The following is a 56,368-nucleotide window of genomic DNA, read 5'->3' as shown; positions in this document are numbered from 1 at the left end:
AGCGCGCCGGGTTGATGGGCAAGGACGGGCACATGCCCAAGATGGGCCGCGCGCTGATCGCCGACAGCACCGCCGCCATGGCCGGGTCGCTGCTGGGCACGTCCACCACCACCAGCTACATCGAGTCCGCCGCCGGGGTCAGCGCCGGTGGCCGTACCGGCCTGACAGCCATTGTAGTGGCGGTACTTTTCCTGCTGGCATTGTTCTTCGCGCCCCTGGCTGGCAGCGTACCTGCCTACGCCACGGCCCCAGCCTTGCTGTTCGTGGCCGTGCTCATGGCGTCGGGCCTGGCGGAAATCAACTGGGAGGACATTACCGAGGCCGCGCCGGTGGTGGTCACGGCCCTGGCCATGCCCCTGACCTACTCCATCGCCAACGGTATCGCATTCGGCTTTATCACCTGGACAGCCATCAAGCTGGTGTCCGGTCGCACCCGCGACCTGAACCCCGCGCTGATCATTCTTTCGGTATTGTTCGTGATCAAGCTGGCCTGGTTCAACGCATGAGCGGCTTGAACCCGGCGGGGTACGCGCAGCAGCTCGATGAGAAGGTGGCCCGGCTGAAGGCCCTGCTGGCGCCCTTCGACGCGCCCGCGCCGGACGTCTTCGAGTCGCCCCGGGAGCATTACCGCATGCGTGCCGAGTTCCGCCTGTGGCGCGAAGGTGGCCAACGCCACTATGCAATGTTCAGCCCTGGCGACAAACGCACGCCTATCCTGATCGAGCAGTTTCCGGTGGCCAGTGCCCGCATCAATGAGCTGATGCCACAGCTCAAGGCAGCCTGGCAGGCGGATGAGGTACTCGACCACAAGCTGTTCCAGGTTGAGTTCCTGACGACCTTGACCGGGGAGGCGCTGATCACGCTGTGCTATCACCGCCCTCTGGATGCTCAGTGGGAGCAGGCTGCGCGCGCCCTGGCGGCGCGACTGGGGGTCAGCCTGATCGGCCGCTCCCGTGGCCAGCGCCTGGTGGTCGGCCAGGACCATGTTACCGAGTGCATGACGGTCGCCGGCCGCACTTTCAGCTACCGCCAGCCGGAAGGCGCATTCACCCAGCCCAATGCCCAGGTGTGCGGCCACATGCTCAATTGGGCCCATGAGGTACTGGGGCAGCGCGGGGATGACCTGCTGGAGCTGTACTGCGGCAATGGCAACTTCACCCTCCCCCTGGCTACCCGGGTACGCAGGGTTCTGGCAACCGAGATCAGCAAGACCAGTGTCGCCGCGGCGCTGCACAACCTGGCGGATAACGCCGTCGACAACGTCACTCTGGTGAGGCTGTCGGCCGAAGAGCTCACCCAGGCGCTCAACGGCGTTCGCGAGTTCCGTCGTCTGCAAGGGGTAGATCTGGCGAGCTATGCCTTCGGTACGGTCTTCGTAGACCCGCCTCGGGCCGGGATGGACCCGCAGACCTGCGAATTGACTCGACGCTTCGACAACATCCTGTACATCTCCTGCAATCCGGAAACCCTGGCCGCCAATCTGGCGCAGTTGAACGATACTCACCAGATGGTGCGTTGCGCCCTCTTCGACCAGTTTCCTTATACCCATCACATGGAAGCCGGGGTGCTGTTGACGCGTCGCTGAACCTGGGCTTAACCCAGATCACGCCGGGGCTGCGGCCCCGGGTTTTCACAAATCTTTCACATCCGCCTCACCCAAGGCGCACATTTGTCTGACTACCCTGCCGGCCGTCCCCGTTCGCGGGCCGTTCCAAACCTTGTAGTCCGGGTGTCCATGAACATCTCGCGCCGCCTTCCGCCCTTGGGTTCGTCACGCTTCGTCATGCTCTTCGCCGCCTGGCTGGTGGCCGTCTACAACTTCGCTGCCTGGCACGCCCTCGATGGGCTGGTCGAGCTACACGGCTTGGCCCGCTGGGCCTTCATGGCGTCCTTTGCCCTTTTCCTGTGGGCGGCCTTTACGCTGCTGTTCATTGGCTTATCCTTCCGCCCGCTGCTCAAGCCGGTGCTGTCGGTGACTGCCTTGGGCGCGGCCGCCGCGGCCTACTTCATGAACACCTATGGGGTGACGATCGACACCCCAATGTTGCAGAACGTGGTGGAAACCAACCCCGGGGAAGTCGCCGCGCTCTTGAGCCCAACCCTGGCGCTCTACCTGGCGCTGCTTGGTGCCCTGCCAGCGTCGCTGGTCTGGCTATGGCCCGTTCGCTACGCCCGACCATTGCGCGGCCTGTTGAACAAGGTCGGGGTTACCCTGCTGTCAACGGCGCTGTTGATTGGGGCGGTGGGCGCCTTCTATTCCACCTACGGCCCTCTATTGCGTCAGGAAGACAAGCTGACCCACTTCATCAACCCCACCAACTTCATCTACGCCTCTATCAAGCTGGCCAAGGAGCATCTGGGCATCCGTCAGGTCCTGACGGTGCAAGCGATCGGCACCGATGCAGCGCAGACCTCTCCCGGGCCGCGCAAGCAGCTGATGATCTTCGTGGTGGGCGAAACCGCCCGAGCCGATCACTTCTCGTTGAATGGTTATGCCCGACAGACCAACCCGGAGCTGAGTCAACTCGATGTGCTCAATTACACTCAGGTACATTCTTGTGGCACCTCGACCGCCGTCTCGGTGCCCTGCATGTTCTCCATGTTCGGACGTGAGGCCTATTCGGACAAGAAGGGCAAGACGGTGGAAAGCTTGCTGGACGTGTTCCAGCACGCCGGCGTGAAAGTGCTCTGGGTGGAAAACAACAGCGATTGCAAAGGTACCTGCCTGCGCAGCCCCCACCGCGACATCCCGAAGACCCAGCCAAGCCCTTACTGCGATGGGCACAACTGCCTGGACGAAGCGCTGCTCGAGGGCCTGCAGGCGGACATCGACCGCCTCGATGGCAACGCGGTTATCTTCCTGCACTCCGATGGCAGCCATGGCCCGGAATACTACGATCGCTATCCCAAGGCCATGGAACGCTTCACTCCGGTGTGCCATACCAACCAGCTGGGCAGTTGCAGCAGCGAAGCCCTGAACAATGTGTATGACAACACCATCCTCTACACGGATCATTTCCTGGCGCGAGTGATTGGCCTGCTGCAGGCGAATCAAAGCCGCTACGACACTAGCCTGTGGTATGTGTCCGACCACGGCGAGTCCTTGGGCGAGAACGGCCTGTACCTGCACGCGGCGCCCTATGCCATCGCGCCTGAAGCCCAGAAGCATGTGCCCATGGTGCTATGGTTCGGCGAACGGACACTGGCCGACGCGCACATTGACCGGGCGTGCCTGGCCGCACGCCGGGATGACCCTGGCCTGAGCCATGATGCGGTCTTCCATTCGCTGCTGGGTCTGTTCAACGTCAGCACCTCGGTGTACAAGCCTGAACTTGACCTGTTCCAGGCTTGCCGGGTCGCAGCCTCAGGTTGACAAAGCCTCAGGCCAGGACGTTTCATCGCCCTCTACCTCCGGAGGGCTCGTGAGCACATCGACTACCCCTGGCGCCTCGCCTTCGCGGGCGCGCTGGCTGGCCCTGCTGGTGGCCGCCGCCTTCTTCATGGACAACCTGGACGCCACTGTCATCGTCACCGCGCTACCCGCCATGGCGCGGTCCTTCGGCGTGGGGCCGGTGGATGTGAACGTGGGTATCACCACCTATGTGCTGACGCTGGCGGTCTTCATTCCCGCCAGCGGCTGGATGGCCGAGCGCTTCGGCCATCGGCGGGTGTTCATGGGGGCGCTGTTGCTGTTCACACTGGCGTCGGTGCTGTGCGCCGGCAGCCAGAGCCTCTGGCAGTTCGTGCTTGCCCGCGCGCTGCAGGCGGTAGGCGGTGCCATGATGGTGCCAGTGGGTCGCTTGGCGGTACTGCGCAATACCGAAAAGCAACACCTGCTTGGCGCCATCGCGTTGATTACCTGGCCAGGGCTGGTGGCACCAGTGCTGGGCCCGCCCTTGGGCGGCTTCATCACCAGCTATGCGTCCTGGCATTGGATCTTCCTGCTCAATCTTCCCCTCGGGCTGTTGGCCTTGGTCTTTGCCTGGCGGCTGATGCCCCAGCAGCCCGCGACTACTCGACCACAGCCGTTCGACCTGATCGGCTTCGCCTATTGCGCCCTGGGCTGCGCCAGCCTGGTGCACGGCCTGGAACAGGTAGGCAGGGAACCCGGCACTGCGACCAACTACCTCTGGCTGGGGGCGAGCGTCGTGCTGCTTTGGGCCCTGTATCGCCACCTGGGCAAGGCCCAGGCGCCGCTGCTGCGCCTGGAAGCTTTGCGGGTCCATACCTATGCAGTGACCGTTCGCGGCGGCTCCCTGTACCGGGCCATGGTCAGCACGGCGCCGTTCCTGCTGCCTCTGATGTTCCAGCTCGGCTTCGGCCTCGAACCCTATGTGTCAGGGTTGCTGGTACTTGCATTGTTCGCTGGCAATATCGGCATGAAACCCATGACCTCGCCCATCCTGCGCCGTCTGGGGTTCCGCGCCACGCTGCTGGCCAGCATCGCGGTGTTGGCAGCCACCTGCTTCGCCTGCGCCGCCATGACGCCGGCTACCCCGCTCTGGCTCATGGTGCCAGTGCTGGTCATCTCCGGCATGGCCCGCTCCATGGGCTTCACCGCCTATCACAGCCTGGCCTTCGCCGACATGCCCGCGCCCTTGATGACTTCGGCCAATACGCTGTTCAGCATGCTCCAGCAACTGGCGTTCGGCTTAGGGATAGCCGCAGCGGTGATTCTGCTACGCGCCTCGGAAGGCCTGCTGGAAGTCAGCCCGGGCAGCCTCGAGGCCTTTCACCTGGCCTTTTGCGCCGTGGGGATACTGACCCTGGCGGCAGGCATGGACGCCTGGAGCCTGGCGCCGAAAGCGGGAGCCAACGTCTCTGAGCAACGTTGACCGATTGCCGCCCGCTTTTTAAGCCTGGACACGACAGAGGCCGCTCAAGCCATTGACCTAAGTAACCGGGTGGTACAATTTACCTCCAGCGGCCCCGGCCAAGAATAACAATGGAGTTTTATCATGAGCGCAGTTCCCGCCGCCCGCGCGGCCCAGCCCAGCGTCCTTGCCGGGCTTATCGGTTCAGGCATCCAGTTATCCCGCACGCCCGCCATGCATGAACAGGAAGGCAAGGCCCAAGGGCTTGGCTATGTGTATCGGCTGATCGACCTGGATGTTCTGAAGCTGGACAATAGCGCCCTCGAAGAACTGCTCACTGCGGCCCAACGCATGGGCTTCACCGGCTTGAACATTACCTTCCCCAGCAAGCAGGCGATCATTCCTTATCTCGATGAGCTCTCCAGCGAAGCGCGGGGTATAGGCGCGGTGAACACCGTGGTGCTCGAGAATGGCAAGCGGGTGGGCCACAATACCGATTGTCTGGGCTTCGCCGAAGGCTTTCGGCGCGGCCTCGTCGACGCGCCTCGCCAGCGGGTGGTTCAGATGGGCGCGGGCGGCGCCGGCTCGGCCGTGGCCCATGCCTTGCTGCTGGAAGGGGTACGCCAGCTGACCCTGTTCGACGTGAACCCGCAGAGCGCGCGCACCCTGGTCGACAACCTCAACGCCCACTTCCCGGGCCAGCCGGCGCGGGTAGGTGACGACCTCGCCGCTGCCGTGGGCGAGGCGGACGGTATCGTCAATACCACGCCCATGGGCATGGCCAAGCTGCCCGGCACGCCAGTGCCGAAGGCGCTTTTGCGGCCCGAGTTATGGGTGGCCGAAATCGTTTATTTCCCCCTCGAAACCCAGCTGCTCAAGGATGCCCGGGCTCTGGGCTGCCGCACCCTCGATGGCAGTACCATGGCGGTGTTCCAGGCCGTGAAGGCCTTCGAGCTGTTCACCGGCCTGGAAGCGGATGCCGAACGCATGACCGCGCATTTCCACAGCATGAACGGCTGACGGCCGCGGGCCCGGTCGCCGCCAAGCCAGCGCGCCCGGGCTGGCTTGAGGGACAGGTCAGGCTTTGACGAAGCGTACGAGCGCGTCCACGATCATTTTCCGGTGGTGCTGTTTCAGGACTGGGTCCTTGAAATCCACCTGGAAGATCTCCCCGAAGGTGTGCTGGTTCGACACCCGATAAAAGCAGAATGAGCTGATCAGCATGTGCACGTCCATGGCTTGCAGGCCCTGGCGGAATACACCGCTCGCCACGCCCTTGGCCAGGAGGGCCTCAAGCTGGTCCAGCACGGTGCGGTTCATGCTGCGGATGGAGCGCGACTGCTTGATGTATTCGCCCTGGTGGATGTTTTCGTTGCAGACGATGCGCACGAAATCCACGTTGCGGTCATGGTGATCGAAGGTGAACTCCACCAGGCGCTTGAGCCCCTCGAAGGGGTCCAGCTCGGTCAGATGCATGCTGCTTTCGGTCTGCCGGATATCGCCGTACAGCTTCTCCAGCACCTCGACGTACAGCTGCTCCTTGCTGTTGAAGTAGTAATAGATCATCCGCTTGGACGTTTGCGTCCGCTCGGCGATGGCGTCTACCCGGGCGCCAGCGAGGCCCTGCGCAACGAATTCGGTGATGGCCGCCTGGAGGATGCTTTCCCGGGTCTTTTCCGGGTTGTTCTTGCGGATACGTTTGGGCGTGCCGGCTTCCGGCGCGTCTGATGTTATTGTCATGGGCTCTGGGCCTGTGTGGGTCAGCGGTGATTATGAGCCGCCGGGGCACTGGAAGGAAGCGGCCCCGGGCACTCCGCCCCCTGGCTCCGCGCTTACAAACGTGTCTGCCGCGCGGTTCCACTGCGCGCCTTGGCCATGGCCGCCAGGCGCACCGCCACGTTGGCGGCCCCGTAACCGGCATAACCGCCCCGGCGCTGGATCACCTCGAAGAAGAAGCGGTTCTCGAATGGCTCGGTGTACACATGGAACAGCTCGCCACCGTTGGCATCGCGGTCGTAGAGCACGTTGAAGTACGCCAGCTCGCTGAGGAATTCGTCGTCGAAGTCGAAGCGCGCGGCCAGATCGTCGTAATAGTTGAGCGGAATTTCCAGCAACGGCAGGCCAGCTTCCTTGGCCTGGGTGACCGCGGCGAAGATATCGTCGCAATCGAACGCGATGTGATGCACGCCCGAGCCTCGATAGGACGAGAGCGCATGGGAAATCGCCGTGCCTCGGTTCTCCGAGATGTTCAGCGGCAGGCGCACGGTGCTGCAGCGGCTGCGGATGGCCCGGCTTTTCACCAGGCCGTAGGGGTCGGGTAGCACCACTTCGTCGTCAGCGGTGAAGTCCAGCACGCTTTTGTAGAACAGCACCCAACTGTCCAGCGCATCGGGCGGCAACGCCATGGCCATGTGGTCGATGCGCTTGAGGCCGCCGCTGCCAGCAGGTGTCATCGTGTTGAGATTGAAGTCCGTCTCGTAAATGGTGCGGCCCTGGGCATCCTGGTCTACCAGGTAGATCAGGCTGCCATCGGGTGCCCGCACTGCCGCCAGTTCCCGTTCGTTGGGGCCGACCAGGCCGCGGTAGGGCTGCGCCTTGTAGGCGACCGCGCGTTGCAGGGCCTCGGCGCCGTTGCGCACCCGCAGGGCGGTGGCGCAAAGCGAGGGGCCATGGGCTTCGAAAAAATTGTGCGCGAAGGAATAGGGTTCTGAATTGAGGATCAGGTTGATGTCGTTCTGGCGCAGCAGGGTGACATTCTTGGAGCGGTGCTGGCCCGCTACGGTAAAGCCCAGCTGCCCAAGCCAGTGCTTGAGCTTGGCGCCCGCGGCTTCGTCCACCGCGAACTCAAGGAACTCGACGCCGTCGTAGGGCGCAGCCGCGGGTGTGCTGAACAACTGCTCGCTGGCGACCTTGGCGGTGGCCTGGGCATCCGTTTCGGCGGCCAGCAACTGACGTGTTTTCTCTTCAAGGTACAAGAGCGAACGCAAGCCGTCGGCGGCATTGCCGCGAGGTGGCGCGGCGCGGAAACCATCGTTGAAGATTTCCAGGGACAAGGGCCCTTGATAGCCGGTTTTCAGAATAGGCGCCAGGAAACCGGGAAGGTCGAAATCGCCCTGGCCGGGGAAGTTGCGGAAATGACGGCTCCACTCCAGCACATCCATGGCCAGCACTGGCGCGTCGGCCATTTGCACGAAGAAGATCTTGTCTGCCGGTACCTGGGCGATGGCTCGCGGGTCGCCGCGCAGCGACAAGGTATGGAAGCTGTCCAGGATCATGCCCAGGCTGGGGTGGTTCACCTCCCGAACGATGTCCCATACCTGCTGCCAGGTGTTGACATGGCGCCCCCAGGCCAGGGCTTCGTAGCCGATGCGCAAGCCACGCTCCCCTGCCCGCTCGGCCAGCAGCGCCATGTCCTCCACCAGAACCGCAGGGTCACCCAGGGCGTCGGGGGCAACGTTGCTGCATACCAGCACCAGGTCAGTGCCCAGCTCGTGCATGAGGTCGAACTTGCGCTCGGCGCGCTCCAGATTGCGTGTCAAGCGATCGCGCCGCACGCCTTCGAAATCCCGAAACGGCTGGAACAGTGTGATCGCGATGCCCAGGTCCGCGCACATCTGGCGCACTTCGCGCGGGCTTCCGTCGTAGTACAGAAGGTCGTTTTCGAAGATCTCCACCCCATCGAACCCGGCGGCGGCAATGGCTTCGAGCTTTTCCGGCAAGGTGCCGCTAAGGGATACGGTGGCGATCGAACGGTGCATGGTGTCACTCCTGAAGGCTGCGCGTGGCGGCTTGACCGAACCGTTCGCACTGCGCCTGGCCAGCCTGGGCCGACCAAAAGATTTCTGGGTTTTGTCGGACCGTTTATACCCGAAAAACCCGCCGCCCTAGCGTACCAACCGGTTAGTTTTCTGTTCGATTACCGCCCACTCTAGGCCGTCTTGGCGGGTTCTATCGGCGCAGTAGTGGCAACCGCCTCCGTTGATTGGGCCGATTTGGCTGAAGAGGGTTCCGCGGCCTTGGCGCGACGCTGCAGCCATGCCGCAGCCACGCCACTGGCACAGATCACGCAAATGCCGATGATCGTGAGGCCGGTGGGCTGGTGATTGAAAATCAGCAAGCCATAGAAGCCGGCGAAGACGATCTGGCAGTACCCCAGAGGGGCGAGCAGCGCCGGTGGCGCATGACGAAAGGCTTGGGTGAGCAACAGGTGGGCCGTCATGCCGCAGGTGCCGAGGGCCAGCATGAAGATGCCATCGAGCCAGCTTGGCCAGTGCCAGAAGTACGGCACCACGGCGCTCATCAGCAGGGTATTGAATACGCCCGCAAAGAAGTTGCTGGTGGTGGGGCTGTCTACCTCAGCCACCTTGCGGGTCAGGATCTGGTAGAAGCAGAAACACAGGGCCGAGCCGAAAGGAAAAAGAATCGCGGGCGTAAACAGATCCCCACCCGGGTGAACGATGGTGACCACGCCGCAAAAGCCGATCAGTACCGCTGTCCACTGTCCGGCCGTGACACGTTCACCCAGCAGCGGAACCGACAACGCGGTCACCAGCAAGGGAGCAAGGAAGTTCACCGCCGTGGCTTCGGCCAGGGGAATGTACTGTAGGCCGGAAGTGAAGAGCAGGCTCGTGCCCAGCAGGCACAAGGCGCGGAGAATCTGCAGCAGCGGCCGACGAGTGCGCAGGATGCGAAGCCCCGACTGTGGCAGGAAGATGCCCATCATCAGCAGGGTATGCACGAAATAGCGTACCCAGATCACCAGCATCACCGGATAAATGCCCGACAGGTACTTGGAGAGCACGTCGTGGCTGGCGAACAGCAAGGTCGCGATCACCATCAGCAACATGCCCTTCAGCGGTTGGCTGGAGCCGGTCAGCGAGAGGGCGGACTTAGTCATGGGCAGAGGCGTTCCAGTACGCGATGAGTAGCTTCCAGTGCCAGGGCGGCGCGCTCCAGCGGGCTCATTCCCTGTTCCAGCAGGCGGCGGGTAGGAATTTCCAGGCTCAATGGGATAGCCGGTGGCAACGCTCGTAGCAGGCTGGGCAAATCACAATCTCCGTCCCCGGGCATGCAGCGCTCATTGCGCGCTTCATACAGTATGCGGGCCATGTCCGCGGGAGGCGGCCCCGCGATATCGCAGAGCTGAGCGTAGCGCATGCGGCCGGGCGGCAACTGTTCCAGTTGCGACAGAGAAGAGCCGGAACGGTTGAAGTGAAACGCATCCACCAGCACGCAGCCATTGGCCTGCCCGGCTTGCTCCACCACGCTGATGGCCGTGGCCAGGTCCGGCACGTCCGTCCAGGGCATGAATTCGAGATGGGGATGGATGCCGTAAGGGGCGGCCAGCTCGCACAACTGGCCAAAGCGCTCGGCGCAGCGGGAAAGGTCGGGGTCGTTACCCGCTACCAGCAGCTCGGTCGCCCCGCAGTCGCCACCGAAGGCCAGGTGTGACTCGAACGCGCGCACCTGGGTGTCAGGCTTTAACCTGAGAATTTCCAGGTCCAGCACCCGGATCCCGGTATCCCTCAGGCGCGCCAGGGTGGCGCGGCGCAAGGCAGCGTCCGCCAGGAGCGGATAGTGGTGTTCTTCCGAAGTGGCTGGCTCGGTACGCAAGCCGACATGGCTGTAGCCTGCGCGCGCGGCGACTTCGATCATCTCCACCGGAGACAGTTCGAGCACTGTGAGTGCCGCCAGGGAAAAAGGTCGCCGCATGAACGTTGCCACCTGAGGGGATGTTGTTATTTAGAACGGAGTTCCAGCTTCAATACAAGCCCTGGATCAACGAAACCATTCGCAGGCCATGCTGGCCTGAGCCAGTTCCACGGCGGCGGCCTGGGTCGCCGGGGCCAGGCCATGAAGCCGAGCCTCGGGCAGCCGCGCCGTTGGCCCGGCAACGCTCAGCACACCCAGGGTGGCTCCGCTGTCGGGATGACGCACCGCCACCGCCAAGGCGGACATCCCCACCGCTGAACTCTCGATCACCCAGGCATAACCCTGAGCGCGCGCCAGGCGCAGCCGTGCCAACAATTGCTCCGTGTTGCGCGGGGCATTGGGGCCGAACCCTTCGGCCGGCGCAATGCCTTGGGCTTCCACCAAGGCCATGGCTTGGTCGTCATTGAGCGTGGCCAGCCAGGCATGGCCGGAGGCGGTATAGAACAAGGGCGCCTCACGCCCCATGTCAGGGTCATAGCGCAGCCCGCTACGAGCGCCCTGGGCCTTGGCCAGCCAGGTCAGCCGCGCGCCTTCGACCACGCCCAACCGGATGAGCTCCGCGGTTTGCTCAGCCAGGCGATCCAGGATGGGCTGCACGATATCCACACCGCTATGGCCCAGGTAGCGAAAGCCTTGGGCCACCAGGCGCGTGGTCAGCAGGTAGCGAAGGTTTTCCGCATTCTGACGCACGTAGCCCAAGCGGGTGAGTTCGGTGAGCAAGCGGTGCGCGGCGCTCTTGGGAAGGTCCAGGGCCTCGGCCAGGCTTTGCAAGGGAAGGCCCCGCGGCTCATGGGTCAGCTTCTCGACCACGCGAAAGGCTCGTTCTATCTGACTTCCGGCCATGCTGGGCCCTTAATGATCGGCACAATGAGAGAGCCAAAGGAGCGCTGTGCGATCTTCGCCCGCTTTTCAGCGAGCCGCATAGCGAACCTAGGTTTGGCGCCCTACAATTCTGGAACAAGGTTCCAATAATTACCATGCCTTCGGAGTTGCAATGTCTGAACCCCTTCACCCTTTTCCAAGCGTAGATTGCGATCTGCTGGTAATCGGCTCGGGCGCTGAGCGGGCCGTTACCCAAACTTAGGCTCACGCTACGGGGAACCCCTGTGATGAGGATGCCCATCATGGCCAGCATCAGGAGTCGTTGCTACCCGGCCGGCGGCATCAACCTGGGCCCGGCCATGACCTTCGGTTACATTGCTGGTCGTCATGCGGCCGGTGCAACGCAGGATTGATCACCAAGGAGGCTGTTATGGAAACCATCAGCAACGCACACGGCTTGAACCTGCCCAAGCTCGGCCTGGGCACCTGGCCCATGCTCGATGCCGAATGCACCCGCGCCGTGCTCAGCGCGCTGGACCTGGGCTACCGGCATATCGATACCGCCGCGGCCTATAACAACGAAGCCGCGGTTGGCGAGGCACTCAGCACCACGGATGTGCCCCGCGAGCATATCCATGTGACGACCAAAGTCTGGTGGGACAAGCTGGAGCCTGGCGCCTTGCAAGCCTCCTTCGAGGACAGCCTCAAGGCATTGCGCACCGACTACGTGGACCTGTTTTTGATTCATTGGCCTGGCCGCGGTGAGTGGAACCTGCAGGCCAGCCTGGACGCCTTGACTGCTTTGTATGAGAGCGGCCGCGCCAAGGCCATTGGCGTGGCGAACTTTCCCTTGGCTCTGATGCGCCAAGCGGTCGAGGAATTGAAGGCACCCTTGGCCGCGCTGCAGGTGGAGTATCACGTGGCGCTGGACCAGCAGCCGCTGCTGGACTTCTGCCGGCAGCACCAGATCGCGCTCACTGCCTACAGCCCGTTGGCGCGCAACCGCCTTTCAGATTACCAAGCCTTGCAGCAGATCGCTCACAAGCATGGGGTATTGCCCACTCAGGTCGCGCTGAAATGGTTGCTGGATCAGGAGGGCGTCGCCGCCATCCCGAAGGCGGCCAGCATCAATAATCAGCGAAGCAACCTGGAGGCTTTCAAGGTACCACTGGATGATGAAGACCGTGCCCTCATCGCCCAGTTGCCCAAAAATCAACGTCTGGTCAGCCCCGACTTCGCACCGAAGTGGGACTGACACTCCGCCGCCCCGCTGGCACAGGGGCGGTATTGGGATCAGAAGTCGAAGAACACCGTCTCGCCTTCTCCCTGCACGCGAATGTCGAAGCGGTAAGCGGTTTTGCCGTTCACTTCACAACGCCGTGCAATCAGAGTTTCACGCCGCTGGGGTTGCTCGATCAGGTTGAGGATCGGGCACTTGGCGTTCGCCTCGGCTTCGTCGTCGAAATAGATGCGGGTTTGCAGGTGGATGTTGATCCCCCGGGCAAACAGACTGACGTTGATGTGGGGCGCCATGGGAATGCCCGCCGTGGTAGTGACCACGCCCGGCTTGATGGTCTGCAGGCTCCACTCCCCGGCATCGAAGGTAGTGGCGGTACGGCCAAAGCTATTGAAGGGCTTTTCCAGGTTGAACTCGGTGTCGTAACGGCCCTGATGATCCGCTTGCCAGAACTCCAGGAAGGAGTCCCGGATCAGATGGCCGTTGCCATCATAGACGTTACCGACCAGCAGGATGTGCTCACCCGGCGCCCCGGGCTTGGCCATTTCATTCCAGATTTCCTGCTCGCGGGTGGGGTTACCCGCCACACCCAGCGCCAGGCCGATATGCACGTAGGGGCCAGCGGTTTGCGAAGGGGTTTCCGGCAGAATTTGAACAGGCATTGACGGCGCTCCTCTCAGCAATTCTCGAAATGGGTCTGGCGTTGGCCGCGCAGCACGATATCGAAGCGGTAGGCCAGGCAATCCATGGGGTTGGCGTTGGTCATGTCCAGCCGCGCGATCAGGCTCTGAATCGCCTCAGGATTGGCGATGGATTTGACGATCGGGCATAGAGGAATGAGCGGGTCGCCTTCGAAGTACAGCTGGGTGATCAAACGGGTGGAAATGGACGGCCCGCTTACCGACACATGAATATGCGCCGGGCGCCAGTCGTTCGGGCCATTGCGCCACGGGTACGGGCCCGGCTTGATGGTGCGGAAACTGTAATAGCCTTCGGCATTGGTGCGGGTACGGCCCACGCCGCCGAAGTTCGGGTCCAGCGGGGCCAGGTAGCGGTCGTTCTTGTGGCGATAACGGCCGCCGGCGTTGGCCTGCCACATCTCCACCAAGGTGTGGGGCACGGGTTTGCCGAACTGATCGAGCACGCGGCCCGCCACGATCACCCGTTCCCCGATGGGAAGGCCGCCATTATTGAAATTCAGCAGAAGATCGTTGTCGAACTTACCGAGCTTGAGGTGCGAGAAGTCTGGGCCGGTGCTTTCGCTTGCGGTTTGCGGAATGCTCACCAAGGCCTGGCGAGGCGAGCGCGGTACCGACGTCTTGTAGTCGGGGGTCAGCGCCTTGGGGTGCCAGTTGCGGTCACGGATGATGAAGCGACTGGTGTCTTGTTCAGACATGTCGATCTCCTGTTATTGGATTTATAGGTCGCATGAATCGATACGCAGGCTGAGAGTGTCCGCCAACCGGAAGACGGCGGGAACTGAAAATACGCGGTGCTGACATAACCAAATGGTTATGCCAAATACGAAACGGAGAGGGCCCAGCATGCTCTGGAAAAAAGGCCGACGCAGTGACAACGTAGTGGATGCCCGTGGAGACGGGGGCGGTGGCGGTTATGGCGGTGGCGGGCTTCGCATCGGCGGCAAGGGCCTGAGCCTCGGGGCAGTGGTGCTGATCGTGGGTTTCGGTCTGCTCACCGGCCAGGACCCGATGCAAATACTGGGGCAACTGGCCGGCCAGGCTACGGGCCCTGCGCCAGTGCAACAACGCAGCACGCCCGCCACCGACGACCAGACCGAATTTGTGCGGTCCATTCTGGGTGACACCGAGGATACTTGGCAGGCCATCTTCAAGGAAGGCGGTCGCCAATACGAGGACCCTACCCTGGTGCTGTTCAATGGCCGGGTCAACTCAGCCTGTGGCCTGGCCTCCTCCGCCGTCGGCCCGTTCTATTGCCCTGGCGACCGCAAGGTGTACCTGGATACCTCCTTCTTCAATGAGATGAGCCAGCGCTTCCAGGCAGCGGGCGACTTCGCCCAGGCCTACGTCATCGCTCACGAAGTGGGCCACCATGTGCAAACCCTGCTGGGCATTTCTCGCCAGGTGGACGCAGCGCGCCAGCAAGGCCAGCGAATGGAAGGCAACAATGGCTTGCTGGTCCGCCAGGAACTGCAGGCCGACTGCTTCGCCGGTGTCTGGGCCAACCATGCCCAGCAACGCCTGAACTGGCTCGAGGCCGGAGATGTGGAAGAAGCCCTCAACGCCGCCAATGCCATCGGCGACGACCGCCTGCAGGAGCAAGGTCAAGGGCGGGTAGTGCCCGACTCCTTCACCCACGGCACCTCGGCGCAGCGAGTGAAGTGGTTCAAGACTGGCTTCGAAAGCGGGCAGTTGGATCGGTGCGATACCTTCAATGCCAAGCAGTTGTAGGAGCTGTCTTACTCGGCCTGGAGCTTAATGTAACGACGGACGGGACAGGCCTAACCACAGACAAGCACTACAGGCCCGTCCTGTCATAGTGGGGCTCGCCTGCGGCAAAGCTGAGCTTCACATTACTGGCACATTTTTCATTGCAAACCTGGATCCTAGGCCGTGCCCTATGCGCCTTCGTTTCACGCTGGAATATCCGGGGAGGGGCTGCGTCGCAGTGCATTGACTACGGCCTAACTCCAGCGTGGCCCAGAGCGCCGTAAGATGGTTGCTGAACAAAATCTCAAAAGTCGTTTCCTAATCTGGGGATTGCTGAGCCGTTGCACAGGCGTACTGGGTAGTTGAACCGTTTCTCTACGCTTTCGGGACTGTCAGAAATTTTGTATTCGGGCATAACAAGCGTTTAAGGTGCATGCCATGCCTATCAAAAGAACCCGGCCTTCAAGGCCAAAAAAACCTGCCATCCATTCCCAAAGAGCTGGTTGAACAGTTCGCCAGCGGCCCGATGACTGCCGAGGCAATCCAAGACATCTCGATGGCCTTCAAGAAAGCGTTGGTCGAGCGCGCACTAGGTGCCGAGCTCGGCCATCATCTGGGCTACGCGCCTGGCGAGGAGCGCCCCGAGGGCAGCGAGAACCAGCGAAATGGCACCAGCGGAAAAACCGTGCTGACTGACGACGGCCCGTTGAAGCTGGATATTCCCCGCGACCGCGATGGCAGTTTTGCCTCGATCCTGATCCCCAAGCACGAGCGCCGCTTCACCGGTTTTGACGACAAGATCATCGCCATGTATGCCCGTGGCATGACCGTGCGAGAGATCAGCGCCTTCCTGCGCGAACAGTACGGCACCGACGTTTCCCACGACTTCATCAGCTCGGTGACTGACGCCGTGATGGACGAGGTCGGCGCCTGGCAGCAGCGCCCGCTGGAGCCGATGTACCCGGTGATTTTCTTCGACGCCCTGCGGGTCAAGATCCGCGATGAAGGCATGGTGCGCAACAAGGCCATCTACCTTGCCTTGGGCGTGTTGCCCGACGGCACACGGGACATCCTGGGCATCTGGATCGAGAACACTGAAGGCGCCAAGTTCTGGCTCAAGGTGTTCAATGACCTGCGCAACCGAGGTGTTGAGGACGTACTGATCGCCGTTACCGATGGCCTCAAGGGCATGCCCGAAGCACTGGCGGCTGTTTACCCACAGACGACGTTGCAGACCTGCATCGTTCACCTGATCCGCAACAGCCTGGACTTCGCTTCCTGGGACAAGCGCATGGGCCTGGCCAAAGCGCTCAAGCCGGTTTATCAGGCCCTGGATGCAGACGCTGCCGAGCAAGCCCTGAACGACTTCGACCCGGCCCCCCCCGGGGCAGGCAATACCCCACGGTGGCTGCGTCATGGCGACGAGCATGGGATCGGGTGATACCGTTCTTCGTGTTCCCGCAGGCGATACGCAAGGTGATCTACACTACCAACGCCATCGAGAGCGTCAACGCCCAGCTACGCAAGATCATCAAAACGCGCGGGCACTCCCCGAACGATGAAGCAGCAACCAAGCTGATCTGGCTGGGACTGCGTAACATCACCACCAACTGGCGCAGGACTGCATATGATTGGAAAGGTGCCATGAATCAATTTGCGATTCTTTATGGAGATGACTTCACAGGGCCGACGTGGTGATTTCATTGTCCGTCAGGTGATGGGCGCTAACTGCCCGAACACAAATAATCTGACAGTCCGTCAACATGACCAACCTGTTATTCGCGCATAGGATCGAGCACTAAAAAAACCTTTACCTTCAACATTAATTAGCGCTTGCCGATCCCCAACATGCTTTTTATACTGTTCCAACACACGAGCTTGATTGAAAACCATGCCTTTGATCATTTCAGGCTCCACTATATCAAAAATTAAGACTTCGGCTTGGACGTCTGTAGGATCGTATGGCTTCAAGCTATCCGCTTCCCGAACGGGGAGCCCGACTAAAGGAGTGAACATCGCGGCAAAGGCTGACTCTGTCTTCAAACCCTCGAGATCCACCAGTCTGATTCGACCATCCGCAGCGTTGTGCTTGCAAAATGCTGCGTTCAAGGTCCATAGAGCGGAGCGATCTATAATGAGTACTACCCAGTTTCGCTCTTTGTTCGCCCATCGGTAGCTGGCGAACATCTTGTCGTTTGGATGTGCTATTGAGAATGAGCTGGCATCAGGATGCCCGTCGAGTCTAAGCTTGTCGTTAGCAATATGAGAGATATGCTGATCATTCATTGTGGCGATTGGGCATATGCCATGCTTCATGATCGAAGGCAAGTTCTCTACTTGCGTGAAATGGACAAGATACGGGAGCTCAATTTCCTCAACCCGCGCCTTGATTTTTCTAGCACGGACATATTTCTGAAGCTCCGGCGGTATAGTTGCGGGTAAATGCGCGCTCTTATCTGCCATAGGATTGAGTATGTCGCTAAACCTCATAAGTTTTGGCGACGAATCTTGAGCGCGCACCTTGAGCAGGATAGCGCCCCAAACCTCATTGGCACCCATATTGGACAGCCTTTCTTCAAATATCTCAATTAGCCTTTCATTTTTCCCTAGCTGCTTAGCAACTTCAGAAAGGAAAGTTTCTCTTTCTCTGTACAACGAATTGATTCTTTGCTCAATGGAATCCGCGAGCTTTTCGTTGATATGCCTAGGGGGAATGGTAAAGTCAGGGGGCGCCACGTCTGGGATATTTCTATCCTCACCCTGTTTGCCATGCTCTCGTAGGAGACGGGAGAAACGATCATGTGCTTCCTCATAATATGCCAATTTCTTGAGGTCCATCTGTTCGCGGCGCTTTTCCTCTTCCAAAGCATTGTTAGCCTGCTTCAGCGCAGCCTCAACTTTTATTCGTTCAGCTCCTATCGAGTTACTTAGCAGAGACGTAGCTTTCTGCAGCTCACTTTGTAGTGCTAGAGCTTCAGTAGAATCTTTGAGCACTAGGCCAGCTGCTCTAAGAGATTCATGCACAATATTTTTAGAACTCTTGGTCGGAGCGGTAGGCTTTTTAGGGGGTAACCCAATAATATCAGAAGGCTTAAGGCGCGCCTGTGACATGGATGGCTTAGATTCGAGAGGCTGAGTTGAAGTGAAAGTACCAGCGCTATCAGTCTCACCAACTTTAGTCGTCGCGGTATTTCTCTCGCGCGATACTACAAGAGAAAACGTACCCCAGATGGTGATGAACTGCAAAAGAAGAAGCGGCGAAATAAAGACGTTAAATATCGTGAACCCTGACCAAGCTACACAAAGAGCAGTCAAGTAATTTTTGGCAAAAATTCTCACAATAATAATTGTGCAGACGATAAGCAGTTGATAGTAAATTATTGTCATTTTTAGGAGTTCATCCCTGAAAGTTCGATTGCGTCCGTGATAAGCTGTTCTTCAGCTCGGCATTATTACTTCCGAATAGATGAATCTTCGTTGGTGCATGCATCTTATTTCATCCCTGTCATTGGTCGATCATCGAGCTTACACGCTCTTCTGGAATTTTGCTAGGCAGGAGCGATACGCCAAGACATAACTCTCAGATGAGCATCATGCGCTTTGATCTTTGCTTATGAAATCCTATTTTTAGCGATAGCCAACTAACTCATTTTAAATTATAAATTCACAGAGGCAAAAAGTATTAAGGGTCCTAGCCTCTTGTGCACAAACGTTGACAGAGGGCTGCTCGCATTATGAAGATCTATATGTTTATATTGAAGTTTACAGCTTTGAGTGCGAGGAATTTAAGATGGGTGACAAATTTCCGTATTTTGGCGTTAGTTTCTCTAGGGGAATCATTGCGCTGTAGCATTATGACGGATCACTTCACAAGGCTTGATCGCTGCTCAGGTGCACTTCTCGAGATTAGTAGCCGTATATCCATTGGAAGCTTGGTACCAGCGCCGGGGTAAACGAATGGCAAGCGTATCAGTTGAAATGGAGCATAGTGATTTACAAAATCTTATGTACCTGCTAGATTTCTTGTTCTGTAATAGCTAATGAATCTAGGTTCGGAGTGCTGTACTTATATTGCTAGGCTATCGAAATGCAATGACTTTTCAAAAGACGTTAAGCTGCGGGTGTTGGCGTCAATAGCTCTTAAGATGGCATTGCGAATAAGAAGTGGAGATAGAAGATGGCTGAGCGTTCGATATTCATCCCGACCCCATTTGCTGAAACCTTTGTGATGACTAAGTCAGTCAAATTTAAGTGGACTGCAGGAATGGCTATTACACAAAAACAAAAGTCTATTGAAGCTCTTCATTCTGCTGCGTCCGAATCCATCCCGCCAGTTGGAAATATTTTAGAGGTCTCTAGCAAATCTAAAGATACACTGGGAATCGCACTCAGCGCATTTAATTTGGAGTTTACGACGAAAAAGTATGGTGTTAAGCTTAGTGTAGAATGTGCGTTTCAAGGTAGTAAAGTATTCGAGTTGGGAGGGCCGTACAGAGACATCTTTAAATTAAGTTCTCGAGAGGCAAAAAAAGATCAACGGCTTCAAAACTCGGGCAGATTGTTAAGGTTTGATTTTTTTAATACGGACTGGGAGCTTGAACCTCGCACTGCCTTCTATGACTGGATTTACATAAATGCTTTAAAAAAACAACCCAAATCAGTTATTGATCAGGTGCTTTCTTACTCCGCGTTCACTGATATTGAATTTAACCCAGAGCGCTCTTTCAGCTGCCAGGCATATTCTGTCGCGCTATTTGTATCACTTTGCAAGCAAGGTCTGCTGGAAAGGGCTACGTCTTCGCAAGGCGAGTTTCTAGCAACCGTGGGCGGTGCGCTAGTGTCTAACACGTATCGAGATGATACGAAGCAGCTAAGTTTGATTTGATTGCAATAGGGCGGTTTCAGAGGCTGTGTTCAACAACGAGCTATTGAGTTAAGGATGTAAGCACTCTACAAACCGCACCTTGCCATGGCCAGGTGCCGGCTCATCAGTTCGTAGCGGGGCAATTCCAAGGTAACAGCGCTTCGTAATCCTCCACCGATGTCGCCATCGCCAACCGCTCCAGCACATACCGCAACCAGGCATAGGGTTCACGTCCATTGGCCTTGGCCGTTTCGATCAGGCTGTAGACCTGCGCGCTGGCCGTGGCGCCTTGCGGTGTATCGCTGAACATCCAATTCTTGCGCCCGATCACGAACGGGCGGATGGCATTCTCGGCGCGGTTGTTGTCCAGCGGCAGGTAACCGGCCTCTACATGGCGCTCAAGTTTGCCCCAGTTGCTGGCCAGGTAGTTCACGGCCTTGCCCAAGGCCGTTTGGGGCAAGGTGTTGGGCTGGGTTTTGTCGAGCCAGCTTTTGAGTTGGGCCAGCACGGGCACGCTTCGTTTTTGCCGCATCTCCAAGCGCTCGGCATCGCTGCTGTCCTTGCAGTCCCGCTCGATCCCGTACAACTTGCCGATCAGGTTCAGCGCCATGTCGGCGCGCCCGGTCTTGCCCTTGGGTTGCACTTTTTGGGCTTCTACGAACGTTCGGCGAGCGTGCGCCCAGCAGCCGAGTCGGGTAATACCCGGCATAGCCGCTACGGCGTTATAGCCGACGTAATCATCGGTCATCAGGTAGCCCTGATACCCGTCGAACAGGCGCAACGGTACGGCCTGCGCGCGGCGGGTGTCGTAGTTGAACAGCACCACGGGTGTGTCAGGCGGCCCACCGCCCTGCACCCACATCCAGGACTGCGCAGTGGGGTCGCGTCCCGGCTCATGCAGGACTTGAAGACGTGTCTCGTCGCAATGGATGACAGGGCTTTCCAACAGCCGATCGCGCAGCAGGTTCAACAGGGGCTGAAAATGCGTGGCGCACTGGATGACCCAACGGGCCAGGGTTTGCCTGGACACATCGACACCATGGCGGTTGAGCACTTTTTCAAAGCGGTACAGCGGCAACCCGTCGGCGTATTTGGTGGTCAGCAGCATCGCCAATACGCCAGGGCTGGCCAGGCTCTTCTCGATCAGCTGGGCAGGTTTGTCAGCCGTCACCGGCGCGGTTTCGCAGGCCTTGCAGGCGTAGGTCTTGCGAATGTGGCGGATGACGCGAAACTGCATCGGCACGATGTCCAACTGTTCGCTGGTTTGTTCACCGATGACCTGTTTGCGGCAGCCGCAATCGCAGGTCAGTTCGTGCTCTGGCAGTTCATGCACAACATCGATGCGCGGCAGGTTGGCCGGGAGAGGCTTGCGCTTGCCACGGCGCTTGACCGGCGCGACGGTTTCTTCATCAATCGGCTCCGCCGCCGGCTCGGCGAGGATCTCTTCGGCCTCGTTGAACATCGCCAGTTGAGGCGAATCGGGGTCGGTGCCTTGTTCAGACTTCGGTGAAAACAGACGATGACGCAGCAACGCAACCTGTTCCTCAAGCTGGGCAATGCGCTGCTGATCCGACTCACCTTTCTGAAGTGCCTGCATGGGGGACATGTTCGATATGATCTCCGCGCTGAGCGCTTTCTGCCCTATAGCGAGGTTAGACGTCGTTGAGCACTTGGGCGCTTGGCATCCTTCCTTGTCGAAAAAATTCGCTGCTTTGTCGAAGCGTCGACCTACTCATTGCAGCTACGGAGAGATCCGGTACTACTTTGCCTTGACGCTATTGGCTCAACCTAATGAGCTCATACTTTTAGACGAACCCACTGCGGGTGTAGATCCTGAGCATCGTTATTTCATCTGGCATGCCATTGCCGCTGCCAAGAAAGCTGGCAAGACCATAGTCGTATCCTCGCATCACTTACAGGAGATAGCGGATCACGTTGACTTGTTATGGTTTGTAAATAAACAACAATTTCATCGCTTCGACTCGGGTCAAGCGTTCCAAAGGCATTACGGTGGGGCGGACTTAGATACCGCATTTCTAAATGCCTCTAGAGCGCCTTGAGCATTCCCAACAAAGCCCCACAATCCACCGCATGCCAGTCCACCAATTCTGGCCAGGGGTTGCTGGGCAGGTTGACCAGTACCGTGCGTGTACCGGCGGCGCGGCCCGCCTCCAGGTCGAAGCGATAGTCGCCCACCATCACCATCTCAGCGGGGGCGACTTGCCAGGCCTGGGCGAGTTTATGCAGGCCTTCCGGGCTGGGCTTGAAGGCGGCTTCGTCGCGGCCGAGCACGTCATCGCGGGCGAAGCAGTCACCGAGGCCAATGGCGCCCAGGGTGATATGGGCCAGCTCGCGGGCGTTGCGGGTCAGCACGCCCAGGCGCACGCCGCGCTCGGCCAGGTAGCGGACCAACGCCACGGCCCCTGGCGCGGGCCTGGCAGCCAGGGCCAGTTCACGCTCATGCTCCAACAGCCAGGCATGCTTTACCGCGGCTTGGGCCGGTGGAAGCGCGGCCAGGTGACCGAGGATGTCCTCCTCCAACGGAATGTCCAAGGCTAGCCGGATGGCATTGAAATCATGGGCCGCCACGGTGAGGGTGCCGTCCATGTCGAATACCCAGTGGCGAATCTTACTCAGCATCAGGCCCAGTCCTTCCGATGGCGGATCAGCCCTTCCTGAGCGGACGACGCGACCAGTTGGCCCGCGCGATTGTAGACACTGCCACGGGCGAAGCCGCGAGCATTGCCCGCCCAAGGGCTATCCAGGGCGTACAGCAGCCAGTCGTCGGCGATCAGGTTGCCATGGAACCACAGGGCGTGATCCAGGCTGGCCATCTGCATGTCCCGGTGCCACACGCTCTTGCCATGAGGCAGCAGCGAGGTGGTGAGCAGGTTGAAGTCCGAAGCGTAGGCCATCACGTATTTGTGCAAGGCCGGCAGGTCCGCCAGCTGGCCATCGGCCCGGAACCACACATACTTGACCGGATCACCAGGCGTGGGGTTATAGGGGTCGCGCTCTGTCACTGGTCGTATTTCGATAGGTTTAGGGCACAGCAGCTTTTCTCGCAGGTGAGGCGGAATCAGCTCTTCCCGGTGACGCATCAACTCCAGTTCGGTGGGCAGGTTTTCCGGGCCCACCACCTCAGGCATGGCGCTCTGGTGGGAGAAGCCTTCTTCGTCGTACTGGAAAGAGGCCGAGCAGGTGAAGATGGTGTTGCCCTTTTGCACGGCGGTGACCCGGCGTGTGGAAAAGCTGCCGCCGTCACGAACTCGGTCCACCATATAGACCACTGGCAGGGACGCGTCACCGGGGCGCAGGAAGTACCCATGCAACGAATGGACGTGACGCGCCTCTTCTACGGTCTGGCTGGCCGCGGACAGCGACTGCCCCAGCACCTGGCCGCCGAACAGTTGACGGAAGCCCAGGTCCTGGCTGCGCCCGCGGAACAGGTTTTCTTCGATCGGCTCCAAGGTCAGCAGGTCGACCAGATCATCCAGCACATGGCTCATTGCGGTGTTACCTCGCCTTACAAAATACCCAGGCGGCCATCATACCTTGATGTTCTCCGCCACCGCCCGCCTGCCGTGGGCAGCTGTGGATAAAGCTGGCACACTCCAGGCTTTAGCCATGCGGATCATCATGCCCCTGCCTCTGGTTTACCACGACGACTACAGCCCACCGTTTCCAGCGGACCATCGCTTTCCCATGGAGAAGTTCCGCCTGCTCCATGACCATTTGCTCGCCACGGAAATCGCCTGCGACCAAGCGCTGCACCGGCCCGAACTCTGCCCCGCCGAGGTGCTGGCCCTGGCCCACGCGCCCGACTACATAGAGCGCTACATGGCCGGCGAGTTGTCCCGTGAAGACCAGCGGCGCCTGGGCCTGCCCTGGAGCGAGGCCGTGGCCAGGCGCACCGTGCGCGCCGTAGGGGGCTCGCTGCTCACCGCGGAGCTGGCGTTGAAGCATGGCCTGGCCTGTCACCTGGCCGGCGGCACCCATCATGCCCATTACGATTACCCTTCCGGCTTTTGCATCTTCAATGATCTGGCCGTGGTCAGCCGCTACTTGCTGGAGGCCGGCAGGGTACAGCGTGTGCTGATCTTCGACTGTGACGTACATCAGGGCGACGGAACGGCGCGTCTGCTCGCGGACGTGGCCGACGCCATTACCGTATCACTGCATTGTGAAAAGAACTTTCCGGTACGCAAGGCCCAAAGTGACTGGGATATCCCGCTACCCTTGGGCATGGGCGACGAGGCTTATCTTCAGGTGGTGGAGGATGCCCTCAATTACCTCCTGCCCTTGTATCAACCCGACCTGGTGCTTTACGACGCTGGCGTAGACGTGCATCGAGACGACGCCCTCGGGTATCTGCAGCTCACCGACGCTGGCGTGGCCGCGCGAGACAAGCGAGTGCTGGAACATTGCCTGAACCGCGGCATTGCGGTGATGGGCGTGATTGGCGGCGGCTACAGTAAAGACCGCCAGGCTTTGGCTCGTCGTCATGGCATCCTCCATAGGGTAGCCAGCGAACTATGGCAAACCCGTGGCATGTGAATAACCGAAGCCACCGAGCAACGCCGATAGGTTACCCACATTCACTGTAGAGCCGGCTGTGGATAACCTGAGTGAAACTGTCAAAGCACCTTTATTCACAGGGCCGCCCAGCTTCTGGTTAAATTTTGAGCAGGTGCCCGTGGATATCCTCCGGTAAACTAGCGCACTTTTTTCTGGCGAGGCGAAATGGCGGTGAAGGCTCCTGCGCAAGTGGCAGTTATGGGCGGAGGCCCGGCCGGACTCATGGCGGCCGAAGTGCTGAGCCAGGCCGGCATAGCCGTGGCGGTGTATGACGCCATGCCCTCGGTAGGCCGCAAATTCCTGCTCGCCGGGGTGGGCGGCATGAACATCACTCACAGCGAACCGGCGCAGGCTTTCGTGCAACGCTATGCCGAGCAGGCCGACTGGGTCGGCCCCTGGCTGCAACACTTCGGCGCCGGCGAGCTGCGGCAGTGGATACATGAGCTGGGCATCGAGACGTTCATCGGCAGCTCCGGGCGGGTATTCCCCACCGATATGAAAGCCGCGCCCTTGCTCCGTGCATGGCTCAAGCGCTTGCGTGACCAGGGCGTGGTTATCCACACCCGCCACCGCTGGCTGGGCTGGAACGAGGATGGCAGCCTGTGCCTGGACCATCAGGGCGAAGCCTTGGCCTTGCAACCCCGCGCGACCGTATTGGCGCTAGGTGGCGCAAGCTGGCCGCGGCTAGGCTCGGACGGCGCCTGGCTGCCCTGGCTGAACGCTCGCGGGGTTGAAACCCGCTCTATGCAGCCGGCCAATTGTGGCTTCGAAGTGACGGCTTGGAGCGCGATGATCAAGGAACGCTTCGCAGGCGCTCCGCTAAAGAACATTGCCTTGAGCCTGCCAGGGCAGCCGGCCCGGGCTGGGGAATGCGTAGTGACCGAGCACGGCATCGAGGGCAGCCTGGTCTATGCCCTCTCGGCGCCGATCCGTGAGGCGATCAATCGCAATGGGGCCTGTGAAGTGCTCGTCGACTTGCTACCGGCCAGAACTCTCGGTCAGGTGGAGGCCGCCTTGAACAAGCCCCGCGGGAGCCGCTCCATGGCGCGCCATCTGCAAGGGCAACTGCGTCTGGACGGTGTCAAGGCAGCATTGCTGCGAGAACTGACCGATGCGGCGACCTTCCAGGACTCTGTTCGCCTTGCCCGAACCATCAAGGCCTTGCCGCTTACCCTGGTACGCCCTCGCCCGCTGGAAGAAGCGATCAGCAGCGCCGGTGGCATTCGCCGCGCCGCGCTCGACGGGCATCTGATGCTGCGCGCCCTTCCCGGTGTGTTCTGCGCCGGCGAGATGCTCGACTGGGAGGCCCCGACCGGCGGTTACCTGCTCACGGCCTGTTTCGCCAGTGGTCGCCGCGCCGCCGAAGGCGTGCTGGCCTACCTGGCCGCCCCGCCGGCGGCTTGAGCGCAGTCTGTCAAGGCTTGCGCTTGCGCGGCCCCGTATTGAATGCCGGCACCTTGCGCACGGCCTTGACCGGCGGCTCTGCCGCGGGCGCCTCACGGCTTTCGGTCCAGCGCCCAAGCGCAGCCTTGCCCCCGCTGGCCTTGGGCTTTTTAGGCTTCTTCGGTTTTTTGAGGATTTGCCCGCCCGCTGTGGTTTCTGGCACCCGATGATCCGGCTCGAAATCAGGCTCTTCCACCCGCTTGAGGGTTTGCCGGGTCAAGGCTTCGATCGCGGCCAACTGTTCCACTTCATCGGCGCATACCAGCGAAATAGCCTCGCCAGTAGCTCCCGCGCGCCCCGTTCGGCCGATCCGGTGAACGTAATCCTCGGCCACGATAGGCAGGTCCAGGTTCACCACCAGGGGAAGATCCTGGATGTCCAGGCCACGGGCAGCCACATCGGTAGCTACCAGTACCGTCAGCTCACCGGCCTTGAAATTGTCCAGCGCCCGCTGGCGGGTGGCCTGAGGCTTGTCGCCATGGATGCCGTCGGCTGCCACGCCCTGGCCTTGCAAGCGCTCCACCAGTTGGTCGACGCCATTGCGCGTCTTGGCGAAGACCAGGACGTGCTTCCAACGCCGCTGACGCAGCAGATGGGAAAACAGCTCCGCTTTGCGCTTTTTATCCACAGGCACGACCCACTGGCGAACCGTGGTGGCCGCCTGGTTGCGGGGGCTGACTTCCACGCTCAGGGGTTCGTCCAGCATCTGCCCGGCAAGCAGGCGAATGTCATCCGAGAAGGTAGCAGAGAACAGCAGGGTCTGACGCCGCTTCGGCAGGGCCGCGTAGAGGCCGCGCAGTTCTTCGGCGAAGCCCAGGTCAAGCATGCGGTCGGCCTCGTCGAGCACCAACGTCTCGACCTGGTCGAATTTCACCGCATTGTTGCGGTGCAGGTCGAGCAAGCGCCCCGGCGTGGCCACCAGGACATCCACACCTCGACGCAAGGCCATCATCTGTGGATTGAGGCTGACCCCGCCATAGACCGCGTAGGTTCGCAACGGCAGCCCCTCGGCATAGGCCTTGACGTTGCTGTGCACCTGCTCGGCCAGCTCGCGAGTAGGCACCAGGATGAGCGCCCGCACACGATTGCTCGCTACCTGGCTTCCCTGCAGAGTCAAATGCTGCAACAACGGCAAGGCGAAGCCGGCGGTTTTCCCGGTGCCGGTCTGGGCCGCGGCCATGAGGTCACGGCCTGCGAGCACGGCGGGGATCGCCTTTTCCTGGATCGGGGTTGGCTTTTCATAGCCCAGGCTCGATAGCCGGTTGAGCAACGGCTCGATCAAGCCCAGTGAAGCGAAGGTCATCGGGTGTACCTGAAAAAAGAACGGCAAGGCGTCCAGTTTACCCCGGATCAGCGCCGCCGCCATTGGGGCAGGCCAATCAGCACCACCGCGCTGATGATCACCAGCATCGCCAAGCCTTCCCACGGGCCAATGCGTTCATTGGCGAAGGCCATGCCCAGCAGCACCGCCACCACGGGGTTCACATAGGCATAGCTGGTCGCGGCCGCGGGCCTGACGTGCTTGAGCAGGTACATATAGGCATTGAACGCCAGGATGGAGCCAAAGAACACCAGGTAGCCCAGCGACAACCAGCCGGCCAGGCTGGGCCATTGAGTGATTCGCTCGCCACTGAGCAGCCCGGCGGCCAGGAGCGCGGCGCCAGCGATAAGCATTTCCACGGCACTGGCCATGCCACCGGCGGGCAGTGGCAAGTAGCGGCTCCATACCGAGCCGAACGCCCAGGCAGCGGCGGCGAAGAGCAGCAGCGCCGCCCCGCCTGGGCTGGCCTGAAGGTTGGCGCCCAAATTGAGCAAGCCGATACCCACCAGCCCCAACAGGATGCCGGCCCACTCCAGCCAGGAGTTGCGCTGGCCCCAGCACAGGCCGAATAAAAGGGTGAACAGCGGCACCGTGGCGACCGTCAAGGCGGCGACCCCCGAGGCTACGCCGGCATGCTCGGCCAAGGTTACCCCGCCGTTACCGCAGCCGAGCAACAGCAGGCCTACCCAGGCACCGCCTCGCCATTGCGGCGCCGTGGGCCGGGGCGCCCCCCGCAAGCGCAAGAACACATAGAGGATCGCCCCCGCGCTGAGGAAACGCAGGCCGGCCATGGTCAAGGGTGGCCAGGACTCGATGCCGATGCGAATGAACAGATAGGTGGAACCCCACACCAGGTACAGGGCCAGGAAGGCACCGACCAACAGGGCAGGCACGGGACGGGACGGCATGGCAGGCGCTCGAAATCGAGATAAGGGGATCCATTGTACGAGCGAAACGGCCGCCGTCCAGCCAATACCTATTGATCAGTGTCGCAACAGTAGGGCGCCTTGTACGGGAATGTATTCTCCCGCCGCACGGATCAGCGAGGCCGCCGTCAGTCCCGGGGTGCCGAACACCGTAGTGGCAACGCCATGACGCTGGTGCACGTGTTGGAGCAGCAGGTCGAAATCACCATCGCCGGATGCCAGTACCACCTCGTCCACTTCGCCGGCGGCCTCCATCACGTCGATGGTAATGCCGACGTCCCAGTCGCCCTTGGCCGAGCCATCACTGCGCTGGATATAAGGCTTGAGCCTGACCTCGAAACCCAATTGCCGCAGGATGCGCTGGAATTGCTGCTGCTTGGGGTCGCCCCGGTCGATGGCATAGGCGAACGCCTTGGCGATCGTGCCGCGCTGGGCGACCTGGTTCCAGAGCGCGGCGTAGTTGAAGTGACAGCCATGCACCTGGCGAACCGTGTAGTAAAGGTTCTGTACATCGGCGAAGAGGGCGATGCGCCGGCCGGAGCCGGCGCCTGACACCTCAGACGTACTCGTCGTCATCGGCGAGGAAGCCTCCGCCGTCGTCGGCGCTATAGTCAGTGTCCGCGAAACCGCCACTGTCATTGTTCCAGCCGCCGTTGTCACTCACCATCTGCTGGCTATCGTCAGCCCAACCACCGCCCTGGTCAGCCGCGGGCGCGGGTTCTTCGCGAATGATCTCGACGATCTCCTGAGACGCGTTGTCATGATGGAACAGGCTGCTGAGCCCTTCGGCCAGCATCATGCCACCGGCCACGCCCGCCGCGGTCTGCAGGGCGCCTCGCATGAAGCCGCCACCAGCGGCCTGGGGCTGCGCATAGCCCGGTTGGTAAGCCGGCTGGCCTCCAACAGGGTACTGCGGTGGCGGTGCATAACCGCGCGCAGGTTCACGCCAGCCCCCTCCGCTGGATGCCACGGGCGCGGGCGGAGCGGGCTCACGCGAGCCGCCACCGAACAACCCGGACAGGAACCCGCCGCCATGCGCCGGTTTGCTGCCAGCGGCGCGCGCCTGCTCGAGTTCGGCCTTGAGCTGACGGTTCATGTCATCGAGCCGCTTCACCGCCGCTTCCTGCACCAGAATGGCCTGAGCCATGTAATAGGCCGCCGCCGGCTGGCTGGCCACGTGCTCACGGATGCGCTGTTCAGCCTGGGCATCGCGCGGGCCGCCTTCGGCCTCGGCTTTCTTGAGTCGGGAAAAAAGTCCGTCGATCAGGCTTTGCTCTTCGCTGTTCATGGCCACCTCGTCATGTGCCCTTCAGGGGGCGGCCCCTCGGGGGCCGTATGCCGTTCATTATGGGGTTGGCCCCGAGGGTTTCAACGGCCCGGGGCGATGAAACATTGTTAATCACCCACCGAGGCGTTTGCCCCACCGGGAGCATCCGGTACAGTGTCGGATCTGCCTGGCTCAAGACATTGGCGTGATGAACCCGCTGACCATCCTGCAAGATTCACTGTATTTCTTCCGCGCTCACCTGGGTGCCATCCTCAAGCTGTGCCTGCCACTGCTGGCCCTGCAGTCGGTGGCCGAGCAGCTGGTGGATCATAGTGTCCAGAGCACAGCCCGTGGAGCGTTCGACATCCTGGCCGGGTTGCTGTTCTATCCCATCTACAGCGCGGCCCTCATTCTTTACCTGGACGCCCGCAGCAACGGCGAAGCGCCCTCGCTGGGCCTGTTGCTGAGCATGGGGCTGCGCCTGTGGCCGCGCTTCGCGTTGCTGGCGGCATTCTGTTCCCTGGCCATTCTGCTGGGCATGGCCCTCTATGTATTGCCCGGCCTGTGGTTGATGGCCCGCCTGGCCTTCGCCGAGTATCTGCTGGTGCTGCGCGGGCTGACGCCCTGGGCTGCCATCAAGCAGAGCTTCGAACTGACACGCGGCCCCTTCTGGCGGGTGCTGGGGTGCGTGCTGGTAGTGCTGGTGCCGCTCTGGTTGATCGACTTCGCCAGCGCGGCCTGGGTGCCGGACGACAGCAACCTGCCCCTGTCCTTCCTCGTGGACTGCGGCAATGGCGTAGTGCAGTTGCTGACCACCGTGGTGCTGTTCCGCTTGTTCATGCTGGTCACGGACCCTACCCTGCGCTCCTGACGTGGGCCGCGGCCTCGGTTATGCTCGGGGCTTCGCAATGCCGTAGCCGAGCCGATGATCCGACGACTGCGTACAGCCTTGCTGGTCCTTTCCCTGCTAGCGCTTGCCCTGGCCGCGCTCGCCTGGCATCTCACCTGGCACCCCGAGCCACACGCCAGCGTGACTCCCGCCTGTCGAGGCGCGCCACCTACGCTGCACCCTGGCCAGCCACTGAAGGCCATGACCTGGAACGTGCAATTCCTGGCCGGCAAACGCTATCTGTTCTGGTATGGCGCCCCGCAAGGCCGCAGCCATGACTCCTCGCCGAGCGCCGAGGATGTGGCTCATGACCTGGACGAAGTGGTGCGGGTTATCCGTGACGAACAACCGGACCTGGTGCTACTGCAGGAGCTGGACGACGGCGCCAAGGCTACGGGTTACCAAGATCAGCTCGCTCTGCTGCAGCAACGCTTGGTGGACCTCTATCCCTGCAGTGTCGACGCCTTCGATTGGAAAGCCGAGTTCGTTCCGCAACCCGACATCTTCGGCAGCGTTGGGCGCAAACTGGCGATTCTCAGCCGTTACCGTATCGGCCAGGCCGAGCGTTGGCGGTTGCCCCGCGAGGGAGGCTGGCTGAACCTGTTCGGCCGCCGCCAGGTGCTCCTGGCCGCGTACTTGCCTATTGCCCCGGACCAGCATCTGGCCGTACTCAACACCCGCCTGGCGCCCTACCACCATGACGACATGACCCAGGCCCGACAGCTCCAGGCGGTCGCCGCCAGGGTGGACCGCCTGGAGGCACTGGGTACGCCCTGGCTGCTCGGTGGCGATTTCAACCTGCTTCCCTTGGGGCAATACCGGCGGCTACCTTTTGGGCAGCAGTCGCAGTATTCCCCGGAGGACGACCTTCACCTGCTATGGGATCGCTACCCCATGATCCCAAGCAACGCCGCGGCCGGCGGCGAGGACCGAGCGCAGTGGTTCACCCACTTTCCGGTCGATGCCCGGGGCCCGGATCGTACCCTGGACTATCTCGTTCACAGCCCACGCCTTACTCCCTTGAGCGCTCGGGTACGCCAGGACGACACCCTGGGCATTTCCGACCACCTACCGCTTAGCGGGCGATTCCTGTTACCTGCGCAAGAAAAGAAACCCTAGGCGCTCGTATAAGCCCATTCGCTTGGACAGGTGGGTTTATTGGCATCGTGGCGTAACGACAAGCCCTGCATCGTTCGCGGCTGGTTTAACGACGGACAAGCAAGCACCAGCCCTTTACGTCCCCCTCGGCTTCGCCCGGGCAGTCGCCTCGGCCACCAATGGGTCGTCGGGCCAGTAGTGCTTGGGATATCTGCCTTTGAGGTCTTTCTTCACTTCGCTGTACGTACTGCGCCAGAAGTTGGCCAGGTCTTGGGTCACCTGTACGGGGCGGCGGGCTGGGGACAGCAGGTGCAGCTTGACCTGCACTCGCCCACTGGCAATGCGCGGGGTGTCCGCCAGGCCGAACAGCTCCTGCAGGCGCACTGCTAGCACCGGTGGCTGTTCGCTGTAGTCCAGGCGAATGGATGACCCTGACGGCACCACCAGATGCGTAGGCGCCAGTTCGCCCAGGCGCTGCGGCAAAGGCCAAGGCAGCAGGCCCTGAAGGATGCCGGGAAGATCCAGCTGAGAGAAATGCGCCAGCCTTGTCACCTTGCCCAGGTAAGGTCCCAGCCAGTCGTCCAGCGTTGCCAGCAGCTCTTGATCGCTGACATCAGGCCATTCGCTGTGGCCGCCAGGCAGGTCAAGTTGGCGCAGCATCAGCACACGCGCTTGCCACTGGCGCAGTTCGGGGGTCCAGGGCAGCAACGCCAAACCCTTGCGCCTTACGTAGTCCACCAGGGCGTGACAGCGCGCGCTTTCATCCAGCCCGGCCAGGGGCTCACGTCGCAGAATCAGGTCGCCCACGCGCCATTGGGCTTCCGCGCGCAGGCTGGCATCCTTTTCATCCCACTCCAGCACCTCGTGTCGGCGCACCTGTTCGGCCAGTACGTTTTCGAAGAGCGCGGGGTCCAGGCCAGCCGCCAGATAGATACGTTCTTCCCGCTGGCCCTGGCGGCTGCCAAGCTCAGCGACCACCAGCCATTCATGCTTCATCAACGCATCAGGCTCGCCGAACTGCGCGGCGCGGCCGTTGGCCAGGCGATAGTCAGCGCCCCCTGGGCGGCGTTGCCGCGCCACGCGATCCGGATACGCCAATGCCAGCAACACCCCTAGCCAATGCTCAGCGTCTGGGTCCGCCACGGGCCTGTCGGCGCCTGGCTGGGCCTTGAGCAGCTCCTGATACTGCCTGGCCATTTGCTGAATACGCTTTACCTGTCGGCTGCCACTGCGCAGCAGCATCATGCGGGCATGAACGTCAGCACCGCCGTCGCGCGCGATATCACGTTCGCCCAGCAGGGCGGCCAGGTCACAGCCCAGCGACTCAAGGCCCAGCGCCTTGGCTCGCAACAGCAGGTGGGCGATCCGAGGGTGCGCCGGCAGGGTCGCCATGGCCTGGCCATGCGGGGTAAGCCGTCCTTGGGTGTCCAGGGCGCCAAGGCGCAAGAGCAGGTCGTTGGCTTGCGCCAAGGCAGCGGCGGGAGGCGGGTCCAGCCAGGTCAATTGGTCCGCGCTGGCGCCCCAGCGATGCAGTTGCAGCGCCAGGCCACTGAGGTCTGCCTGCAGAATTTCGGGGCTGTCATAGGCCGGCAGCTGCTCATGCTGGGTTTCGGACCACAGCCGGTAGCACACGCCTGGCTCCAATCGCCCCGCGCGGCCGGCGCGCTGGGTTGCGCTGGCTTTGGAAATGCGCTGGGTGTCCAGTCGGGTCATGCCAGTACCTGGATCGAAGCGAGGCACTCGAGCCAGGCCGGTATCCACCACTACGCGCACGCCCTCGATGGTCAGGCTGGTTTCGGCGATATTGGTCGCCAACACCACTTTGCGCATCCCTGGCGGTGCCGGTTCGATGGCGGCCCGCTGGGCATCCAGGCTTAGCTCGCCGTGCAGGGGGCAAAGCCGTACGCCGGGGTAGCGCGGCAAGGCGCTTTCCAACCGTCGCTCCACTTGCCTGATCTCCGCCTGGCCAGGCAGGAACACCAGTACACTGCCGTGCTGCTCATCCAGGGCTTGGGTTACGATGCTTTCCACCCGCGCATCCAGCCACTCCCCCTGCTGCAGCGGCCGCCCCCATTTGATCGCTACCGGATGCATGCGGCCCTGGCTGCTGAGCACCGGCGCCTGGTCCAGTAAGGCGGCCAAGCGTTCGCCCTCCAAAGTGGCCGACATCAGCAACACCTTGAGCGGGGGCTCGTCACGCAGCAACTCCCGACCATTGAGCACCAAGGCCAGAGCCAGGTCGGCATCCAGGCTGCGCTCATGAAACTCGTCGAAGATGACCAACCCTACCCCTTCCAAGGCCGGATCGTCCTGAAGCCGTCGCGCCAGGATCCCTTCGGTCACCACTTCGATGCGTGTGCGCGGGCCGACCTTGCTCTCCAGGCGAATGCGATAGCCCACCGTTTCCCCGACCCGTTCGCCCAGCTCGCTGGCCAAGCGTTCAGCCGCCGCGCGGGCAGCCAAGCGCCGCGGTTCGAGCATCAGGATCTTTTGCTCGCCCAGCCAGGCTTCGTGCAGCAGAGCCAGCGGAACGCGAGTGGTCTTGCCAGCGCCGGGCGGGGCTTCGAGTACCGCCTCGTTACGCTGCTTAAGGGCAACCTTGAGGGCGGGAAGCGCGGCGTCGATAGGTAACGGATTCATGGGCATTCCTGGCCAGGCGCTTCAGCGCGCCCACTCCGGATCGGAGGTAAAGGCAATGGTCAGCCAGCGGTTCGGGCCTTCGTCGCCGATGGCATCGCCGATCACGTTGCGCACCGCGTCCCATTCCTCCAGGGTGCGAGCCGGCCAGCCGTGGGGGACGATGAAATAGAGTTCGATCTGCTGGGCCCGGCCTACCTTGGCGACATAGGCCTGGTAACCCACGAAGCCATAATGTTCGACCACCCCGGCGGCGACGCTGTCCACCCGCTCCTTCAGCGCGGCGGGCGTGACCATCAGGACGTCCGAGAGTGCCTGCCGGATGGTGCGCAGCGGCAGGGGCAGGATAACCAGGCAGATCGCCGCCAGTACCGCCGGGTCGATGTACGGCCCAATCCAGGCATAGGCCGTATCGCGAGTCAGTATGCCGACCAGGAAGGCGAACAACAGCGCCAGGCTGATGCTGCCCGACATCACCCAGGAGCGCGCGTCCAGGGCGATGAAGTCCGAGGCTACACGCTTGTTGGCGCGGAACTCCACGGCCGCCAGGCTGAAACAGGCGATGGTGGTCAGCGCCGCATAGACGATGGCGAAACCGAATTCCAGGGTGCGCCCCCCGGTCATCAGGCTGCCCACGGCGTTGATCAAGGCGTACAGGGTCACGCCGCACAGCAAGGTGCCATTGAGGCCCAGCACCATCGGCTCCAGATGCCAGAAGCCCATGTTGAAGCGCGCCGCCAGGCGCTGGTTGGCGGCGCCTTCACTGGTGTGACGGCGGATCAGGCTGGCCACGATCAGGGCCAGCCCGCTCATGCTGGCGTCGGCCAGGGAGTACACCCCGTCGAACACGATGGAGAAGGACCCGGACAGCAGGCCGAAGGCGATACCGAAACTGGCGACAAGCACAGTGACGGCGATGGATAGACGCAGGAGGCTAAGCTCGGAAGTTATCATTATGGCTACGCGTTATCTTCAAGGCAGGTGCCCGCAGGGCAGGCAAAAGGCGGATTCTACCCGGTTCGCTCGGGGCCTGCCGCCTGTCATCACCCTGGTGGGGCTCAGACCTGACGCGGCGCTCACTGGTCCTTGGGCCGAGCGCGGGGTATAAGGGCGAACCGCAACGGCTCGGCCACGGTCGTAGTTGTCGGTTACAGCCATTTATGCAAATGGCCGAGCCCCCACCTCCAGGAGAAATTCATGCGTATCGCATCTCGTATGATCGGCAGTGTTCTGGTTGCTTCGGTACTGACTCAGCTCACCGCCTGCGGCACCCTGTTCTGGCCCGACCGCCGCGGCCAGATCGAAGGCAAGATCGACCCTGTGGTCGCCGCCCTCGATGCCATCGGCATTCTGTTCTATGTCATTCCCGGCCTGATCGCCTTTGGCGTGGACTTCGCCACCGGCGCCATCTACCTGCCTGGCGGCACCCATGCCCAGGTTTCCCCGGATGTGCTCAAGGGTGCGGTGAACCCGGATGGCAGCGTGGACAACAAGCGCCTGCAGGCCATTCTGGAAACCGAGCTGGGCAAGCACCTGCCGTTGGACGACCCGCGACTGATCCAGCACCACGGCAGCGTTGAGCAGCTCGCCGCCTTCGGCCTGCGTCCCGCCGCCTGAACATGAGCACCAGCGCCCGCCATCGCCGCCTGTTGCGCCTGGCCACCCGGGCCTCGCTGGCGGTGGCCTCGGTGCTGATCGTAACCAAGGCCCTGGCCTGGTCCTTGAGCGGCTCGGTAAGCCTGCTGGCGGGGCTCACCGATTCGGTGCTCGATGGTGCCGCGTCCTTCCTCAACCTGCTGGCGGTGCATTATTCGCTGCGCCCGGCCGACGATGATCACCGCTACGGCCATGGCAAGGCAGAGGCTCTGGCGGGGATGGGCCAGGCGCTGTTCATCGCACTGAGCGCCGGATTGATCATCCTGCAGGCGATACGACACCTGAACAGCCCCGAGCCGCTGGGGGAAGCCGACGTGGGCATCGCAGTGATGGTGCTGTCGCTGGTACTCACCCTCGGCCTGTTGTGCCTGCAGTCGAAGGTCGTCAGGGAAACCGGGTCTACCGCGGTGCGTGCCGACTCCCTGCATTACCGTTCGGACCTGCTCCTCAACGGCAGCATCCTGGTAGCGCTGGTGCTCGCCCGCCAAGGCTACCCTCAGCTGGACGCGCTGTTCGGCCTGGGAATCGGGCTCTACATCCTGTGGAACGCGGCGCAGATCGGCAAGGAAAGCGCGAGCATCCTGATGGACCAGGAGCTGCCCACGGAAGTGGCTGCGCAGATGATGGCCCTGGCCTGTGCAGTGCCAGGCGTGCTGGGCGCCCACGACCTGCGCACCCGGGTATCCGGCCAGCACTGGTTCGTGCAGTTGCACCTGGAATTACCCGGGCACCTGACCCTCTCGGCCGCCCATAGGCTCTGCGAGCAGGTCGAGGCTGCCATCATCGAGCAGTTCCCCAAGGCTGAAGTGCTGGTGCACGCGGATCCGGAAGAGGCCGCGCCGCCCCGGCGCTAATTCAAGCCATATCCGCGGCTGGTCAAACAGTTGGCCATGTTCTGGCGGAACAGATACACCACCTGGTCCGAAGGCGCGTAGGTGGCCGTCGCCGGGTCGAAGCCGGTTTGCTGGGCGGCCCAGCGCTGGCACTCATAGCGATCCCGCTCCATCTGCGACGGGCTCTGGCCGTTGGCCGGATAGAAAGCCACATCGTATCCGCTGGGCGCTACCACCGGCTGAGGCACTGGCTGCGGCTGGGACTGCACCGGGGTGCTGGGCGCGTCTACGACCACATATTCCTGGGTGTCGTTGAGCCACTGGTAATAGGTGCCCGCGGCCAGGAAGAACATGCCGCCGCCGATCCACACTCGGGTGGCATAGTCCGGCAGGTAGCGCACCCGGATGCCACGTGGCGGCGCTACTACCACGTAACCGGAGCGGTCTGGCCGATACCAGTAGCCGGAGGAATAGAAATAGTCACTGCCCCGATAGGGCACGCGATAGTTATCCCCAGGAAAACGGTCGATACGCTGACCTGGCCGATATTGTGGACCCGGCCCCCACCCGCTGCCACGATAGCGATCCGGCTCCCAATCACGGTCATGCCCGGCCTGCCATTGGCGGTTGCCGTTGTTGCGCGGCAGGTCCGGGTAGCTGCCACGCAATGGCGGTTCGGTCTGTCGCACTTCATCCGGCTTGGGCTGAATGGGAAGGTTCGCGCTCGGTTGCCCGGGCCGCCCAGCTCCGTTGGGGTTGCCTTGCCAACCTGGGTTTGGGCGGTTGGGCTGCTGTTCCCGATTGGGAGCGTAGTTCGGCTGCGGCTGGCGCTGCGGGCCGCCGCCGCGATAATCACCACGGTCCTGGCCGCGCGGAACACTACCGCGCAGTTGGTCCGCGTTGTTGTTATCGGCGAACGTCGGGGTGCCCAGGCACAGGCACAGCGCGGCCGCACTGGCGAGGCACCAGGTGCGCGTTTTCATGGAAATCCTCACTGAGTGCGAGCACTCGGTTTTGACTGGAAAAACCTAAGACGGTTCGCCGCCATGCTACCAGCGACGTGCCCTGAGCTCTCGGGCTCAAGAACAATTTCATGATGGCCCGCACCTTTTTGCGGCTATAAAAAAAGGAGGCCTCGGGGCCTCCCTTGATGAACTGCGTCCAGGCGCGTCGCTTGTGGCGTCGGCTCACTCCGGCCGGCCTGATTGAGCCAGCGTCAACCCGGTGGCCAGCTCGCTCCCTGTGGGGGCGGTGGCCGCCAGCCACCTGATTGGGCGGCTCGCAGTGGACTCATGTCCGGGCGGTGATCATGGGGTAAAGCTTATCGCGCGGCGCCCAGCAGAGGATTGCGAAGATTGCGTGTTTAAGAAGGGATTGCGCAATTTAATGTCTGATGGTGATAATCCTTGGCAATCCAAACGACGCGAGCGCCTGTCATGGGAAAACTGGACCGTTATGACCTGAGTATCCTGGCTGAACTTCAGCGCGACGCTCGCATTTCCAATCAGGAACTGGCCGAGCGCATTGGCCTTTCTCCCTCGCCCTGCTCCCGCCGGGTCAAGCAGCTGGAAGACGACGGCTACATCACTCGCCAGGTGGCCTTGCTTGACCGCAAGAAGCTGGGCCTGAACCTTACCGCCTACGTACTGATCGGCATGGACCGGCACACGCCGGAGCGCTTCGAGAATTTCGAAGCGGCGGTGCGCAATCTGCCCCAGGTGCTCGAATGCAGCCTGGTCACCGGGATGGAAGCCGATTACCAGCTCAAGGTCGTGGTCCAGGACATGGACCATTACCAACAACTGCTGCTCGGCCATCTGACCCGCATCGAAGGGGTTACCAGTGTGCGCTCCAGCTTTGTACTCAATCAGGTATTGGCCAGCTCCGAGCTGCCTCTGGCGCATTTGCGTTCCTGAAGCCTGTCACCGGGGTGTCGCGCGGGGCTGGTAAAAAGCTGCTGAACAGGCAAGATGAACGCTTGCCAGAAAGAGAAGGACCCGCCTGTGAGTATCGACGCCGATTCGTTCGTCACCCTGAATACCCCGGAACAGGCCGTGGAACGCCTGGCCTGGCTGCATGAGCGCGCCACTGGCGCGCTGAGCCAGGCCCTCAAGCGCTACCTGAAAGACCGCACCGAACCCAGTACCGAAGAACGGGGGCTGTTCCGCTATCCGGAGCTGCGCCTGACGTACCAGTCCCATGGCGAAGTGCCAAGCACCACTCGCGCCTATGCGAAGCTGCAACTACCCGGCACCTACTCGGTAACCGTCACCCAGCCCGCGGCTTTCCGCAAATACCTGCTGGAGCAGTTGACGCCCCTGATGCGCGATTTCGACGTGCGTCTGGAGGTGGGTGTCAGCCAGCAGAACATCCCGTACCCATACGTGGTCGAGCAAGGTGACGAGCTGGCAGGCACCGGCATTACCGCGGCCACTTTGGCACGGGTCTTCCCGAGCACGGACCTCTCCGCCGCCACGGACAACATCGCCGATGGCCTGTATGACTGGGCCAACGCCGATCCCCTGCCGCTGGCCCTGTTCGACGCCGCCCGAGTGGACTTCAGCCTGCGCCGCCTGGTGCACTACACCGGTAGCGACTGGCGCCATGTGCAACCGTGGATCCTGCTGACCAACTACCATCGCTACGTAGACCAGTTCGTTGCCCATGGGCTGGAGCAACTGCGCAGCGACCCCCGCTTCGTACGCATGGTGATGCCGGGCAATGTCATCATCGAACAAGGCATGGACCACGACCAGGCCCAGGCCCTGGTGGCCTCGGTGGTCTGGCATCGCTACCAGATGCCGGCCTATCACCTGATCGCCGCCGATGGCGATGGCATTACCCTGGTCAATATCGGGGTCGGCCCGTCCAACGCCAAGAACATCACCGACCACCTGGCCGTATTGCGCCCGCATTGCTGGCTGATGATCGGCCACTGTGGCGGCCTGCGCGCGTCCCAGACCATCGGCGACTATGTGCTGGCCCACGCCTACATGCGCCGCGACGGCATCCTCGATCGCCTGGTGCCCCCGCATATTCCGATCCCGGCCTTGGCCGAAGTGCAACTGGCACTGCAGGAGGCCGCCGCCCAGGTCACTGGCGAGCGCGGCGACGAACTGAAGAAACGCCTGCGCACCGGCACCGTGCTGACCTATGACGACCGTAACTGGGAACTGCGCTGGGCGGAAGAGCGGCCCCTGATCAACCTGTCCCGCGCCGTGGCCGTAGACATGGAGAGCGGCACCATTGCTGCCCAGGGTTATCGCTTGCGGGTGCCCTACGGCACCCTGCTGTGTGTCTCGGACAAACCGTTGCACAGTGAAATCAAGCTGCCGGGCTCGGCCAATGCGTTCTACAACCGCGCGGTCAGCCAGCACCTGACCATCGGCATCGCCGCGCTGGACCTGCTGCGCAACGAGCTGAACTCGCTGCACTCGCGCAAGCTGCGCAGCTTCGACGAACCGCCGTTCCGGTGATAGGCGCTGGCGGGGCTGGTATCCTACCGGCCCCGCTTGTTTCGGTTGTCGCCCATGCCCGCCCCTACCCGCCGTCCTCCGCCTCGCCGTGTCGCCAAGGCCGCCCCGACCACACCGCGACTGATCCTGCTGAACAAACCCTACGACGTGCTTACTCAGTTCAGCGACGATCAGGGACGTGCCACCCTCAAGGATTATCTGGACCTTCCCGGCGTGTATCCGGCCGGGCGACTGGATCGTGATAGCGAAGGCCTGCTGCTGCTTACCAATGACGGCCGCCTGCAAGCGCGTATTGCCGACCCACGGCACAAACTGGCGAAAACCTACTGGGTACAGGTGGAGGGCGAGCCCACGCCAGAACAGCTGGCCAGCCTGCGCGAAGGGGTCATGCTTAACGACGGTCCTACCTTGCCCGCCGGGGCTCGGCTGCTCGCCGAGCCCGAGCTCTGGCCCAGAAACCCGCCAGTGCGTTTTCGCAAAAGCATTCCCACCACCTGGCTGGAACTGGTGATTCGCGAAGGACGCAACCGCCAGGTGCGCCGCATGACCGCCGCGGTCGGCCTGCCCACCTTGCGCCTGGTGCGGGTACGGATAGGCCCATTCGGCCTCGATGGGCTAGAGCCCGGCAGATGGCGGGAAGAAAACCCCACGAGCATCTAGCAGCACGGCTCCGAGGCATAAAGCTGACGACTGTGATAGCTGTCCTCAACGATTTAAAGGCGATAGTTGTGACCTCATGTTTTGTGGTCGGGAGCAAGCATCGTCATGAAGAAATCCACTACTTTTGTGCGGGCTGACAACGCGGGAACCAGCCGCGGACTTGGATGCTATGGCTACCCTAGCGTTTTCGCTTACGCCTATTTCACGGGGCTACGCCTGGAAGGTCCCGATCTGCTGTATACACCGGGAAACGGACGACGTGCCTATAGCGCTTCATTGAGCAGATTCTGCCAATCGGATACGCTGAGTCCGTTTCGCCAAGGGGGAATCAACAGCTATGCCTACTGCCTAGGCGACCCGGTCAACCGACAAGATGTTACCGGTATGGCATCCATCCTGTCTCGGCTTCGCCACGTTCTAGGCCGACCGTTCAGAACCAAGGCACCGAAGAATTTGTACGCACCTGGCAAAGCTCGAAGGTTGAGCAGCGCAACCATTCTGGATAATGACCAGGAAATCCATCTGGGTGATGAATTGACTCGCTACCGCGATAGCGTCTATTTCAACCGAAGCTTTCCCTTGAATGACGAAACTGCATTGCGACAACTCAAGCGAGGCAAAGACTATATTTTTGTAATGTCGGCAGAGGGCGAAATCCGAGCCAGTCGTTGGGATTGGCGGCATCACACCCCTACCCATGCGGTTCTGGCTGAGCAGATCCGCAATGACGCGGAAGTTATCGCGGCCGGGGAGCTGCGAAGAAAAGACAAGGCTTTGATCCGGCTATTCAACCAGTCTGGGCACTACCGTCCCCCATTTGAGTCTTTGTACTATCCGGCCGAGGTGCTCTCTTCCAAAGGTATGCGCGTGCAGCTCAAGAAATGGGTAGAGCCAGACTTCCCACGCCGCTAGCGCTCAACTGGTGGAGGGCTTATCCACGCCTTAAAGGTCCGGGGCGGATCGCCTTAGCAAAGCCTCCACCGCCACCCCTCGTGGCAGCGCTCCATATGCACCGGCCCTGTGTCCGAGACGGCTGGCGATAAAGCCGTCGCTGACGTCGCTGTTACCTGCTTCGAGCAACAACTTGGCCTGAAGCGTCAGCGCGATCTCTTCGGTAAGCTGCCTCGCCCGATAGGGCATTTCGGTCGTGTCTTTCAGTTCCCGGTGCAAACGCTCGATGGCGGCGGCCAGACGGTGATCGCCGTGGCCGTCGCCAAGCTCGGCGAAAAACGCGTCGAGCACGCCCGGCTCCCTGGACAGTGCCCTCAGGACATCCAGGCACTGCACATTGCCCGAACCTTCCCAAGTGGAATTGACCGGCGCCTCGCGGTACAGCCGAGGCAGGATGCTGTCTTCCACATAGCCGGCGCCGCCCAGGCATTCGGCGGCTTCGTTGATCATCGCCGGGGCTCGCTTGCAGATCCAGTACTTGCCTACCGCAGTCACCAGCCGTGCGAAACGCGCCTGAACAGGGTCCGTCAGTTGGTCCAGGGCCTGCCCCATGCGTAGGCTCAGAGCCAGGGCAGCCTCGCTTTCCAGTGCCAGATCGGCCAGTACATTCTGCATCAAAGGCTGCTCGGTCAGCGCTCGTCCGCCCACCTGGCGGTAGGCACAATGGTGGAGCGCCTGGGTCAGGGCCTGACGCATCAGCGCGCTGGAGCCAACCATGCAATCGAAGCGGGTCAGGGCGACCATTTCCAGGATGGTCGGCACACCTCGCCCCGGCTCGCCTACCATCCAGGCCAGCGCGCCGCGGTACTCCACCTCGCTCTAGGCATTGGAACGGTTGCCCAGCTTGTTCTTCAAGCGCTGGATATAGAAGGCATTGCGGCTACCATCTGGCCGATGGCGCGGCAGCAGGAAACAACTGAGCCCTTCATCGGTATAGGCCAGGGTCAGGAAGGCGTCGCACATGGGTGCCGAGCAGAACCACTTGTGGCCCAGCAGCTCGTAGGCCTGTCCAGGTCCAGGCTGGCCGGCGGCAAAGGCGCGGGTGGCATTGGCGCGTACGTCCGTACCGCCCTGTTTCTCCGTCATGGCCATGCCAATGGTCGCTCCGGCCTTCTGGCTCACCTCCAGGTTGCGCGGGTCATATTGAGTGGCAAGTACCTTGGGCAGCCAGCGCTCGGCCAGGTCCGGCTGCAGGCGCAACGCGGGCACGCTGGCGAACGTCATGGTCAGCGGGCAGCCACTTCCGGCCTCGGCCTGGAAATGCAGGTAGGTCAGGGCCGCTCGGGCCACATGGGCGCCGGACCGGGGCTCACGCCAGGGCAATGAAGGCAGGCCATGCTCGGTCGCGGTTGCCATGAGCTGATGATAGGCCGGATGGAATTCGACCATGTCCAGCCTGTTGCCGTAACGGTCATGGCTGTGGAACACCGGCCCATGCTCGTTGGCAAGGAACCCGGCAGCCATCAGCGGGCCGCCAGCGAGCGCGCCATAGGCGTCCATGCGCGCCTCGGCCCAGCCCGCGCCGAAACGATGGGCCCACTCCTGCAAAGGCCTGTCCAGGCGATACAGGTTGACGCCGTCCAGGCTGGGTGGCTGATTGGTGACCTCATGGGTTTCGGCGAAGGCGTGCAAGTTCATGACAGGTTCCCGGCAGCATGGACCTATTGATTGAAGCATGTATCGCCGCCCATGGATCTGCCTGTAGCAGCCCGCCTCGGTGGCGACCGGGCGTAGTGAGAGTGTTGAGCCCTGTCGCGCGCAAGCTAGCGTGGCCCGGCGCGGCTGCTACGGGAGATGCCGAGCCTATCCCCTCTACACGCTGATCGACCTCTTACAAAGCACCATCGGCCATGGCCATGGCTGCTGGCGCGGGCCGATGACTGAGCAGCGCTTCCTCGAGCACGGCCTGCACCCCCTCGAAACGCAACGGACGAGGCATGACCGCGGTGAGTCCGGCCTTCATGCAGCGTTGCCGTTCGCTTCCCGGCGCTGCGTCCATCAATGCCAACAAGGTTGGGGCCGCGCCCTGAACACTTTCGCGCAGACGCTGCACCTGTTCCAGCAGCGCTTCCAGCGGGCCTGTGCTTTCGAGCAGCAGGGCGGCCACAGGTGTTGCGTCCAGCATCGCCAGGGCGGCCTGCTCGTGGGCTACGCTGTGCACCTGATAGCCAAGGCGCAGCAACATTCCACGCAACACCAGGTGCTCCACGCGATCATTGTCGATCAGTATCAGCACGCATTCATTGGGGCGACGCTTGAGGGCCGAATAGCCGGGACGGGGCCGCGCAGGCTCGGAAGCGGCCTCATCCACGCCCAGGTCAAGGGCAAGTTCGAAACAGCTGCCCTGCCCCGGCGTCGATTGATGACTCAAGGTGCCACCGATCAAGGTCGCCAGTTGGCGACAGATGGCCAGGCCGATTCCCAGCCCACCGTGCTCGCGGGTAGTGGAGCCATCTACCTGATAGAACTGCTGGTACAGCGAATCACTGCTCAGGCTGAACCCGATGCCTGTATCGATCACCCGAAATACCAGGCGTACCTCGGTGTATTGATGTTCGATGGCCTCTACCACCAGGGTCACGCTGCCCTCGCGGGTGAACTTGATCGCGTTGTCCAGCAGGCAGCCCAGGCACAGGGCCATTTTCTTCAAGTCCCCACGCAGGCTTTCCGGCACGCCAGGTATGACCTCCATCCGCAAGGCCAGGCCTTTTTCCGCGGCCTGCCCTATGAACTGCATCTGCAGGCTTTCGAGCAGCACCCGCAAGCGGAAGGGCTCGGAACGGGGCGCCAGGCGGCCAGCCTGCAGTTCGGTGAGAATGAGGATGTCATCGACCATGCGCATCATGTCCCGCGCCGAACGGGACGCAGTTTGCTGGTAGGTCGCCAGCTCGCTGTCCAGGTCCAGGGTCTGCATCAGCTCCAGGGAGCCGATCACCCCATTCATGGGCGTGCGCAGCTCATGAGTGACGGTAGCGAGGAACTCGTCCTTCAACCGGTTGCTCTCGGACAGCCGCTGATTGAGGGCTTCCAGCTTCTGCCCCGCGTCGAACAACACCTTGGCCTGCTGATCACGCATCACGTTGATGCGGTCCGCCAGGGCCAGGGACAGCAAGGCCACCTCCAGCGCCGAACCAAGCTGGCTGGCGTACATGGTCAAGAACATGTTCGGCAGCAACCCCAGCACCATCAGGGTATTGACGATCCCGCCCAGAAGGAATGCCGACCAGGCGATCATGAAATAGCGGGCCTGGCGCTGGCCCTTGAACCAGGCAATGATTCCGGCGCTGAAGATCACTACCGTGAAGACCAGGGCCAAGGCCGTGGCCAGTCTTAACGCAAGCCCGTAGCTGGCCATCAGGGAAATCGCCATGACCAACCCGCCGATGCCCATCAGCAGCTTGAGCAGGCGGTCCAGCCATTTGCCGTGCTGTGCGGTGCGCAGGAAAGCGCGGGCGAACTGGCAGCCAAAGAACGCGGCGGCGCCAATGAAGAATGGTGTGGCGGCGTTGGCCCACCAGGGGTTGTCGGGCCAGAAGAACTGAATGCCGGCCCCGTTGACAGACACCTGGTACATGCCGAACGAAGCGATATAGAGGATGTAGTAGAGGTAACTGGGGTCGCGCACGCTCAGGTAGATGAACAGGTTGTAGACCAGCATCACCAACAGCACGCCGTAGATCAGCCCGAACACGTAGAAGCGCTCCGGCTGCGCCTCCAGGAAGGCCTCGGCCGACCATAGCGAAAGCGGCACCTGCACCGAACCCTCGCTCTGCACCCGCAGCAATACGGTACGTGCCTCCCCCGGTTTGAAGGGCAGGTTGAACACAAAGTTGTTCTGGCGGATGGGTCGGCTGGACCAGGGCAATTCGTCGCCCGTACGTGCCTGCAGTTGCCACTGGCCCTGGGGATCCTGCAGGTACAGGTCCACGTGGTCCATGGGCGGGTAGGCCAGCTCGAGAAGCCAGGTGCGCGCGCCATTATCATCATGGCGCGGCAGGTAACGCAGCGGGACCTTCAGCCAGAAAGCCGAGCTTGAATAGCCCGCATTCAAGACCTCTGCGTCATGGGGGCTGAACGACTGGCCAAGCGCCTGTTCCAGGGTAGCGCCGCCGGACTTGTCTTCGTAGTACATCAGGGCCCGCCCCAGGGGCAGGTTGCGGGTGCTGTCGTCGAAATCGAGCGCGGTCGCCACACAGGGCAGCCAGCACAACATCAGAAGGAAAAGGTAGCGCATACAGCCCCGGTGAAGATTGCCACGCAGCATCGGGAAGCCTCCCCATTTCCCTTTGAGTCGACGTGCTGGCAACCTGTTATCAATTTCGCCGCATCCTACCATAGCCACGAGCCTCTGCACCCTCTAGACAAAGGTAGCCGACGAGCGCTCTGCGGCCGCTGCATGGCGCGCGTTCGTTCGGCGATTTTCACCCCCGGGCGCCGCGCTCGACGATGAGTTTGATGGTAAGCTCGCCCCCATGAATACCTATGCCTCCCGCCCTGTCGTTCTTTGCCTCTCCGGCCATGACCCGAGCGGCGGTGCCGGCCTGCAAGCCGACATCGAAGCCCTGCTCGCCCAAGGTTGTCACGCCGCGCCGGCGATCACCGCGCTCACGGTACAGAATACGGTGGACGTGACCGACTTCCGTGTACTGGACCGTGCCTGGGTATTGGCCCAGGCCCAGGCAGTGATGGCGGATTCCCCCATCGCCGCGATCAAGCTGGGCATGCTCGGCTCGCTGGAGATGGTCGACACCGTGGTCGAGGTGATTCAGCAGAACCCGGGCGTGCCGGTGGTCTGCGACCCTGTGCTGCGCGCCGGAGGCGGTGGTCGCCTGGGCAAGGATGAAGTCGGCTACGCGATTCGTGAAAAACTGCTGCCTCTGGCCACCGTGGCCACCCCCAACCTGCCGGAGGCACGCATTCTGGCCGAATTGCCTGAAGGAAGCGCCGACCAATGCGCGGCCCGGCTGCTGGAGCACTGCGCCAACGTGCTGATCACCGGCGGCCATGGCGATGAGCAGGATATCCACAATCGCCTCTATGGCCGTGACGGGCGGCGCGACACCCGCACTTGCCAGCGCCTGCCTGGAAGCTACCATGGCTCTGGCTGTACGCTGGCCAGCGCTCTGGCCGGCCGCCTGGCTTTGGGCGAACGGCTTCCTGGCGCCGTGCAGTCAGCGTTGGACTACACCTGGCGCACCCTGCGCGACGCCGAGCGGCTAGGGCAAGGCCAGTACGTGCCCCGGCGCCTGCCCCTGGACTTCTGCAACTGACCCTTCACCACGGGAGCGCCGCCCGGCGCATGAGGACGCCATGACCCTACGCGGGCTGTATGCCATTACCGATCAGCCGCTGCTCGCCGGACACTTCCTTGACTATGTGAAGGCGGCCCTGGATGGCGGAGTTACGCTGCTCCAGTACCGCGACAAAGGCCAGGACGATACCCGCCGCCTGCGTGAAGCGCAGGCATTGAAGCGGCTGTGCGAAAGCTACGATACCCGGCTGATCATCAACGATGACGCCGAGCTGGCGGCTCGCATTGGCGTGGGTGTTCACCTGGGGCAAACCGACGGCCCGCTCACCGCGGCTCGCAGCCTACTGGGCCCCCGAGCGATCATTGGCGCCACTTGCCATGCCAGCCTTGAACTGGCTGATCAGGCAGCCAATGAAGGCGCCAGCTACGTAGCGTTCGGCCGTTTCTATAATTCCCACACCAAACCTGGTGCGCCCTCGGCCAGCCTCGAGCTGCTCAGCGAGGCTCGTCGCCAGTTGCGCCTGCCCATTTGCGCCATTGGCGGCGTAACCCTGGAGAACGCGCCTGACCTGGTAGAGCGAGGCGCGGACCTGCTGGCCGTGGTACATGCCCTGTTCGCCGCCGACAGCGCCTCGGAAGTTACCCGCCGCGCCCTAGCCTTCAATGCGTTGCTGCGCACCTGAACCCGATTGAGAGAACGCCCATGTCCCGCTCTGAAAACCTCTTCGCCGCTGCCCAGAAACACATTCCCGGGGGGGTCAACTCACCCGTGCGCGCCTTCAAGAGCGTGGGCGGCACGCCAATCTTCTTCAAGCATGCCGCGGGGGCCTATGTCACCGACGAGGATGACAAGCGCTATGTGGACTACGTTGGCTCCTGGGGCCCGATGATCCTCGGCCATAGCCATCCGGCGGTGCTTCAGGCTGTGCGCGAGCAGCTGGAACATGGCTTGTCCTATGGCGCGCCCACGGAAATGGAAACCCGCATGGCCGAGCGTGTCTGCGCCCTGGTGCCCTCCATGGAAATGGTGCGCATGGTCAGCTCGGGTACCGAGGCCACCATGAGTGCGATCCGCCTGGCTCGCGGCTATACCCGGCGCGACAGCATCATCAAGTTCGAAGGTTGCTACCACGGGCACTCCGACAGCCTGCTGGTCAAGGCAGGCAGCGGCGCCCTTACCCTGGGCGTTCCAAGTTCCCCCGGGGTGCCCGCGGCCTTCGCCCGGCATACCCTTACCCTGCCGTTCAACGACCTGGAGGAGGTGGAGCGCACCCTGGCCGAGGTGGGCGACGAAGTGGCCTGCATCATCGTGGAGCCCGTGGCGGGCAACATGAACTGTGTGCCCCCCGCGCCCGGCTTCCTGGCAGGGCTGCGCGAACTGTGCAACCGGCATGGCGTGGTGCTGATCTTCGACGAAGTCATGACCGGCTTCCGGGTGGCCCTGGGCGGCGCCCAGGCGTTCTATGGCGTAACCCCGGACCTGTCCACCTTCGGCAAGATCATCGGCGGCGGCATGCCGGTGGGCTGCTTCGGTGGCAAACGGGAAATCATGTCCCATATCGCGCCGCTGGGCCCGGTGTACCAGGCAGGCACCCTTTCGGGCAACCCGCTGGCCATGGCCGCCGGGCTCACCACCCTCGAGCTGATCAGCCGGCCTGGCTTCCATGACGAGCTCACCGCCTACACCAGCAGCCTGCTCGACGGTCTGCAGCAGCGCGCCGATGCAGCGCAGATTCCCTTCGTGACTACCCAGGCCGGCGGCATGTTCGGCCTCTATTTCAGCGGCGCCGACGATATCGTTACCTTCCAGGACGTGATGGACAGTGACGCGGAACGATTCAAGCGCTTCTTCCATCTGATGCTGGACGGCGGCGTTTACCTGGCGCCAAGCGCGTACGAAGCAGGCTTCACCTCCATCGCCCATGGCGAAGCGGAACTGAAGATCACCCTGGATGCGGCCGAACGCGCCTTCGCCCAGCTGTAACCCGCGCGGCCTGTGTCATATCGATGACATGGGCCGCTCCCTGTCCATGGGAAAAATCCGAGTAAAGACTTTGTAAGGTGTCATCGGCTTATTTCATAATGTGCGCATTGTTATCCCGAGGGTGGCCAAGCCCACCCGCTCAGAGGTAAATCGATCCCCATGAACCGCACCGGCCGCGCCCTGGCCTTGGGCTGCCTGCTGCTTCTCGAACCCTTGCTGGCCGCGGCGGACGGTAACTCGTTGCTGGTGCCCGCACTCAGCCGCTGCAGCCTGGACAGCGCGCCGGCCGACTTGCCCCAAGCCCTTGCCGCCTGCCAGCAGGCCGCTTCGGGAGGGGATGCACAGGCGCAATACGAATTGGGGCGGTTCTACTATGAAGGCAAGCAGACCGAGCGCGACCTGAACCAGGCGCTGAACTACTTCGAGCAAGCCTCGCTCAAGGGCCACGCCGACGCCCAGTATCATCTTGGGCTGATGTTCTACCGAGGCGAAGGCGTGCCGGCCAACAATGTCCAGGCCTACATCGTGCTCAAGATGGCCGCGGTAAACGGCGCTGAGGATGCACTGGATTCCGCGGACGAGGTATCGGCCAGCATGAGCAAGGAAGACCTGGACAGAGCCACGCTGGTGCTGGGCCAGATCTTCCGCAAATACCTGCTGGAACTACAGACCGCGGACGGGCGCACGCCTTTCTCGCCCTTGCCTTGAGCGCCCCGCCTCCTCGCGCGTGGCTACTTGCCTGGGATCGGCATCGGAAACGGCATGACGTTGCCGGTTCCCGCGGCCTCGGAAATCTTCGCTGTGCCCAGGCGCTCCACCTCATCGATGCGAATGATCGAATGCACCGGTACGAAGCTTCGGATCACCCCGTCGAACTGCGTCTTGAGCTTTTCCTCGCCCGGGTCGACGATCATCTGGGTACGCTCGCCGAACACGAATTCCTCGACCTCGAGGAAACCCCAGAGCTCACTCTGGTAGATATGCTTGGCATACATCTCGAAGACCTGGCCCTGATTAAGGAAAATCACTTTGAAGATGGGTGCGTCGCGCTTGGTCATCGTAGGCGGGGAATGATCGGATAGGGAAAAGGGCGCCGATCATAGCATGGCCTTCTCTACGCTACTCCAGGATCTTCCCGTGGTCATGCCCTATACTCCAGCCCCCCAAGGGCAGCCGCGCCATGTCCGCTTTCACCGCGCGGCGTTGCGCTTTCACCACGGCCGGTTCTGGGGTTATCCTTGGTTCACCCAATCCAGCCGTAGAGCGGCCATAAAACGACCTTGAACGCACCCATAGAACCCCATCGTTTCACCCTGGAGCCCTTCGAAGCTCGCCGCTTCGCCAATCTGTGCGGGCAATTCGACGAGCATTTGCGCCTGATAGAACAACGCCTGGATGTGGAAATCCGCAACCGCGGCAACCAGTTCGAGCTCATCGGCGAATCTGGCCCCATGCATTCCGCCGAGCTGATCCTGCGCCGCCTGTATCGGGAAACCAAGGCCACCGAACTGTCGCCGGACCTGGTGCACCTGTTCCTGCAGGAGTCGGCCGTCGAGGCCCTCAACGACCCGGCCAGCAACGAGGTGGCCGTATCGCTGCGTACCCGAAAGGGCATGATCAGCCCGCGTGGCCTCAACCAGCAGCGCTACGTCAAGGCCATCCTGGCCAACGACATCAACTTCGGCATAGGCCCGGCGGGCACAGGCAAGACATACCTGGCTGTCGCCTGCGCGGTGGACGCGCTGGAGCGCGAGCAGGTGCGCCGCATCCTGCTGGTGCGCCCGGCCGTGGAAGCCGGTGAGAAGCTCGGTTTCCTTCCAGGCGACCTGGCACAGAAGATCGACCCTTATTTGCGCCCGCTCTACGACGCGCTCTACGAAATGCTTGGCTTCGAGCACGTGGCCAAGCTGATCGAGCGCCAGGTGATCGAGATCGCGCCCCTGGCGTACATGCGGGGTCGCACGCTGAACAACAGCTTCATCATCCTCGATGAAAGCCAGAACACCACCACCGAGCAGATGAAGATGTTCCTGACCCGCATCGGTTTCGGCTCCACGGCGGTGATCACCGGTGACATCACTCAGGTGGACCTGCCCAAGGGCACCCGTTCCGGCTTGGCCCACGTCATGGACGTGCTCAAGGACGTCCCTGGCATCAGCTTCACTCACTTCAAGCCCAAGGACGTGGTTCGCCATCCCCTGGTGCAGCGGATTGTCGAAGCCTATGAGCGTTTCGACGAAAACAAGCCGCGGGACACCAGCCACAATGGTTGAGCTCGACCTGCAACAGGCCAGTTCACAGCCCACGCCCAGCGAGGCCCGGTTTCGCCAATGGTGCGAACTGGCCTTGCGTCAACGCAGTGGTGATTCGGAACTCACGATCCGTATCGTTGACGAAGCGGAGGGACAGGACCTGAACCGGACCTACCGGCAACGGGACTACCCTACGAACGTGCTTTCTTTTCCGGCCGACGTGCCCGATGACATGCTGGATATCCCCTTGCTGGGCGACCTGGTCATCTGCGCGGCGGTGGTCGAGCGTGAAGCCCAGGAGCAAGGCAAGACGGCCGAAGCCCATTGGGCCCACATGGTCATCCATGGCTGCCTGCACCTGCTCGGTTATGACCATCTCGAGGATGAAGAAGCCGAAGAGATGGAAGGCCTGGAACGAGAGTTGCTTGCTGAACTGGGCTTTCCTGATCCGTACGCGGAAAACGTCACTGCATTGCCTACCCCATAAGCTGCTGCATCCAAGGAACACGAGTAACAACGCCATGAGCGAAGATCGATCGAGCAACGGGCAAAAGTCCTGGCTGGAAAAAATCACCCAGGCTTTTGTCCATGAGCCGAAAAACCGCCAGGAGCTGCTCGAGCTGCTGCGCGAGGCGCACAGCAACAAGCTGCTGGACAGCGAAGCGCTGAGCATCGTTGAAGGCGCCATCCAGGTCGCCGACCTGCAAGTCAGGGACATCATGGTCCCTCGCTCCCAGATGATCACCATCAAGGCCACCCAAAGCCCGCGGGACTTCCTGCCTTCGGTGATAGACGCGGCCCACTCCCGCTACCCGGTGATGGGAGAAAACCATGACGAGGTCCTGGGCGTGCTCTTGGCCAAGGATCTGCTGCCGCTGATTCTCCAGGGCAACACCGATGGGTTCAATATCAAGGACCTGCTGCGCCCGGCTACCTTCGTACCGGAGTCCAAGCGCCTGAATGTGCTGCTGCGCGAGTTCCGCGCCAACCACAACCACATGGCCATCGTGATCGATGAATACGGCGGCGTGGCGGGCCTGGTGACTATCGAGGATGTACTGGAACAGATCGTTGGCGATATCGAGGACGAGCACGACGTCGAGGAAGACAGCTACATCAAGCCGCTTCCCAGCGGAGACTTCCTCGTCAAGGCGCTGACGCCCATCGAGAACTTCAACGAGTTCTTCGACAGCGAATTTTCCGATGACGAGTTCGATACCATTGGCGGGCTGGTGATGAGTGCATTCGGGCATCTGCCCAAGCGCAACGAAACCACCGAAATAGGCGAGTATCGCTTCCGCATCCTCAACGCTGACAGCCGACGCATTCACTTGCTGCGCCTGACCCCGATCAACCGCTAAGGAAGATGATGCGCTGGATCACCCGCCCCGGCTGGCCCGGTCACCTGCTGGCCATGGCGGCTGGCGCCCTTACCACCCTGGCCCTGGCACCCTTCGACTACTGGCCGCTGGCGCTGGTATCGCTGGCCTTGTTCTACCTTGGTCTGCGCCAGGTGGCGCCACGGCAGGCCCTGCTGCGCGGCTGGTGCTACGGTTTCGGCACCTTCGCCGCGGGCACCAGCTGGATCTACGTCAGTATCCACACCTATGGCGGCGCCTCGGCATTGCTGGCCGGGCTGTTGATGCTCGGCTTCATCGCCGGCGTGGCGCTGTTCTTCGCCCTGCCGGCCTGGTGCTGGGCCCGCTGGCTGCGCCGCGACGAGACTCCCCTGGCCGATACCTTGGCGTTCGCCGCCCTCTGGGTGGGCCAGGAAGCCTTCCGTGGCTGGTTCCTGACCGGTTTTCCCTGGCTGTACATGGGTTACAGCCAGACCGACGGGCCATTGTCCGGGCTGGCCCCGGTGGGCGGCCTCTGGCTTGTCTCTTTCAGCCTGGCCCTGAGTGCGGCGGCGCTTTGCAACCTGGCGCGTCTGCGCCGTGATCGGAACGCTCTTGTCCTCGCGGCCGCACTGCTGGCCATGCCTTGGGTCAGCGCCGGACTGCTCAAGGACAAAACCTGGACAGCCCCGGCCGGCGCGCCGCTGACGGTCGCAACCTTGCAGGGCAATATCGCCCAGAGCCTGAAGTGGGACCCGGCACAGCTCGATGCCCAGCTTGCCCTCTACCGCGACCTGACCCTTGCCGCTCGCCGCACGGACCTGGTGATCTGGCCTGAAACCGCGGTGCCCGTCTTGCTGGATAACGCCCGCGGCTACCTGAACCGGCTCGGCGATTTCGCCAACAGCCGACAATCGGCGCTTATCACGGGCGTACCCATTCGCCAGGAAATCGAGGGACAGCGGCGCTACTTCAATGGCATTACCACCGTCGGTGCCGGTGAAGGCACTTACCTCAAGCAGAAGCTGGTGCCCTTTGGCGAATACGTCCCCTTACAGGACATCCTGCGCGGGCTTATCGCCTTCTTCGACCTGCCCATGTCGGACTTCGCGCGAGGGCCGGCAGACCAGCCCCTGCTGCAGGCGAAGGGATATGAAATCGCTCCCTTCATCTGCTACGAAGTGGTCTATCCGGAATTCGCCGCGGGCATGGCTGCCCGTAGTGACTTGCTGCTGACCATCAGCAACGATACCTGGTTCGGCACCTCTATCGGCCCTCTGCAACACTTGCAGATGGCGCGCATGCGAGCCTTGGAGGCCGGCCGCTGGATGATTCGCGCCACCAACAGTGGCGTGACCGCGCTCATCGACCCCGAGGGGCGAATCACCGAACGTCTGCCGTCCTTCGAGGTGGGCGTGATGTATGGGGAAGTAGTCCCCATGAGCGGACTTACTCCCTACCTGCATTGGCGCTCCTGGCCGCTGATCAGCCTGTGCGCGCTGGTGTTCGGCTGGGCGCTATGGCAACGTCGCCAAGGCCGGCGGCGTGAAGGCGCCCGGGCGACTCAATAGAACAGGCGGTAGCCCAGTTGCCCAACGGCCTCGTTGAGCAACTGGGTGTTTTGCCAGAAGGCCTTGGCGTCGGGCAGCCAGCCGCCCAGTGGCCGCCCTGCATCGCGACCAAGAAAGCCCACCGGCGCACAGACCACCTCCAGCCCTGCCCGCTCGAAACTCCAGCGCGCCCTTGGCATATGCCAGGCCTGGGTGACCACCACCACGCGACCGATACCCTGGGCTTTCAACAATTGGGCCGTGAACACTGCGTTTTCCCAGGTGGTCCGGCTGCGCGACTCGCGCCAGCGGACCGGCACCTGGAAATCATGTTCCAGGGCAGCGGCCATGATGTCCGCCTCGCTCGGAGGTTCGCCATAATGCAGGCCCCCAGAGGCCAACAGTGGCAACCCGCTCGCCCGGTGTAGCGCGGCGGCGAAGCGCATCCGCTCCAAAGCCAGGCCGGTGGGCTGGTCCTGGCCGTCCCAGGCAGGATCGCCGCGCTCACGGCCTGCGCCCAGGACCACGATCGCATCGGCCCGCTGAGGCAATTGCCCCCAATTGCTGGTCGCCAACGGTGATTCACGCTCCAGCAGGCGGGCGCCCTGCTCGGTCACCACCGGCAAGCTCATCACGATCAAACCGAGGGTAGCGACGATTGCGCAACCCATGGCCGCGCGAGGGGCCCGGCGGCGCAGCAGCCAGCCGAGCAGGAGCAACAGCAGGAACACGGTGGGCGGGAAGCACAGCTGTTTAAGGATGTAGCGGGCAAGCATCTGGCACCTCCTCTCCTGGAGGTGCCGATGCTAACAGTATTAGCCGCGGCGCCGTCTGTCCTTGAGCCGGACGACCTTGCCATGCTCGCCGGCATCCCTGGCCGGAGCAGCCCGCGCACTGGCGGCGCTTGCATGCAGGTAGGCACTGAGCCAGTCGAATTCAGCGCGGCTCAGCCCTTTGAGTTCAAGTTCGGCCGGTACTTCATTGCGCAGGTGTACGGAGGTGCGCGCAGCATCCAGGGCCAGGCCCAGGCGGTCGATCAAGCGTTCATAGAGCTCCGGTTCAATGGCTGTGAGATGTGTTTCCACCATCCGCTCACCTCTGTGCTGACGAAACTGCGATCCTCAACCAGACAGCTTAGCGTTGCCGCCCATGCAGGCCGCCTGCCGCGACCAACGGAGTGGGCGGTCAATCAGGGTTTCACAGCCCACGCGGGGGTCATGTATGCTACGACGTTCATCAAGACCGGTAGGCTCCAGGGTTTCCCGCAAAGCCTCGGGTCTGGAATCACTGGCCATTGCGCCCGTCGGCCCGGGTCACCCACTTCCCCAGCAAAAAGTAGCCATGCACGAACACTACCAGCCTCGCGAAATCGAAGCCGCCGCCCAAGCGTTCTGGGATGCGCGCAAGTCCTTTGAAGTCAGTGAAGAGCCCGGCAAGCCGACCTACTACTGCCTTTCCATGTTTCCCTACCCCAGTGGCAAGCTGCACATGGGGCACGTGCGCAACTACACCATCGGCGACGTGATCGCCCGCTACCAGCGCATGCTCGGCAAGAACGTGCTGCAGCCCATGGGCTGGGACGCCTTCGGCATGCCGGCGGAAAACGCGGCGATGAAGAACAACGTCGCCCCTGCCAAGTGGACCTACGAAAACATCGCCTACATGAAATCCCAGCTCAAGAGCCTGGGCCTGGCGATCGACTGGTCCCGGGAGGTCACCACCTGCAAGCCGGACTACTACCGTTGGGAACAGTGGCTGTTCACCCGCCTGTTCGAGAAGGGCGTGATCTACCGCAAGAACGGCACCGTCAACTGGGACCCGGTGGACCAGACCGTGCTGGCCAACGAGCAGGTGATCGACGGCCGCGGCTGGCGTTCGGGGGCCGTGATCGAGAAGCGGGAAATCCCGATGTATTACTTCAAGATCACCTCCTACGCCGAAGAGCTGCTGCAGAGCCTGGACGACCTCACCGGTTGGCCAGAGCAGGTCAAGACCATGCAGCGCAACTGGATCGGTAAATCCAAGGGCATGGAAGTGCGCTTCCCCTATGACCAGGCCTCCATTGGCGAGCAGGGCGCGCTCAAGGTCTTCACTACTCGCCCGGACACCCTCATGGGCGCGACCTACGTCGCGGTGGCGGCCGAGCACCCGCTGGCGGCCCTGGCCGCGCAGGATGATCCGGAACTGCAGGCGTTCATCGCCGAATGCAAGGCCGGCAGCGTGGCTGAAGCCGACGTCGCTACTCAGGAAAAGCAAGGGCGCGCCACCGCGTTGTTCGTCGAGCACCCTCTGACCGGTGAAAAGCTTCCGGTCTGGGTCGCCAACTATGTGCTGATGCACTACGGCGATGGGGCTGTCATGGCGGTGCCTGCCCACGACGAGCGGGACTTCGAGTTCGCCAG

50 protein-coding genes and 3 pseudogenes (2 of these 53 cut by a window edge) are annotated in these 56,368 nt (G+C 62.1%); 30 read left to right on the top strand and 23 right to left on the bottom strand.

All coding sequences use genetic code 11. From position 1 onward, the window contains the following. From ACP691_RS00890 to ACP691_RS00870, 5 genes are all read left to right on the top strand, one after another. Positions 1 to 506, top strand: partial view of an NCS2 family permease gene (locus ACP691_RS00890; protein ID WP_426152553.1) — the 3' portion only. 790 nt of this gene lie to the left of the window's left edge; only the last 506 of its 1,296 coding nucleotides appear in the window; its start codon lies beyond the left edge, outside the window; its stop codon occupies positions 504 to 506. After that, positions 503 to 1,585 carry a tRNA (uridine(54)-C5)-methyltransferase TrmA gene (trmA, locus tag ACP691_RS00885; RefSeq protein WP_426152551.1) on the top strand — a complete coding sequence of 361 codons (1,083 nt, stop codon included), beginning with the start codon at positions 503 to 505 and terminating at the stop codon, positions 1,583 to 1,585. Before ACP691_RS00890 ends, trmA begins: the two co-directional genes overlap by 4 nt. 144 nt (positions 1,586 to 1,729) lie before the next feature. Further along, a complete protein-coding gene (locus ACP691_RS00880) occupies positions 1,730 to 3,373 on the top strand; it encodes a phosphoethanolamine transferase (RefSeq protein WP_426152657.1) in 1,644 nt (547 codons plus the stop codon). Positions 3,374 to 3,422: 49 nt separating this feature from the next. Beyond that, positions 3,423 to 4,835 carry an MFS transporter gene (locus ACP691_RS00875; RefSeq protein WP_426152549.1) on the top strand — a complete coding sequence of 471 codons (1,413 nt, stop codon included), beginning with the start codon at positions 3,423 to 3,425 and terminating at the stop codon, positions 4,833 to 4,835. A gap of 123 nt (positions 4,836 to 4,958) precedes the next feature. After that, complete coding sequence (locus ACP691_RS00870) at positions 4,959 to 5,834, top strand: shikimate dehydrogenase (RefSeq protein ID WP_426152547.1); 876 nt, start codon at positions 4,959 to 4,961, stop codon at positions 5,832 to 5,834. A gap of 57 nt (positions 5,835 to 5,891) precedes the next feature. Here the strand turns inward: ACP691_RS00870 and ACP691_RS00865 are convergent, their stop codons facing one another. The 5 genes from ACP691_RS00865 to ACP691_RS00845 form a co-directional block, all read right to left on the bottom strand. Next, positions 5,892 to 6,554 carry a TetR/AcrR family transcriptional regulator gene (locus ACP691_RS00865; protein WP_426152545.1) on the bottom strand — a complete coding sequence of 221 codons (663 nt, stop codon included), beginning with the start codon at positions 6,552 to 6,554 and terminating at the stop codon, positions 5,892 to 5,894. A gap of 92 nt (positions 6,555 to 6,646) precedes the next feature. Further along, positions 6,647 to 8,572 carry a 3-dehydroshikimate dehydratase QuiC gene (gene quiC, locus ACP691_RS00860; RefSeq protein ID WP_426152543.1) on the bottom strand — a complete coding sequence of 642 codons (1,926 nt, stop codon included), beginning with the start codon at positions 8,570 to 8,572 and terminating at the stop codon, positions 6,647 to 6,649. 170 nt (positions 8,573 to 8,742) lie between these two features. Further along, a complete protein-coding gene (locus ACP691_RS00855) occupies positions 8,743 to 9,711 on the bottom strand; it encodes a DMT family transporter (RefSeq protein WP_426152541.1) in 969 nt (322 codons plus the stop codon). Further along, positions 9,708 to 10,526, bottom strand: coding sequence for a sugar phosphate isomerase/epimerase family protein (locus ACP691_RS00850; RefSeq protein WP_426152539.1), 819 nt, complete (start codon positions 10,524 to 10,526; stop codon positions 9,708 to 9,710). Before ACP691_RS00850 ends, ACP691_RS00855 begins: the two co-directional genes overlap by 4 nt. Before the next feature lie 66 nt (positions 10,527 to 10,592). After that, complete coding sequence (locus ACP691_RS00845; protein WP_426152537.1) at positions 10,593 to 11,369, bottom strand: IclR family transcriptional regulator; 777 nt, start codon at positions 11,367 to 11,369, stop codon at positions 10,593 to 10,595. Positions 11,370 to 11,674: 305 nt separating this feature from the next. Between ACP691_RS00845 and ACP691_RS00840 the strand changes: the two are divergent. Together ACP691_RS00840 and ACP691_RS00835 are read left to right on the top strand one after the other, a co-directional pair. Continuing rightward, positions 11,675 to 11,761: pseudogene (locus ACP691_RS00840) on the top strand (hypothetical protein); the annotation flags it as partial. A 17-nt stretch (positions 11,762 to 11,778) separates the two neighbouring features. Next, entirely contained in the window at positions 11,779 to 12,603 is an 825-nt protein-coding gene (locus tag ACP691_RS00835; protein ID WP_426152535.1) for an aldo/keto reductase, read from the top strand. Between the two features lie 38 nt (positions 12,604 to 12,641). Here ACP691_RS00835 and pcaG read toward each other — a convergent pair whose 3' ends face one another. Continuing rightward, complete coding sequence (pcaG, locus tag ACP691_RS00830) at positions 12,642 to 13,247, bottom strand: protocatechuate 3,4-dioxygenase subunit alpha (RefSeq protein ID WP_040261622.1); 606 nt, start codon at positions 13,245 to 13,247, stop codon at positions 12,642 to 12,644. Between the two features lie 14 nt (positions 13,248 to 13,261). Continuing rightward, positions 13,262 to 13,981 carry a protocatechuate 3,4-dioxygenase subunit beta gene (pcaH, locus tag ACP691_RS00825; protein ID WP_040261621.1) on the bottom strand — a complete coding sequence of 240 codons (720 nt, stop codon included), beginning with the start codon at positions 13,979 to 13,981 and terminating at the stop codon, positions 13,262 to 13,264. Positions 13,982 to 14,129: 148 nt separating this feature from the next. Between pcaH and ypfJ the strand changes: the two genes are divergently transcribed. Continuing rightward, positions 14,130 to 15,014, top strand: a complete 885-nt coding sequence (ypfJ, locus tag ACP691_RS00820) for a KPN_02809 family neutral zinc metallopeptidase (RefSeq protein ID WP_040261620.1) — start codon at positions 14,130 to 14,132, stop codon at positions 15,012 to 15,014. Positions 15,015 to 15,426: 412 nt separating this feature from the next. After that, a pseudogene (locus ACP691_RS00815) lies at positions 15,427 to 16,691 on the top strand (IS256 family transposase). A gap of 60 nt (positions 16,692 to 16,751) precedes the next feature. On the opposite strand, the gene ACP691_RS00810 reads toward ACP691_RS00815, so the two are convergent. Next, positions 16,752 to 18,380 carry a DarT ssDNA thymidine ADP-ribosyltransferase family protein gene (locus ACP691_RS00810; RefSeq protein ID WP_426152532.1) on the bottom strand — a complete coding sequence of 543 codons (1,629 nt, stop codon included), beginning with the start codon at positions 18,378 to 18,380 and terminating at the stop codon, positions 16,752 to 16,754. Positions 18,381 to 19,170: 790 nt separating this feature from the next. Here ACP691_RS00810 and ACP691_RS00805 point away from each other — a divergent pair. Next, positions 19,171 to 19,878 carry a DarT1-associated NADAR antitoxin family protein gene (locus ACP691_RS00805; RefSeq protein ID WP_426152530.1) on the top strand — a complete coding sequence of 236 codons (708 nt, stop codon included), beginning with the start codon at positions 19,171 to 19,173 and terminating at the stop codon, positions 19,876 to 19,878. Between the two features lie 103 nt (positions 19,879 to 19,981). Here ACP691_RS00805 and tnpC read toward each other — a convergent pair whose 3' ends face one another. Beyond that, a complete protein-coding gene (gene tnpC, locus ACP691_RS00800; protein ID WP_426152528.1) occupies positions 19,982 to 21,463 on the bottom strand; it encodes an IS66 family transposase in 1,482 nt (493 codons plus the stop codon). Between tnpC and ACP691_RS00795 the strand changes: the two genes are divergently transcribed. After that, positions 21,453 to 21,917 carry an AAA family ATPase gene (locus ACP691_RS00795; RefSeq protein WP_426152526.1) on the top strand — a complete coding sequence of 155 codons (465 nt, stop codon included), beginning with the start codon at positions 21,453 to 21,455 and terminating at the stop codon, positions 21,915 to 21,917. The genes tnpC and ACP691_RS00795 overlap by 11 nt on opposite strands. Here ACP691_RS00795 and ACP691_RS00790 read toward each other — a convergent pair. Both ACP691_RS00790 and tesB read right to left on the bottom strand, forming a co-directional pair. Beyond that, complete coding sequence (locus ACP691_RS00790) at positions 21,904 to 22,497, bottom strand: HAD family hydrolase (protein WP_426152524.1); 594 nt, start codon at positions 22,495 to 22,497, stop codon at positions 21,904 to 21,906. The two genes, ACP691_RS00795 and ACP691_RS00790, sit on opposite strands and share 14 nt — an antisense overlap. Further along, complete coding sequence (tesB, locus tag ACP691_RS00785) at positions 22,497 to 23,366, bottom strand: acyl-CoA thioesterase II (protein ID WP_426152522.1); 870 nt, start codon at positions 23,364 to 23,366, stop codon at positions 22,497 to 22,499. The genes ACP691_RS00790 and tesB overlap by 1 nt, the downstream gene beginning before the upstream one ends. 130 nt (positions 23,367 to 23,496) lie before the next feature. On the opposite strand from tesB, the gene ACP691_RS00780 reads away from it, so the two are divergent. Together ACP691_RS00780 and ACP691_RS00775 are read left to right on the top strand one after the other, a co-directional pair. Then, positions 23,497 to 24,414, top strand: coding sequence for a histone deacetylase family protein (locus tag ACP691_RS00780; RefSeq protein WP_426152520.1), 918 nt, complete (start codon positions 23,497 to 23,499; stop codon positions 24,412 to 24,414). 186 nt (positions 24,415 to 24,600) lie between these two features. Continuing rightward, positions 24,601 to 25,839 (top strand): TIGR03862 family flavoprotein, encoded by a 1,239-nt coding sequence (locus tag ACP691_RS00775; protein WP_426152518.1) that lies wholly within the window; start codon positions 24,601 to 24,603, stop codon positions 25,837 to 25,839. Between the two features lie 10 nt (positions 25,840 to 25,849). Here ACP691_RS00775 and ACP691_RS00770 read toward each other — a convergent pair whose 3' ends face one another. From ACP691_RS00770 to ACP691_RS00755, 4 genes are all read right to left on the bottom strand, one after another. Further along, on the bottom strand, positions 25,850 to 27,181 hold the full coding sequence (locus ACP691_RS00770; protein ID WP_426152516.1) for a DEAD/DEAH box helicase: 1,332 nt from the start codon (positions 27,179 to 27,181) through the stop codon (positions 25,850 to 25,852). Positions 27,182 to 27,228: 47 nt separating this feature from the next. Continuing rightward, positions 27,229 to 28,107, bottom strand: coding sequence for a drug/metabolite exporter YedA (gene yedA / locus ACP691_RS00765; RefSeq protein WP_426152514.1), 879 nt, complete (start codon positions 28,105 to 28,107; stop codon positions 27,229 to 27,231). A gap of 75 nt (positions 28,108 to 28,182) precedes the next feature. Further along, the gene (locus tag ACP691_RS00760; RefSeq protein ID WP_426152512.1) at positions 28,183 to 28,701 is read right to left on the bottom strand and encodes an NYN domain-containing protein; all 519 of its coding nucleotides are present in this window, start codon (positions 28,699 to 28,701) and stop codon (positions 28,183 to 28,185) included. Continuing rightward, entirely contained in the window at positions 28,682 to 29,413 is a 732-nt protein-coding gene (locus ACP691_RS00755; protein WP_426152510.1) for a DUF2076 domain-containing protein, read from the bottom strand. The genes ACP691_RS00760 and ACP691_RS00755 overlap by 20 nt, the downstream gene beginning before the upstream one ends. A gap of 187 nt (positions 29,414 to 29,600) precedes the next feature. On the opposite strand from ACP691_RS00755, the gene ACP691_RS00750 reads away from it, so the two are divergent. Then, positions 29,601 to 30,263 (top strand): hypothetical protein, encoded by a 663-nt coding sequence (locus tag ACP691_RS00750; protein ID WP_426152508.1) that lies wholly within the window; start codon positions 29,601 to 29,603, stop codon positions 30,261 to 30,263. A 54-nt stretch (positions 30,264 to 30,317) separates the two neighbouring features. Beyond that, positions 30,318 to 31,400, top strand: a complete 1,083-nt coding sequence (locus ACP691_RS00745; RefSeq protein ID WP_426152506.1) for an endonuclease/exonuclease/phosphatase family protein — start codon at positions 30,318 to 30,320, stop codon at positions 31,398 to 31,400. 114 nt (positions 31,401 to 31,514) lie between these two features. On the opposite strand, the gene hrpB is transcribed toward ACP691_RS00745, so the two are convergent. Then, entirely contained in the window at positions 31,515 to 34,019 is a 2,505-nt protein-coding gene (hrpB, locus tag ACP691_RS00740; protein WP_426152504.1) for an ATP-dependent helicase HrpB, read from the bottom strand. A gap of 21 nt (positions 34,020 to 34,040) precedes the next feature. Next, the gene (locus tag ACP691_RS00735) at positions 34,041 to 34,970 is read right to left on the bottom strand and encodes a cation diffusion facilitator family transporter (RefSeq protein ID WP_426152502.1); all 930 of its coding nucleotides are present in this window, start codon (positions 34,968 to 34,970) and stop codon (positions 34,041 to 34,043) included. 243 nt (positions 34,971 to 35,213) lie between these two features. On the opposite strand from ACP691_RS00735, the gene ACP691_RS00730 reads away from it, so the two are divergent. Both ACP691_RS00730 and ACP691_RS00725 read left to right on the top strand, forming a co-directional pair. Then, on the top strand, positions 35,214 to 35,633 hold the full coding sequence (locus ACP691_RS00730; protein ID WP_426152500.1) for a polyribonucleotide nucleotidyltransferase: 420 nt from the start codon (positions 35,214 to 35,216) through the stop codon (positions 35,631 to 35,633). A 2-nt stretch (positions 35,634 to 35,635) separates the two neighbouring features. Next, complete coding sequence (locus tag ACP691_RS00725) at positions 35,636 to 36,526, top strand: cation diffusion facilitator family transporter (RefSeq protein WP_426152498.1); 891 nt, start codon at positions 35,636 to 35,638, stop codon at positions 36,524 to 36,526. Here the strand turns inward: ACP691_RS00725 and ACP691_RS00720 are convergent. Then, positions 36,523 to 37,488, bottom strand: a complete 966-nt coding sequence (locus ACP691_RS00720; protein WP_426152495.1) for a DUF6515 family protein — start codon at positions 37,486 to 37,488, stop codon at positions 36,523 to 36,525. The genes ACP691_RS00725 and ACP691_RS00720 overlap by 4 nt on opposite strands. A gap of 453 nt (positions 37,489 to 37,941) precedes the next feature. Here ACP691_RS00720 and ACP691_RS00715 point away from each other — a divergent pair, with 453 nt between their 5' ends. From ACP691_RS00715 to ACP691_RS00700, 4 genes are all read left to right on the top strand, one after another. Next, complete coding sequence (locus ACP691_RS00715; RefSeq protein WP_040261607.1) at positions 37,942 to 38,421, top strand: Lrp/AsnC family transcriptional regulator; 480 nt, start codon at positions 37,942 to 37,944, stop codon at positions 38,419 to 38,421. Between the two features lie 54 nt (positions 38,422 to 38,475). After that, complete coding sequence (gene amn, locus ACP691_RS00710; RefSeq protein WP_426152493.1) at positions 38,476 to 39,981, top strand: AMP nucleosidase; 1,506 nt, start codon at positions 38,476 to 38,478, stop codon at positions 39,979 to 39,981. A gap of 54 nt (positions 39,982 to 40,035) precedes the next feature. Next, complete coding sequence (locus ACP691_RS00705; protein ID WP_426152491.1) at positions 40,036 to 40,641, top strand: pseudouridine synthase; 606 nt, start codon at positions 40,036 to 40,038, stop codon at positions 40,639 to 40,641. Positions 40,642 to 40,746: 105 nt separating this feature from the next. Continuing rightward, positions 40,747 to 41,553, top strand: coding sequence for an RHS repeat-associated core domain-containing protein (locus tag ACP691_RS00700; RefSeq protein WP_426152489.1), 807 nt, complete (start codon positions 40,747 to 40,749; stop codon positions 41,551 to 41,553). A 30-nt stretch (positions 41,554 to 41,583) separates the two neighbouring features. Here the strand turns inward: ACP691_RS00700 and ACP691_RS00695 are convergent. Both ACP691_RS00695 and ACP691_RS00690 read right to left on the bottom strand, forming a co-directional pair. Further along, positions 41,584 to 43,230, bottom strand: a pseudogene (locus ACP691_RS00695) (acyl-CoA dehydrogenase family protein). A gap of 193 nt (positions 43,231 to 43,423) precedes the next feature. Beyond that, positions 43,424 to 45,826 carry a hybrid sensor histidine kinase/response regulator gene (locus tag ACP691_RS00690; RefSeq protein WP_426152487.1) on the bottom strand — a complete coding sequence of 801 codons (2,403 nt, stop codon included), beginning with the start codon at positions 45,824 to 45,826 and terminating at the stop codon, positions 43,424 to 43,426. Positions 45,827 to 46,064: 238 nt separating this feature from the next. Here ACP691_RS00690 and ACP691_RS00685 point away from each other — a divergent pair, with 238 nt between their 5' ends. The 4 genes from ACP691_RS00685 (at position 46,065) to ACP691_RS00670 (ending at position 49,535) form a co-directional block, all read left to right on the top strand. Further along, a complete protein-coding gene (locus tag ACP691_RS00685) occupies positions 46,065 to 46,862 on the top strand; it encodes a hydroxymethylpyrimidine/phosphomethylpyrimidine kinase (RefSeq protein ID WP_426152485.1) in 798 nt (265 codons plus the stop codon). 40 nt (positions 46,863 to 46,902) lie between these two features. Continuing rightward, a complete protein-coding gene (thiE, locus tag ACP691_RS00680; protein WP_426152483.1) occupies positions 46,903 to 47,526 on the top strand; it encodes a thiamine phosphate synthase in 624 nt (207 codons plus the stop codon). Positions 47,527 to 47,546: 20 nt separating this feature from the next. Further along, on the top strand, positions 47,547 to 48,827 hold the full coding sequence (hemL, locus tag ACP691_RS00675) for a glutamate-1-semialdehyde 2,1-aminomutase (RefSeq protein WP_426152481.1): 1,281 nt from the start codon (positions 47,547 to 47,549) through the stop codon (positions 48,825 to 48,827). Positions 48,828 to 48,986: 159 nt separating this feature from the next. Beyond that, the gene (locus ACP691_RS00670) at positions 48,987 to 49,535 is read left to right on the top strand and encodes a tetratricopeptide repeat protein (protein ID WP_426152479.1); all 549 of its coding nucleotides are present in this window, start codon (positions 48,987 to 48,989) and stop codon (positions 49,533 to 49,535) included. A 23-nt stretch (positions 49,536 to 49,558) separates the two neighbouring features. Here the strand turns inward: ACP691_RS00670 and ACP691_RS00665 are convergent, their stop codons facing one another. Further along, the gene (locus ACP691_RS00665; protein ID WP_040263853.1) at positions 49,559 to 49,885 is read right to left on the bottom strand and encodes a DUF1820 family protein; all 327 of its coding nucleotides are present in this window, start codon (positions 49,883 to 49,885) and stop codon (positions 49,559 to 49,561) included. A 222-nt stretch (positions 49,886 to 50,107) separates the two neighbouring features. On the opposite strand from ACP691_RS00665, the gene ACP691_RS00660 reads away from it, so the two are divergent. The 4 genes from ACP691_RS00660 to lnt are packed head-to-tail and all read left to right on the top strand — an operon-like array spanning position 50,108 to position 53,987. Then, the gene (locus ACP691_RS00660) at positions 50,108 to 51,100 is read left to right on the top strand and encodes a PhoH family protein (protein ID WP_426152477.1); all 993 of its coding nucleotides are present in this window, start codon (positions 50,108 to 50,110) and stop codon (positions 51,098 to 51,100) included. Next, positions 51,093 to 51,566, top strand: coding sequence for an rRNA maturation RNase YbeY (ybeY, locus tag ACP691_RS00655; RefSeq protein WP_426152475.1), 474 nt, complete (start codon positions 51,093 to 51,095; stop codon positions 51,564 to 51,566). Before ACP691_RS00660 ends, ybeY begins: the two co-directional genes overlap by 8 nt. A 34-nt stretch (positions 51,567 to 51,600) precedes the next feature. After that, complete coding sequence (locus tag ACP691_RS00650; RefSeq protein ID WP_426152474.1) at positions 51,601 to 52,440, top strand: HlyC/CorC family transporter; 840 nt, start codon at positions 51,601 to 51,603, stop codon at positions 52,438 to 52,440. Between the two features lie 8 nt (positions 52,441 to 52,448). Next, entirely contained in the window at positions 52,449 to 53,987 is a 1,539-nt protein-coding gene (gene lnt / locus ACP691_RS00645) for an apolipoprotein N-acyltransferase (RefSeq protein ID WP_426152472.1), read from the top strand. Here the strand turns inward: lnt and ACP691_RS00640 are convergent. Both ACP691_RS00640 and ACP691_RS00635 read right to left on the bottom strand, forming a co-directional pair. Further along, a complete protein-coding gene (locus tag ACP691_RS00640) occupies positions 53,981 to 54,742 on the bottom strand; it encodes a YdcF family protein (protein ID WP_426152470.1) in 762 nt (253 codons plus the stop codon). The genes lnt and ACP691_RS00640 overlap by 7 nt on opposite strands. Positions 54,743 to 54,781: 39 nt before the next feature. Then, the gene (locus ACP691_RS00635) at positions 54,782 to 55,054 is read right to left on the bottom strand and encodes a hypothetical protein (protein ID WP_426152468.1); all 273 of its coding nucleotides are present in this window, start codon (positions 55,052 to 55,054) and stop codon (positions 54,782 to 54,784) included. Between the two features lie 253 nt (positions 55,055 to 55,307). Here ACP691_RS00635 and leuS point away from each other — a divergent pair, with 253 nt between their 5' ends. Continuing rightward, a protein-coding gene (gene leuS, locus ACP691_RS00630) for a leucine--tRNA ligase (protein WP_426152466.1) crosses the window boundary here: on the top strand, positions 55,308 to 56,368 show its 5' portion. It continues 1,546 nt past the right edge of the window; only the first 1,061 of its 2,607 coding nucleotides appear in the window; it begins with the start codon at positions 55,308 to 55,310; the stop codon falls past the right edge of the window.

This window comes from Pseudomonas sp. DC3200b2 (genome assembly GCF_049895785.1).
Classification (GTDB): Bacteria; Pseudomonadota; Gammaproteobacteria; order Pseudomonadales; family Pseudomonadaceae; genus Aquipseudomonas; species Aquipseudomonas massiliensis.
The sequence above is the reverse complement of the archived record's forward strand: the minus strand, read 5'-3'. Positions and strand labels throughout refer to the sequence as shown.

Bases quoted from the DNA above. Each gene is read 5' to 3' on its own strand.
- ACP691_RS00795 (WP_426152526.1), top strand. From the start codon at position 21,453: ATGGGGGACATGTTCGATATGATCTCCGCGCTGAGCGCTTTCTGCCCT.
- thiE (WP_426152483.1), top strand. From the start codon at position 46,903: ATGACCCTACGCGGGCTGTATGCCATTACCGATCAGCCGCTGCTCGCC.
- ACP691_RS00855 (WP_426152541.1), bottom strand. From the start codon at position 9,711: ATGACTAAGTCCGCCCTCTCGCTGACCGGCTCCAGCCAACCGCTGAAG.
- ACP691_RS00720 (WP_426152495.1), bottom strand. From the start codon at position 37,488: ATGAAAACGCGCACCTGGTGCCTCGCCAGTGCGGCCGCGCTGTGCCTG.
- ACP691_RS00725 (WP_426152498.1), top strand. From the start codon at position 35,636: ATGAGCACCAGCGCCCGCCATCGCCGCCTGTTGCGCCTGGCCACCCGG.
- ACP691_RS00690 (WP_426152487.1), bottom strand. From the start codon at position 45,826: ATGCGCTACCTTTTCCTTCTGATGTTGTGCTGGCTGCCCTGTGTGGCG.
- ACP691_RS00750 (WP_426152508.1), top strand. From the start codon at position 29,601: ATGAACCCGCTGACCATCCTGCAAGATTCACTGTATTTCTTCCGCGCT.
- ACP691_RS00790 (WP_426152524.1), bottom strand. From the start codon at position 22,497: ATGCTGAGTAAGATTCGCCACTGGGTATTCGACATGGACGGCACCCTC.
- lnt (WP_426152472.1), top strand. From the start codon at position 52,449: ATGCGCTGGATCACCCGCCCCGGCTGGCCCGGTCACCTGCTGGCCATG.
- ACP691_RS00775 (WP_426152518.1), top strand. From the start codon at position 24,601: ATGGCGGTGAAGGCTCCTGCGCAAGTGGCAGTTATGGGCGGAGGCCCG.
- pcaH (WP_040261621.1), bottom strand. From the start codon at position 13,981: ATGTCTGAACAAGACACCAGTCGCTTCATCATCCGTGACCGCAACTGG.
- hemL (WP_426152481.1), top strand. From the start codon at position 47,547: ATGTCCCGCTCTGAAAACCTCTTCGCCGCTGCCCAGAAACACATTCCC.
- ACP691_RS00705 (WP_426152491.1), top strand. From the start codon at position 40,036: ATGCCCGCCCCTACCCGCCGTCCTCCGCCTCGCCGTGTCGCCAAGGCC.
- ACP691_RS00640 (WP_426152470.1), bottom strand. From the start codon at position 54,742: ATGCTTGCCCGCTACATCCTTAAACAGCTGTGCTTCCCGCCCACCGTG.
- pcaG (WP_040261622.1), bottom strand. From the start codon at position 13,247: ATGCCTGTTCAAATTCTGCCGGAAACCCCTTCGCAAACCGCTGGCCCC.
- ACP691_RS00850 (WP_426152539.1), bottom strand. From the start codon at position 10,526: ATGCGGCGACCTTTTTCCCTGGCGGCACTCACAGTGCTCGAACTGTCT.
- ACP691_RS00735 (WP_426152502.1), bottom strand. From the start codon at position 34,970: ATGATAACTTCCGAGCTTAGCCTCCTGCGTCTATCCATCGCCGTCACT.
- ACP691_RS00700 (WP_426152489.1), top strand. From the start codon at position 40,747: ATGAAGAAATCCACTACTTTTGTGCGGGCTGACAACGCGGGAACCAGC.
- ACP691_RS00665 (WP_040263853.1), bottom strand. From the start codon at position 49,885: ATGACCAAGCGCGACGCACCCATCTTCAAAGTGATTTTCCTTAATCAG.
- ACP691_RS00865 (WP_426152545.1), bottom strand. From the start codon at position 6,554: ATGACAATAACATCAGACGCGCCGGAAGCCGGCACGCCCAAACGTATC.
- ACP691_RS00835 (WP_426152535.1), top strand. From the start codon at position 11,779: ATGGAAACCATCAGCAACGCACACGGCTTGAACCTGCCCAAGCTCGGC.
- ACP691_RS00650 (WP_426152474.1), top strand. From the start codon at position 51,601: ATGAGCGAAGATCGATCGAGCAACGGGCAAAAGTCCTGGCTGGAAAAA.
- ACP691_RS00730 (WP_426152500.1), top strand. From the start codon at position 35,214: ATGCGTATCGCATCTCGTATGATCGGCAGTGTTCTGGTTGCTTCGGTA.
- ACP691_RS00745 (WP_426152506.1), top strand. From the start codon at position 30,318: ATGATCCGACGACTGCGTACAGCCTTGCTGGTCCTTTCCCTGCTAGCG.
- ACP691_RS00635 (WP_426152468.1), bottom strand. From the start codon at position 55,054: ATGGTGGAAACACATCTCACAGCCATTGAACCGGAGCTCTATGAACGC.
- yedA (WP_426152514.1), bottom strand. From the start codon at position 28,107: ATGCCGTCCCGTCCCGTGCCTGCCCTGTTGGTCGGTGCCTTCCTGGCC.
- ybeY (WP_426152475.1), top strand. From the start codon at position 51,093: ATGGTTGAGCTCGACCTGCAACAGGCCAGTTCACAGCCCACGCCCAGC.
- ACP691_RS00805 (WP_426152530.1), top strand. From the start codon at position 19,171: ATGGCTGAGCGTTCGATATTCATCCCGACCCCATTTGCTGAAACCTTT.
- trmA (WP_426152551.1), top strand. From the start codon at position 503: ATGAGCGGCTTGAACCCGGCGGGGTACGCGCAGCAGCTCGATGAGAAG.
- ACP691_RS00770 (WP_426152516.1), bottom strand. From the start codon at position 27,181: ATGACCTTCGCTTCACTGGGCTTGATCGAGCCGTTGCTCAACCGGCTA.
- ACP691_RS00755 (WP_426152510.1), bottom strand. From the start codon at position 29,413: ATGAACAGCGAAGAGCAAAGCCTGATCGACGGACTTTTTTCCCGACTC.
- ACP691_RS00870 (WP_426152547.1), top strand. From the start codon at position 4,959: ATGAGCGCAGTTCCCGCCGCCCGCGCGGCCCAGCCCAGCGTCCTTGCC.
- ACP691_RS00715 (WP_040261607.1), top strand. From the start codon at position 37,942: ATGGGAAAACTGGACCGTTATGACCTGAGTATCCTGGCTGAACTTCAG.
- ACP691_RS00685 (WP_426152485.1), top strand. From the start codon at position 46,065: ATGAATACCTATGCCTCCCGCCCTGTCGTTCTTTGCCTCTCCGGCCAT.
- ACP691_RS00760 (WP_426152512.1), bottom strand. From the start codon at position 28,701: ATGACGACGAGTACGTCTGAGGTGTCAGGCGCCGGCTCCGGCCGGCGC.
- tnpC (WP_426152528.1), bottom strand. From the start codon at position 21,463: ATGTCCCCCATGCAGGCACTTCAGAAAGGTGAGTCGGATCAGCAGCGC.
- ACP691_RS00780 (WP_426152520.1), top strand. From the start codon at position 23,497: ATGCCCCTGCCTCTGGTTTACCACGACGACTACAGCCCACCGTTTCCA.
- quiC (WP_426152543.1), bottom strand. From the start codon at position 8,572: ATGCACCGTTCGATCGCCACCGTATCCCTTAGCGGCACCTTGCCGGAA.
- hrpB (WP_426152504.1), bottom strand. From the start codon at position 34,019: ATGAATCCGTTACCTATCGACGCCGCGCTTCCCGCCCTCAAGGTTGCC.
- ACP691_RS00670 (WP_426152479.1), top strand. From the start codon at position 48,987: ATGAACCGCACCGGCCGCGCCCTGGCCTTGGGCTGCCTGCTGCTTCTC.
- tesB (WP_426152522.1), bottom strand. From the start codon at position 23,366: ATGAGCCATGTGCTGGATGATCTGGTCGACCTGCTGACCTTGGAGCCG.
- amn (WP_426152493.1), top strand. From the start codon at position 38,476: ATGAACGCTTGCCAGAAAGAGAAGGACCCGCCTGTGAGTATCGACGCC.
- ACP691_RS00810 (WP_426152532.1), bottom strand. From the start codon at position 18,380: ATGACAATAATTTACTATCAACTGCTTATCGTCTGCACAATTATTATT.
- ypfJ (WP_040261620.1), top strand. From the start codon at position 14,130: ATGCTCTGGAAAAAAGGCCGACGCAGTGACAACGTAGTGGATGCCCGT.
- ACP691_RS00845 (WP_426152537.1), bottom strand. From the start codon at position 11,369: ATGGCCGGAAGTCAGATAGAACGAGCCTTTCGCGTGGTCGAGAAGCTG.